Below are 57289 nucleotides of genomic sequence, written 5' to 3'. Positions count from 1 at the left end.
GGAGAACGCGGAGACCGCCTGGACCTCGGACTACAGCGCCGGCCAGGAGATCCAGGTCCCGCTCAAGAACATGGACGGCCGGTACACCGCCGACGAGCGCACGCTCGACGAGCTGGAGGCCGAGGGCCGCGTCGCCTTCCGCTACCTGGACGGCAACCCCAACGGCTCGCTCCGTGACATCGCGGGCATTACCAACGCGGCGGGCAACATCGTCGGCCTGATGCCGCACCCGGAGCACGCCGTGGAGCCGCTCGTCGGCACCGGCCGCACCGACGGCCTCGGTTTCTTCACCTCGATCATCAAGAAGCTGGTCAACGCATGAGCCTGGATACGGTCAAGCACGCGGCCGAGACCCCGGACGCCGAGCAGCCCTGGAAGGAGCTCGGCCTCAAGGAGGACGAGTACGCCCGGATCCGCGAGATCCTGGGCCGCCGTCCCACCGGCGCCGAGCTCGCCATGTACTCGGTGATGTGGTCGGAGCACTGTTCGTACAAGAGCAGCAAGGTCCACCTCAAGCAGTTCGGCGAGAAGGTCCCCGCCAACGACGCGATGCTCGTCGGCATCGGTGAGAACGCGGGCGTCGTGGACGTCGGCCAGGGTTACGCGGTCACCTTCAAGGTCGAGTCGCACAACCACCCGTCGTACATCGAGCCCTACCAGGGCGCGGCCACCGGCATCGGCGGCATCGTCCGCGACATCCTCGCCATGGGTGCCCGCCCGATCGCGGTCGTCGACCCGCTGCGCTTCGGCGCCGCCGACCACCCCGACACCAAGCGCGTCCTGCCGGGCGTCGTCGCGGGCATCGGCGGCTACGGCAACTGCCTGGGCCTGCCCAACATCGGCGGCGAGGTCGTCTTCGACGCCTGCTACCAGGGCAACCCGCTGGTCAACGCCGGCTGCATCGGCGTCATGAAGCACGAGGACATCCACCTCGCGCAGGCGTCAGGACCCGGCAACAAGATCATCCTGTACGGCGCCCGCACCGGCGGCGACGGCATCGGCGGCGTCTCCGTGCTGGCGAGCGAGACCTTCGAGTCCACCGGCCCGGCCAAGCGCCCGGCCGTCCAGGTCGGCGACCCGTTCCAGGAGAAGCTCCTCATCGAGTGCACCCTGGAGATCTTCAAGGAGAAGCTCGTCGCGGGCATCCAGGACCTCGGCGGCGCCGGGCTCTCCTGCGCCACCAGCGAGCTGGCCTCGGCCGGTTCCGGCGGGATGCGCGTCGAGCTGGACACCGTGCCGCTGCGCGACTCCTCGCTCTCGCCGGAGGAGATCCTCATGAGCGAGTCGCAGGAGCGCATGTGCGCGATCGTCGAGCCGCAGCACGTGGACCGCTTCCTGGAGATCTGCGAGAAGTGGGACGTCATCGCCACCGTCATCGGTGAGGTGACCGAGGGCTCGCAGCTGGAGATCTTCTGGCACGGCGAGCAGATCGTGGACGTCCCGCCGCGCTCGGTCGCGCACGACGGCCCGGTCTACCACCGTCCGTTCGCCCGCCCGTCCTGGCAGGACGCGCTCCAAGCGGACGACGCCGGAAAGCTGGCCCGTCCGGCGAACGCCGCCGAGCTGCGTGAGCAGGTCCTGAAGCTGGTCGCCTCGCCGAACCAGGCATCCAAGGCGTGGATCACCGACCAGTACGACCGCTTCGTGCAGGGCAACACCGTGCTGGCGATGCCCGAGGACGCGGGCATGGTCCGCATCGACGCCGAGTCGAACCTCGGTGTGGCGATGGCGACCGACGGCAACGGCCGGTACGCCAAGCTCGACCCGTACACCGGCGCGCAGCTCGCGCTGGCGGAGTCGTACCGCAACGTCGCCGCCTCCGGCGCCAAGCCGCTCGCCATCTCGGACTGCCTCAACTTCGGTTCGCCGGAGGACCCGGACGTCATGTGGCAGTTCGCCGAGGCCACGCGCGGTCTCGCGGACGGCTGCCTGGAGCTGGGCACTCCGGTCACCGGCGGCAACGTCTCGCTCTACAACCAGACCGGTGAGACGGCGATCCACCCGACGCCGGTCGTGGCCGTGCTCGGCGTGATCGACGACGTGAACCGGCGTACGCCGGTCGCGTTCGCGGAAGAGGGCCAGCTCCTCTACCTGCTCGGCGACACCCACGAGGAGTTCGGCGGCTCGGCCTGGTCCGAGGTCGTCCACCAGCACCTCGGCGGCCTGCCGCCCAGGGTGGACCTCGGCCGCGAGAAGCTGCTCGCCGAGATCCTCATCTCCGCCTCGCGCGACGGCATGATCGACGCCGCGCACGACCTGAGCGACGGCGGCCTGATCCAGGCGGTCACCGAGTCCTGCCTGCGCGGCGGCAAGGGTGCCCGGCTGGTCGTGCCGGACGGCCTGGACACGTTCACGTTCCTCTTCTCCGAGTCGGCGGGCCGCGCGGTCGTCTCGATTCCGCGCAGCGAGGAGCTCCGCTTCACCGACATGTGCGGCGCACGCGGTCTGCCCGTCGCCCGGATCGGTGTCGTGGACGGCGAAGAGATCGAGATCCAGGGCGAGTTCTCCCTTCCGCTGAGCGAGCTGCGTACGGCGCACGAGGCGACGATCCCGGCGCTGCTCGCCTGAGCCCGCCTGTCGTTCGAGCCCCCGTCCGGGTCATCCGGGCGGGGGCTTCGGCTTTCGCTCACATCCTGTTGTCAGATATTACGTAACTACGTAAGGTTGGTGTCATGGAGCTGGAGCAGCGGGTCGCCGAGCTGGAGAGGCGGCTCACCGCGCTGGAGCGGCAGGACCGTGAGTCGCCGCGCCTCGGCGACGGCGACTTCTGGGCGCTGGACGGGCTGAAACAGCAGCTCGCGGGCGTCGGAGAGGCCGGAGCCGACGGCGGCGTGCTCTTCACCGGAGCGGTCCGGCTGCCGACCGGCGAGAGGTACGAGTGGCAGTACGGAGCCCTCACCGGCGCCCTCCTCGAAGAGGAGGGCGAGGGCGGTGACGGCGCACCGGCCACGGCGGACTCACTCGCCGCGCTCGGCCACCCGGTACGGCTGCGCCTGCTCCGCGAGATCCTCGGCGGCCGCCGTACCGCCGCCGAACTGGCCGCGCTCGACGGCGTCGGCACCACCGGCCAGATCTACCACCACCTGCGCCAGCTGACCGGCACGGGCTGGCTGCACACGACCGGCCGCGGCCGGTACGAGGTGCCGGCCGTCCGTGTGGTGCCGCTGCTGGTGGTGCTGACGGCGGCGCGGCCCTGACCGGAGAGACCGACACGACGCCATGGGGGAGACATGTCCGTCCGCACTGTTGTGGAGAAGGCCCACCGGATCGCCTGGGTAATGCTGTTCGCGCTGGTAGTCGCCGAATTCTTCGTGGACCTGCCCGGCCCGGGCTGGGTGACCACGCTGCTGCCGGTGGCGCTCGCCTTCTTCCTCCTGATGGCGGTGATCGCGCTCCAGGCCGGGGCCGGAGCACCCAGGGGCGAGCCGCGTGATCCGGTCGAGGTCGCCCCGCCGGTGACCGGCCGCTGGACGGCCCTCAACAGCCCGGCCGACAAGGTCCCTAGCCATGGGGTACACGTCTACGGGCAGACGTACGCGATCGACATCGTGGCCGAGCCGGAGGTGGCGGAAGGCGAGCACCCCGCCCGGCCGCCGTTCCGCTGGGTGTGGCCGCTCTTCCGCCGCAACCGAGCCTTCCCGGCCTTCGGCGCCCCGCTGCTCGCGGTGGCCGACGCCACGGTGGTCGGGGCGAGCGAAGGCCAGCGCGACCACGTCAGCCGCACCTCGCTGCTCGCCCTCGCCTATCTGATGGTCATCGAGGGCAGCGTCCGCTCGGTCCTCGGCGTCCACCGCGTCCTCGGCAACCACGTGGTCCTGGACCTCGGCGACGGTACGTACGCCGTCTACGCCCACGTCCGGCGCGGCTCGCTGGAGGTGAAGGCCGGGGACACGGTCCGCACCGGGCAGCCGATCGCCCGCGTCGGCAACTCCGGCAACACCACCGAACCGCACCTCCACTTCCACCTGATGGACGGTCCCGACCCCGACGACGCCCGGGGTGTCCCGTTCACCTGGCGGGGCGTCGGAGTGCCCGCGAACGGGGAGACGTTCACCGTCGGCACCGATGTCGGTGCGGCCGGTTAGTCTCACCCCCATGCCTCCGGCCAAGAAGCGCCCGCGCGCCTACGACCACCTCAGGACCCGGACCGCGGTCCTCGCCCAGTTCGGCCATGTCCGCGACGCCGTCCGCCTGTTGACGCCCGAGCAGCTCGCCGGCCCGACCCGGCTCGGCGACTGGACGGTGCGGGAGCTCGCCGCGCATGTGGCGATGGTCCTCGGCAGCGTGAGCCGGTCCCTGGCCCTGCCGGAGCCGCCCGGACCCCAGCCCGGCCTCACGCTCCTCCAGTGGCCGCCCGCCACCGCCGCGTACGCCGCCCGGATCGCCGAGGACGTGGAGGAGCTGGCGGTCGACCGACCCGACCTCGCCACGCTGTACGAGGAGGTGGAGGCGGCCTTCCGCGCGGACGTCCCGGCCACCGGCACCGGAGAGCGGCTGCTGCCGACCCGGGTCGGCTCCATGCGGCTGGCCGACTTCCTGGTGACCAGGACCGTCGAGCTGACCGTCCACACGGACGACCTGAACGCGGCGCTCGGCCTGGAGATCCCGTACGACCGGCAGGCGCTGGCCGCCTGCACCCGGCTGCTGGCGGACGCGCTCGCCGACCGCGCGCCCGGCGGTTCGGTCGAGGTGCGCGTCCCGCCGTTCGCGGTGGTCCAGTGCATCGGCGGCCCCAAACACACCCGAGGCACGCCGCCCAACGTCGTGGAGACCGGCGCGCTGACCTGGATCCGGCTCGCCACCGGCCGTACGGAGTGGGCGCGGGCCCTGGCGGACGCCGAGGTCAGCGCGAGCGGCGAGCGCGCCGATCTGGCGGAGCTGCTGCCGCTGATGGGCTGAGAGAGAGCGGGCGACGGAACCGGATCGGGGGCCCGTTCCGTCCCATCGCCATGCACACACAACGTATGGCAGTCAGCATCAGCGTCCTGGCCCTCCTCACCCTCGCCGCCTGCGGTACGGAGCCGGGTTCCGGTTCCGGCGGCGGTGGCGGGGACGGCGGGGACACCGTGCAGAGCGATGTGCCGGTCACCGGGGTCGCGTGGAACGTGGAGTCCATGACCGTCGACGGGAAGAAGACCGGGGCCCCGGAGGGCTCCCGGCTGGAGATCGACGCGAAGGGCCGGGTCAAAGCCGACTTCGGCTGCAACCGCATCGGCGGCGAGGCCCGCGTGGAGGGCGACCGGATCACCGTGAGCCGGACCGTCTCCACGATGATGGCGTGCGGGAAGGGCGTCGACAGGTTCGAGAAGGCCGCCGTCGCCGCCCTCGACGGCGAGCTCACCGCGAAGCTCACCGGCGAGAAGCTGACCCTCACCACCGAGGGTGGCGACACGATCGCGCTCAGCGAGGAGAAGCCGGCCGACCTGGTCGGCACCCGCTGGGCGGTGAAGACGCTGCTCAGCGGCGAGACGGCGACGTCCGTGCCCGCCGATCTGCCGAAGGAGCGGGTGCCGTACCTGACCTTCGGCGAGGACGGCACCGTGCACGGCAACTCCGGCTGCAACTCCTTCCACGGCAGGGCCACGGTCAAGGGCTCCGCGATCACCTTCGGCCCGCCGGCCGGCACCCGGAAGATGTGTCCGGAGGCGGAGATGGCGACGGAGCGCGCGGTCCTCGCGGCGCTGGACGGCCCGGCGACGTACACGATCAAGGGCTCCACGCTCACGATCACGGCGGACGACGGCAAGGGCCTCGGCGCGACGGCCGCTCCGGCGAAGAGCGAGGGCGGCCAGGAGCAGCAGAGCGGAGACGGCCAGGAGCAGCACACCGAGGGCGCCGAGCAGCACGGCTGAATCCCGGCCGCCGGTGTGAGGCTCACCACGAAACGAGCGTTCGGCCAGCGGCCGTGGCGGGTTCGGGCCAGGTTCACCGAGCGCCACAACCGGCCGGCCGCCGCCGGGCCGTCCCGGCCGGTCCTTACCAGTCGGTAACCGGCCTCGCGGCCCGGCAGTGAGCCCTCGGACCTGCCATTCGGTCTCCGTCGGCCTCACCCGTACGTCACACAGCGTCACCGGCCGAAGTCCCGCGAATCGCCCGCCCGTCACGGTGGCCCGAGCCGCACCCCGTGCTCCGTACCGCCTCCGTCCACCGGTCCCCAATTCGGACCAGTGGTCGATCTCGCCTACACTCGGTGCCGTGCCCCGTGGTGATGGACGACTCAACCACGACCTGCTCCCCGGAGAGAAAGGCCCCCAGGACGCTTGTGGCGTCTTCGGTGTCTGGGCTCCGGGTGAAGAGGTCGCCAAGCTCACCTATTTCGGACTGTATGCCCTGCAGCACCGCGGACAGGAATCCGCGGGCATCGCAGTGAGCAACGGGTCCCAGATCCTCGTCTTCAAGGACATGGGACTGGTCTCGCAGGTCTTTGACGAAACGTCTCTGGGTTCCCTCCAGGGCCATATCGCGGTCGGTCATGCCCGTTACTCCACCACCGGTGCCTCGGTGTGGGAGAACGCGCAGCCGACGTTCCGTGCCACCGCGCACGGCTCGATCGCCCTCGGTCACAACGGGAACCTGGTCAACACGGCCCAGCTCGCGGAGATGGTCGCCGACCTCCCGCGCAAGGACGGCCGCGCCACCCAGGTCGCCGCGACCAACGACACCGACCTGGTGACCGCGCTGCTCGCCGGGCAGCGCGACGAGGACGACAAGCCGCTGACCATCGAGGAAGCCGCCGCCAAGGTGCTCCCCGACGTCAAGGGCGCGTTCTCGCTCGTCTTCATGGACGAACACACCCTCTACGCCGCCCGTGACCCACAGGGCATCCGCCCGCTGGTGCTCGGCCGGCTGGAGCGCGGCTGGGTGGTCGCCTCCGAGTCCGCCGCACTCGACATCTGCGGCGCCAGCTACGTACGCGAGATCGAGCCGGGTGAGCTCGTCGCCATCGACGAGAACGGCCTGCGCACCTCCCGCTTCGCAGAAGCGAAGCCCAAGGGCTGTGTCTTCGAGTACGTCTACCTGGCCCGTCCGGACACCGACATCGCCGGCCGGAACGTCTACCTCTCCCGGGTGGAGATGGGCCGCCGCCTGGCCGCCGAAGCCCCCGTCGAGGCGGATCTGGTCATAGCGACCCCGGAATCCGGCACGCCCGCCGCGATCGGGTACGCGGAGGCCAGCGGCATCCCGTTCGGCGCCGGACTGGTGAAGAACGCCTACGTCGGCCGGACCTTCATCCAGCCCTCGCAGACCATCCGCCAGCTCGGTATCCGGCTCAAGCTGAACCCGCTGAAGGAAGTCATCAAGGGCAAGCGCCTGGTGGTCGTCGACGACTCGATCGTCCGCGGCAACACCCAGCGCGCACTGGTCCGGATGCTCCGCGAGGCCGGGGCCGCCGAGATCCACATCCGGATCTCCTCGCCGCCGGTGAAGTGGCCCTGCTTCTTCGGCATCGACTTCGCCACCCGCGCGGAGCTGATCGCCAACGGCATGACCGTGGACGAGATCTGCACCTCGATGGGGGCCGACTCGCTGTCGTACATCTCGATCGACGCGATGATCGAGGCGACCACGATCGACAAGCCCAACCTGTGCCGCGCCTGCTTCGACGGTGAGTACCCCATGGATCTCCCGGACCCGGAGCTGCTCGGCAAGCAGCTGCTGGAGACCGAGCTGGCGGCAGGACCCGCGGCCACCGCCGCGGCCGACGCGCTGCGCCGTCCGTAACCCGGACGCGCCGCGGCCCCTCCCACCAGCCCCGTATCTCCACACGAAAGATCCCAGGCCATGTCTGAGACAACAGGTGCTTCCTACGCGGCCGCCGGCGTCGACATCGAAGCCGGTGACCGCGCCGTCGAGCTGATGAAGGAGTGGGTGAAGAAGACCCGGCGTCCCGAGGTCGCCGGCCTCGGCGGGCTCGGCGGCTTCGCCGGTCTCTTCGACGCCTCGGCGCTGAAGCGGTACGAGCGTCCGCTCCTCGCCTCCGCCACCGACGGTGTCGGGACCAAGGTGGACCTGGCGCGTCAGATGGGCGTGTACGACACCATCGGCCACGACCTCGTCGGCATGGTCGTGGACGACCTCGTCGTCTGCGGTGCCGAGCCGCTCTTCATGACCGACTACATCTGCGTCGGCAAGGTGCATCCCGAGCGTGTCGCGGCGATCGTCAAGGGCATCGCCGAGGGCTGCGTCCTCGCGGGCTGCGCGCTGGTCGGCGGCGAGACCGCCGAGCACCCGGGCCTCCTCGGCCCGGACGACTTCGACGTCGCCGGCGCCGGTACGGGCGTGGTCGAGGCCGACCGGCTGCTCGGCCCGGACCGGATCCGCGAAGGCGACGCCGTGATCGCGATGGCGTCCTCCGGTCTTCACTCGAACGGGTACTCGCTCGTCCGCCACGTGGTCTTCGACCGGGCCGGCTGGACGCTGGACCGCGAGGTCGAGGAGTTCGGCCGGACGCTCGGCGAGGAGCTCCTGGAGCCGACCCGGATCTACTCGCTGGACTGCCTGGCGCTCACCCGTACGACCGAGGTGCACGGCTTCAGCCACGTCACCGGCGGCGGCCTGGCGAACAACCTGGCCCGGGTCATCCCGGACGGGCTCCACGCCACGGTGGACCGCTCCACCTGGACGCCCGGCGCGGTCTTCGACCTGGTCGGCAAGGCCGGAAACGTCGAGCAGCTGGAGCTGGAGAAGACGCTGAACATGGGCGTCGGCATGATCGCGATCGTCCCGGCCGACTCGGTCGACGCCGCGCTGACGACCCTGGCCGACCGCGGGGTCGACTCCTGGGTCGCGGGTGAGATCACCGACCGCGGTGACCGCACCACGGGCGCCGAGTTGACCGGCAGCTACGCACGCTGAACCGTACGTACGGTGTGCGCCGGGCGGAGACGTCCGGCGCACTGTCCGTCAGGGCGGGACCGGATCGGGACACACAGAACCCGGCCCGGGGCAGGCCCGGACCGGGTTGATGTGTCAGCGCGAGGTCAAGCTCCGCGGCGCTGTGACGACGGACCGGACTGATCGTCCTGGTCCTCGTCATCGTCCTGGTTGTAGCGATCCGCGTACTGTGCGTACGGGTCATCTTCCTCGTCGTCGTCCTCGAACGGCTCGGCGTTCGGTGGCTGACTCGAAGGCGATGCGCCCAGCTCATTGGCCAGACGCGACAGGTCCGTCCCGCCGCTGCTGTACTTCAGCTGGCGGGCGACCTTGGTCTGCTTGGCCTTTGCCCGGCCGCGCCCCATGGCTCGACCCCCTCGGTGACGGGGCTCGACGGCCCCAGAGTCTTGACACGCGTTCATGTTTCAGGACGGACTCCCGACAGAGAGACCGCGCCCGTAGGGCTTTAACGGTACCTGCTTCCGTGGCCATACGGTACGCCGCCCGCGTCTTGCGCCCCGGTGCAGTACCAGTGAGGAGCCCCGTCCCCGCTGGTCAACTGCGATTTTAACCTCTTCTGCGCGCACGACCCGCCGACCGGCGTGAGTCTTGTCTCCCGCCGGCGCCTCGCAGCTCCTCCGCGGGTCTCCCGCCGGCCGCCGGGTCGTGCGCGGGCGCGTCAGCGGGTGCGCGCCTCGGCCATCCGCTGCTCGGCGATCCGGTCGGCTGCCGCGGCCGGCGGAATGCCATCCGCCTTCGCACGCGCGAATATTTCCAGCGTGGTGTCGAAGATCTTCGTGGCCTTCGCCTTGCACCGGTCGAAGTCGAACCCGTGCAGCTCGTCGGCGACCTGGATCACGCCACCGGCGTTGACCACGTAGTCCGGCGCGTAGAGAACCGACCGGTCGGCCAGGTCCTTCTCGACGCCCGGGTGGGCCAGCTGGTTGTTGGCCGCGCCGCAGACCACCTTCGCCGTGAGCACCGGCACGGTCTCGTCGTTCAGCGCGCCGCCGAGCGCGCAGGGCGCGTAGATGTCGAGGCCCTCGGTGCGGATCAGCGTCGCAGTGTCGGCGACCACGGTGACCTCGGGGTGCAGATCGGTGATGCGGCGCACCGACTCCTCGCGGACATCGGTGATCAGGACCTCGGCGCCGTCGGAGAGCAGGTGCTCGACCAGGTGGTGGCCCACCTTGCCGACGCCGGCGACACCGACCTTGCGGCCGCGCAGCGTCGGGTCGCCCCACAGGTGCTGGGCCGAGGCCCGCATGCCCTGGAAGACACCGAACGCGGTGAGGACGGAGGAGTCGCCGGCGCCGCCGTTCTCCGGGGAGCGGCCGGTGGTCCAGCGGCACTCCCGGGCCACGACGTCCATGTCCGCGACGTAGGTGCCGACATCGCAGGCCGTGACGTACCGGCCGCCGAGCGAGGCGACGAACCGGCCGTAGGCCAGCAGGAGTTCCTCGGTCTTGATCTTCTCCGGGTCGCCGATGATGACGGCCTTGCCGCCGCCGTGGTCGAGCCCGGCGAGGGCGTTCTTGTACGACATCCCGCGCGACAGGGCCAGCGCGTCGGCGACGGCCTCGGCCTCGTTCGCGTACGGATAGAAGCGGGTGCCGCCGAGGCCGGGGCCGAGGGCGGTGTTGTGGAGGGCGATGACGGCCTTGAGGCCGGTGGCACGGTCCTGGCAGATCACGACTTGTTCGTGGCCCCCCTGATCCGAGTGGAACAGGGTGTGCAGGACGCCGTTAGTCACATCGGTCACTGTGGTGACTCCCAAGTACGAAGCGGCGGGAGGCCCTCCTAGGGGTGGGGAGGGCCCCGGGACCTGTCGTCGGACAGGCCTCGGACCGGCCGGCACGGCCGGTCCGATGGGCAAGAGCGTAAGTCCTCCGGCGGCGCGGATCTGCCCCCGTGCCGAGGATCACCCCAAGGGGGTGTACGCGCGTGGCACGATGCGCTGCATGTCGGTGGTGTCTTCGGTGTTCGTCCCTTACACGTCCTACCTCCGGGTGTACGAGCCGCTCGCCGCCTTCGCGGAGCCCGAGCGCAGTCACTGGGCCCGTTACGCGGAGCGCCCGGTGCTCCCCACCGCCCAGGACGAACTCCGCCGCGCGCTGGCCGACTTGGTGCCGACGCCGCCGGTCGGCGTGCCGGTGCACGAGAGCGGTGACGCGTTCGTGGCGGAGGTGGACGGGGTGGTGTGCGTCTGCCCGTGGCGGACCCGGCTGCGCGGTTGGCTCGCGCTGGAGGAGCTGGAGGGGTCGGGCGCGCGGGAGGGAATGTTTCCGGCCAACGTGCTGGAGGCCCTGCTCCCCGAGGTGGTGCGGGGCCAGGCGCGGGCGGACCACGAGCGCTGGCTGCGCCGGAACCCGGACGCGCGGCCGTGGATCCGCACGACGGTGTGGCAGGTGCCGGTGCGGTGGTTCGTCCTCTTCCGGGACGAGGAGCGGGAGTACGTGGCGGCGGACGGCGAGGGCCGGGAGCCGGTGCTGCGGTACCGGACGCCGATGGTGGAGGCCCGGCGCCGGCTGGCCCGGGGGCTGCGGACGCTGCGGGAGAACGTCGCCGACGGGCCGCTCACCGAAGGGCTGGTGGAGGTGGGCCGCTGGCTGGAGGAGTTCCATCCGCGCTCGCTCGTGGAGCTGGACTACGGGGGCCTGGTGCACGCGCTGCCGGCCGGACAGCTCGCGGCGGACCGGTCGGCGGCGGATGTGGTGGAAGGGCTCGCCGCGCTCGGAAACGGTGACGCGGAGGGCGCCGGAGAGGCGTACGCGCGGCTCGCGGAGCGGTGGCGGGCGGTCAGGGACCGCCAGTTCACCAATTGACGTGAAAAGACCCACAGCGGCATCAACGGGACGGAACCGGGGCATCCTTCATCCAGGACGGACCGGACGACCGGACGGACCGAGCGGAGTGCGGGAAGGAGGAGAGAGTTGACAGGCCGTGAACCTGCGTCCCGTGGGACACGTGTGGTGGATGGGGCGGAAGAGTACGCCTCGCGACCCAGGACCTACGTCCCGAACCGGGCCTTTGCCTCAAGCGTGATGGATAGCACTAACGGGGCCCTTGCGCCCTTCCCTGCTCCTCATGCCAAAATAGGACAAGGAGTCCGGGGAGGGCTCCTTCCGTCCAAGTAAGGGCGGAATGCTCAACATTGCACTCTATGGGGGGTCTGACGACTCCTGATCGCTCTGTGACTGATCGTCACGGTGGTGTGACTGTCCGCTATGGCATGGTCCATCGGCTTCCGTCGCTGATGAACACCTGGGAGGGCAATTCCATCGGTTTGGCCGACGCGGCTGGACGGATGGTGTAGTTGTAGTGCCGAGGACAAGCCGTTCGTCCTATAACCGACTCGGCCCGCGTCCGCCATTTCGGGCAACGCGGGTCAAGGTGCAGAATTTAGAGGAAAGAACCGAGAAGGTTCGGTTCTCCCGAGGAGGCCGCTCATGACCGCTCGCACCCCTGATGCCGAGCCGCTGCTGACCCCGGCTGAGGTTGCCACGATGTTCCGCGTGGACCCGAAGACGGTCACCCGTTGGGCCAAGGCTGGCAAGCTCACGTCCATCCGCACGCTCGGTGGACACCGCCGGTACCGCGAGGCAGAGGTCCGCGCACTGCTTGCGGGTATCCCGCAGCAGCGCAGCGAGGCCTGACACACCCCTGCCCCGCAGCTCAACGCAGTAGCAGCACTGCATCACAACAGGGCAGCCGCCAGGTCCCCCAACCTCAGGCCGCCCCTATACAGCTCCACTCGACGGACGCCTGCCCCAACGGGCGTCATACCTGTGTACGGGATACGTGTACGGGTACGTCGTCTCGATCGCGCTGGACTCCGCCGGGTCCAGCGCGATCTTTTTATGTCCCGGAACCCCTGGGCCGGCACCGCGCCACCGAGGCCTCTAGTGCCCCCGTACGCCCCTTCCACACCCTCCGGACGGCCCTGGACCAGGTGAGCGATAACCGGGTGGTCGGTCGGCTTCCAGGACTTTCACGGCCCGCCCGGCGATCCGTCCCGCCGTCCGTCCCGGCGCCGTTCGTGGGTCTGTGAGTGGGTCTGTGCGGGAGTGTGGGTGAGCGTCCCGGACGCGGTGGGACAGCCCCGGACGGAACGGTCCGGCCGAAAGCCCGGGGCAGTGCAATTGCACATATTAAATTCGCCAGTTGTAGGGGAGGCGTAAACTACCCCGGTCGGAAAACTCCTTCGGTGACACCCGTCACACCGCCTGATGCTTGCCAACTCCGAGCGTGCCACTGTCCGGACGCGGAATCATCCGGCCGATGGTCATGCGGTGGAGGGCCTTTCGGCCCCATCGGCGTCCTCGGCCCGGGCCTCGTTCGCGTCCTCGCGCCCGTTCTCGTACCTCTCCGGCGGTACGGCGGCGCTCTCCGCGGTCGTCGGGCCGCCGGACCGGGTCCGGGGCTTCTGAGGCTCGTACGCGGGTTCCGGAGCCGCTCCGGACTTCCGGGTCTCCCGGTCGCTCTCGCCGCCCTCTCCGGGCTCCATGGCGAGGCGCAGCAGCCGGTGGCAGACCGGGCAGTGGCGGGTGAGGTGCCCGTAGCCGTAGGCGGCCGCCAGATGGGCCCGGAGCAGTGCGCGGGTCTCGTGTCGTGCCGTGGACGCGGACATGCGAGCCACCTCCCGGTGGACCCGGCCGCCCCTCGCCGAGGGAAACAGGGGCAGCCTCGTCTCTACGGGGTACCGGCGGCGGAAGGCGCCGTCAAGACGCGCGAAAGCCCGGATCGAAACGATCCGGGCTTTCATCACTGCGGTCCTGACGGGATTTGAACCCGCGGCCTCCACCTTGACAGGGTGGCGAGCACTCCAAACTGCTCCACAGGACCAGGTTTTCGCCGCTTGCCTTGCGACTTGCTGCGAAACCAGACTGTACAGGAGGTGGGAGGTCCAGGTCGACTTCACTCCTGGTGGTGACCTCGTCACCGCCTCACCACCCCCTGTTTCAGGGCGCCAGCGCGTCGATCGCCTTCACGATCCGCTTGTCCGAGACCGGGAACGCGGTGCCCAGCGCGTGCGCGAAGTAGCTCACCCGCAGCTCCTCGATCATCCAGCGGACGTCCAGCACCTCCTGGCCCACCGGCCGTCCCTGCGGGAGCTGTTCGAGCAGCCACGCGTACTCGTCCTGCATCTCGTGGACCTTCGCCATCCGCGTGGTGTCCCGCTGGACGGCCGTCGGCATCTGCTGGAGCCGCCGGTCGGCCGCCACCAGGTACCGCATCAGGTCCGGCAGCCGGCGCAGACCGGTGGCCGTAACGAAACCGGACGGTACGAGTCGGGCCAGTTGCTCCCGTACGTCGGTGACGTTGGCGACCAGCGTCAGGCTGTTCGTCGACTTCAGCCTCCGCTCGCAGGCCTGCCAGGCGGCCAGGATCTGCTGCACCTGGTCGATCGTGCGGACGGTCAGGTCCACCAGGTCCGCGCGCACCTTGTCGTACAGCGTCCGGAACGCCTTCTCGTCCCACGCCGGGCCGCCGTACGCGGCGATCAGCCGGTCGGCGGCGGCGGTGGCGCAGTCCTCGAAGAGGGCCTGGACCGAGCCGTGCGGATTACGGGAGAGGGCCAGCTTCTGCTGGTTGGTGAGCCGGTCGGAGGCGAACTTCGCGGGGTTGACCGGGATGTTCAGCATGATCAGCTTCCGCGTCCCGCGCCACATCGCCTGCTGCTGCTCGGCCTCGGTGTCGAAGAGGCGTACGGCGACGGTGTCGCCCTGGTCGACCAGAGCCGGATACGCCTTCACCGGTTGCCCGGCCCGACGCGTCTCGAAGACCTTGTTCAGCGTACCGATCGTCCAGTCCGTGAGGCCCGAGCGCTCGATGGACTCGCCGGAGGGCCCGGCGGTCGCCGCGGCGGCCTTGGAGAGCGCCTGCCGGGCCTTCGGGCGCAGCTGGAGCTTCAGCGCCTCCAGGTCCTTGTCCTCGGCGACCTTGCGGCGCCGCTCGTCGACGATCCGGAACGTGATCTTCAGGTGGTCCGGGACGCGGGAGAGGTCGAAGTCGTCCGCCGTGACCGGTACGCCGACCATGCGCTGGAGCTCGCGCGCCAGGGTCTGCGGCAGCGGCTCCTGGAGCGGAACGGCCCGGTCCAGGAACGTGTCCGCGTAGTTCGGCGCCGGGACGTAGTGCCGGCGGATCGGCTTCGGCAGCGAGCGGATCAGCTCGGTGACGACCTCCTCGCGCAGCCCGGGAATCTGCCAGTCGAAGCCCTCGGCGGTGACCTGGTTGAGCACCTGGAGCGGCACGTGGACGGTCACGCCGTCCGCGTCCGCGCCGGGCTCGAACTGGTACGTCACCTTGAACTTGAGCTTGCCCTGCCGCCAGGAGTCCGGATAGTCGTCCTTGGTGACGGCTCCGGCCTTCTCGTTGATCAGCATGGAGCGCTCGAAGTCGAGCGCGTCCGGCTCCTCGCGCTTCTTGTTCTTCCACCAGGAGTCGAAGTGCGCTCCGGAGACGATGTGCTCCGGAACGCGCTGGTCGTAGAAGTCGAAGAGCGTCTCGTCGTCCACCAGGATGTCGCGGCGCCGCGCGCGGTGCTCCAACTCCTCGACCTCACCGAGGAGTTTGCGGTTGTCATGGAAGAACTGGTGGTGCGTACGCCAGTCGCCCTCGACCAGCGCGTTGCGGATGAACAGGTCCCGCGAGGCCTCCTGGTCGATACGGCCGAAATTGATCTTGCGCTGAGCGATGATCGGCACGCCGTAGAGCGTGACCCGCTCGTACGCCATCACCGCGGCCTGGTCCTTCTCCCAGTGCGGCTCGCTGTAGGTGCGCTTCAGCAGGTGCTGCGCCAGCGGCTCGATCCACTCGGGCTCGACCTTCGCGTTGACCCGCGCCCACAGCCGTGAGGTCTCCACCAGCTCCGCCGACATCACGAACCGCGGCTGCTTCTTGAACAGCGCCGAGCCGGGGAAGATCGCGAACTTGGCGCTGCGCGCGCCGAGGTACTCGTTCTTCTCGGTGTCCTTCAGCCCGATGTGCGACAGCAGCCCGGCCAGCAGCGAGACGTGCACCGCCTGCTCGGGAATCGACGCGTCGTCCTTGGGCTCCTCGACGGCGATGCCCATCTGCTTGGCGACCGTACGCAGCTGCGCGTAGATGTCCTGCCATTCGCGGATGCGCAGGAAGTTCAGATACTCCTGCTTGCACATCCGGCGGAACGAGGACGAGCCACGCTCCTTCTGCTGCTCGCGGACGTAACGCCACAGGTTCAGGTACGCCAGGAAGTCGGAGGTCTCGTCCTTGAAGCGCGCGTGCTGCTGGTCGGCCTGCGTCTGCTTCTCCGAGGGCCGCTCGCGCGGGTCCTGGATGGAGAGCGCGGCGGCGATGACCATGACCTCGCGCGCGCAGCCGTTCCTGTCGGCCTCGATGACCATCCGGGCCAGCCGCGGGTCGACGGGCAGCTGCGAGAGCTTGCGGCCGAGCGGCGTGAGCCGCTTCTTCGGATCCTTCTCCGCCGGGTCCAGCGCTCCCAGCTCCTGGAGGAGCTGCACGCCGTCGCGGATGTTGCGGTGGTCCGGCGGGTCGATGAACGGGAACTTCTCGATGTCGCCGAGCCCGGCGGCGGTCATCTGGAGGATCACGGAGGCCAGGTTGGTCCGCAGGATCTCCGGATCGGTGAACTCCGGCCGGGTGACGAAGTCGTCCTCCGAGTACAGCCGGATGCAGATGCCGTCCGACGTACGGCCGCAACGGCCCTTGCGCTGGTTGGCGCTGGCCTGGGAGATCCGCTCGATCGGCAGCCGCTGGACCTTGGTGCGGTGGCTGTAGCGGGAGATGCGGGCGTTGCCGGGGTCGATCACGTACTTGATGCCGGGAACGGTCAGCGAGGTCTCGGCCACGTTGGTCGCGAGGACGATGCGGCGGCCCGTATGACGCTGGAAGACGCGGTGCTGCTCGGCGTGCGAGAGGCGCGCGTAGAGCGGGAGCACCTCGGTGTGTCTGAGGTTCCGCTTATTCAGCGCGTCCGCCGTGTCCCGGATCTCGCGCTCACCGGAGAGGAAGACCAGCACGTCACCGGGTGCCTCGTGGCTCAGCTCGTCGACGGCGTCGCAGATCGCGGTGATCTGGTCGCGGTCGGAGTCCTCGCTGTCCTCTTCCAGCAGGGGGCGGTACCGCACCTCCACCGGATACGTCCGTCCGCTGACCTCCACGATCGGCGCCTCACCGAAGTGGCGCGCGAACCGCTCCGGGTCGATCGTCGCCGAGGTGATGACGACCTTCAGGTCGGGACGCTTCGGCAGCAGCCGGGCCAGATAGCCGAGCAGGAAGTCGATGTTCAGCGACCGCTCATGGGCCTCGTCGATGATGATCGTGTCGTACGCCAGCAGCTCGCGGTCCGTCTGGATCTCGGCGAGCAGGATGCCGTCCGTCATCAGCTTCAGATACGTCGACTCCGGATTCACCTGGTCCGTGAAGCGGACCTTCCAGCCGACGGTCTCGCCGAGCGGCGTCTTCAGCTCGTCCGCGACGCGCTCCGCGACCGTGCGCGCGGCGATCCGGCGCGGCTGCGTGTGCCCGATCATGCCGCGGACGCCGCGTCCCAGCTCCATACAGATCTTGGGGATCTGCGTGGTCTTTCCGGATCCGGTCTCACCGGCGACGATCACGACCTGGTGGTCGCGTATCGCCTCCAGGATCTCGTCCTTCTTCTGGGAGACCGGCAGCTCTTCCGGGTACGACAGGGCCGGCAGCCGGGCCGCGCGGGTGGCGAGCCGTTCGGCCGCCTTTCCCGCCTCGGCCGCGATCTCGTCCAGCACGGACTGGCGGGCCTCGGGCTTGCGGATGCGGCGCGCTCCTTCGAGGCGCCGGCCCAGCCGGTTCGCGTCGCGGAGCGAGAGCTGTCCGAGCTGGGACTGGAGATCGGCGAAGGAAGTAGACATACGGATCCCAGGATCTCACCCGGGTGTGAGGAGTGGCGACCTCATTTCGGGCGGACTGCGTCACGTGCCACGTACCATTTCGGGCAGTCGAACGCTCAGCCTCCCCGCACGAAAGGTGCCGGTCCCGTGTCCCGTACGCAGTGGTGCTGCCTGACGGCGCTGCTCGCGATCGTGATGGAGTTGCTGTGCGGACCGCTGGTCGCGGCTCCTTCTTATGCTGACGCGTCATCCTCCGAGGGCGTCGCGGTCGCTGTGGAGGCAGCCGCTCCGGCTGCCGTCGCGGAGCCCTTCGACGCGAACACGCCGGCCACGGCCGTACGGGCCGCCGCCGCTCCGGACCCCGGCGTTCCCGGCTGCGGGAAGCCCGGTGACCACGACAGCGAGCCCGCCGTCCCGACCCGGGCCCGTGGAGCGTACGACCAGGCTCCTGGCCTCGCGCCGTGGGGCCTGCCGGCCGCGACGGGCGCGCTCCAGGCCGAGCCGCCGCCGGGGATACGGGTCCGGGCGCCGGTCCCCGCCACGCCGAGCCCCGTCGAGCTCTCCGTGCTGAGGGTGTAGGCCGGCCAACCGCCTGACCCGCACCTTCTCTCTCGCTCACCTTCAGCACGGAGTCCCGCATGCCCACGCCCAAGAAGTCCACCGCCGGATCGAAGAAGCCTCTCGTCTACGGCGCCGTGATCGTCACCGCCGCCGCTCTCCTCGGCTTCGCCTCCTACAAGGCCACCGCGCCCGCCAGTTCCTCGGGAGAGACCACCTCCGCCGCCGAGGTCTCCGCCGACCCGCGGGCCGGCGTCTACCCGGAGCTGGCGAAGCTGGCCCGCCGCGACGCCGGCGACAAACTGGCGGTCGGCCGCACGGACGCCCCGGTCGTGCTGATCGAGTACGCCGACTTCAAGTGCGGCTACTGCGGCAAGTTCGCGCGCGACACCGAGCCCGAGCTGATCAAGGAGTACGTGGAGGACGGCACGCTGCGCATCGAGTGGCGCAACTTCCCGATCTTCGGCGAGGAGTCGGAGAACGCGGCGCGCGGGTCCTGGGCGGCGGGTGAGCAGGGCCGCTTCTGGGAGTTCCACGCGGCCGCCTACGCCGAAGGCGCGAAGGAGAAGGGGTTCTCCAAGGACCGGGTCAAGGCGCTCGCGCGGGAGGCCGGGGTCAAGGACCTGGCCCGGTTCATGAAGGACCTGGACGGCGAGGCCGCACGTGCCGCCGTCGCGAAGGACCAGGAGCAGGCGTACGGGATCGGCGCCACGTCCACGCCGTCGTTCCTGATCAACGGCCGCCCGATCGCGGGAGCGCAGCCGAAGGAGACGTTCACGCGCGCGATCGAGGCGGCGGCGGAGCAGGCGAAGACCGCCGCGGGAGCGGAGGCCACCGAGGACTCCGCCAAGTGACGGCGGACATCGGCTACTTCGCGGCCTTCCTCGGCGGCCTGCTCGCTCTGGTCAGCCCGTGCAGCGCGCTGCTGCTGCCGGCCTTCTTCGCGTACTCCATCGACTCCACCTCGCGCCTGCTGGCCCGTACCGGCATCTTCTACGCCGGTCTCGCCACCACCCTCGTCCCGCTCGGCGCCGCCGGTTCGTACGCGGGCCGGTTCTTCTACGGCCACCGCGACGCCCTGGTCACCGGCGCGGGCTGGCTGATCATCGCGCTCGGCGTCGCGCAGATCGTCGGCCTGGGCTTCGCGTCGAAGCGGATCGCGGAGATCAGCGGCCGCATCCGCCCGACCACCGCCTTCTCCGTCTACGTGCTCGGCGCGGTCTACGGCCTGGCGGGCTTCTGCGCCGGCCCGATCCTCGGCAGCGTCCTCACCGTGGCGGCGGTGAGCGGCAGCCCGGTCTACGGCGGTCTGCTGCTGGCGGTCTACGCGCTCGGGATGGCCGTACCGCTGTTCGTCCTCGCTCTGCTCTGGGAACGGTTCGACCTCGGCCGCCGCACCTGGCTGCGCGGCAAGGCCGTCCGGCTCGGCCGGTTCGAGCTGCACACCACCTCGCTGCTCTCGGGCCTGTTCTTCATCGGCCTGGGCGCGCTGTTCCTCGTCTACGACGGGACGACCGCGGTGCCCGGCCTGCTCGGGGTCGACAGCTCGTTCGCGGTGGAGCAGTGGGCGCAGAGGCTCGGCGAGCGCGTATCGGACGCGGTGCTGCTGGGGTCCGTGGTGCTGGTGGTGCTGCTGGCTCTCGGCGTACGGGCCTGGCGGCGACGCGAGCCGGCGGCGGAGGAAGGGTAGGAACGGCGAAGGCCCCGTCCAGCGGACGGGGCCTTCGAGAGGTGGCTGGGGCCGGGATCGAACCGGCGACCTATCGCTTTTCAGGCGATCGCTCGTACCAACTGAGCTACCCAGCCACGCAGCCACAGAGACTGCAGCGGTCCTGACGGGATTTGAACCCGCGGCCTCCACCTTGACAGGGTGGCGAGCACTCCAAACTGCTCCACAGGACCAAGCAATGTGCGAAACAAGTCTCGCACACGGTAAAGCGTGCCCCCAACGGGATTCGAACCCGTGCTACCGCCTTGAAAGGGCGGCGTCCTGGGCCACTAGACGATGAGGGCTATTGGCCCGCCGGTTCGCTTTGCAGCGCGTCGGGGACGTGAGAAGCATATGGGATGGGTGGAGCTATCGCCAAAACGGTTTACGGCGAGGGCGTCGGCCGCCCGGGAGAGCCGGTCGGAGAGGGCGTGGGGGAGGGGTCGGCGGGGGTGTCCTTCTTCAGGTTCTCCTCCGGGAGATGGCGGCTGACCTCGGCCGTCGTCAGTCCGAGACCGCCGAGCGTGATCTCGTCCCAGGCCTGGAGACTGCGGGTCTCGCGGTCCAGGTAGAGCACCGAGGCACGTACCTTCTCGGGCTTGTCGTTCTGCACCGCGCGCAGCCCGCCGCCGCCCGTGGAGCCCTCGACCTTGAGCCGCGTGCCGCCCTTCAGCTGCTTGTTGATCCGGTTGTGGAGGTGGCCCGCGAGGACCAGCGGGACGGTGCCGTCGGTCTGGCGGGCGGTGGCCGGGTCGTGGGCGACGGCGATGTCGACCGGCGTGCCGGCCTGCTCCTGGTCGCGGAGCGAGGTCGCCAGGCGCGCGCCTTCCAGCTCGGCGGCGGCCTTGCCGCCGACCGGCTTGGTGCGGTCCGGCGTGAAGGAGGCGTCGCCGGTGCCGGCGATGCGGAGTCCGGCCACGTTCACGGCCCGGCCGTCGTCGAGGACGCGTACGTTCCGGAACTTCTCCAGGTACGCCTGCGTGACCTTGGAGTCGTGGTTGCCGCGCACCCAGACGTACGGCGCGCCGAGGTCGCGGATCGGGTCCAGGAAGCCGTTCTCGGCCGCCGAGCCGTGGTCCATGGTGCCGCCGGAGTCGATGATCACATCGATCTCGTACTGCTTCACGAGCGAGGCGATGATGTGCCAGGCCGCCGGGTTCAGGTGGATGTCGGAGACGTGCAGGGCGCGGATGGTGCCGGGGTCCGGCTGGTAGACGGGGAGCGTGGAGGTGGCGTCGTACAGCCGGGTGACGTTGGTGACCAGGCGGGCCAGCTCCTGCTGGTAGATGTCGAACTCGGTGACGATCGAGCGCGCGTCGCCGACGAGGGACGGGGCGCTGGAGAGCAGGCCGGAGAACTTGGGCTCCAGGACGGACTTCGGGTTCCAGGTGGCGTACGCGCTGACGCCCGACGCGGCCAGCAGCGTGAGCGCGAGCCCGCCGGCGGCCAGCGCGCGGCGCGGGCGGCGGTAGACGACCAGGCCGAGCGCGGTCGCGCCGGAGATCACGGCGACACAGGAACGTACGGCCAGCTCGCGGGTGCCGGCGGCGACATCGCGAGTGACCTCGTCCTGAAGGCCGGAGAACCGTTCCGGCTGGTCCACCAGGGCCTGCGAGCGCACCGGGTCGAGGCGGTCCACGTCCACGTCGAGGCGGAGCGGCGCGATGTGCGAGTCCAGCTCCAGCGCGCCGAGCGGCGACACGTTGATCTTGCTGCCGCCGGTGAGGGACGGCCGCAGGGTCATGTTGGTGTCCATGGGGCCGACCGGCATACGGATGGAGCCGACGGCGAGCAGCCCGAGCCACGCGCCGAGTACGACGACGGCGAGCAGGGAGAGGGCGCGTACGTACGGCTTGGAGTGGCCGGATTCCGTCAGGTCGCTGGTGGCGGGCTTGCGTGACGTGGGCTTCGGGCGGGTGGACGGGCTGAGGAGGTGCCGGACGCGGTCGACTGCGGCACGGAACGGGGCGCGGACCATTGGGCGCGTATGCCCCGGTCAGGGCCCGGCCATGCGGAGCGCCGGCTGCGGAGCGCCGCCACCTGCCCGCAGCGGGCCCCGGTACGTGACAATGGCGATGTGCTGGAGATGACGCGGGAGCAGTTCGAAGAGCTGGTGAGCCAGGCACTTGACCGGATTCCGCCGGAGCTGATGCGGCTGATGGACAACGTGGCGGTCTTCGTCGAGGACGAGCCGGAGCCCGGCGACCCGGACCTGCTCGGGCTCTACGAGGGCACACCGCTCACCGACCGCGGCGAGTGGTACGCCGGGGTGCTGCCGGACCGGATCACCATCTACCGCGGCCCGACCCTGCGCATGTGCGAGTCCCACGAGGACGTCGTGGCCGAGACCGAGATCACCGTGGTCCACGAGATCGCCCACCACTTCGGCATCGACGACGAGCGGCTGCACGCACTGGGTTACGGGTGAGCGAGCAGGCACCGGCTCTCCCGCCGCCCGGACCGCCGGCCGCTCCGCAGGCCCGGGTGCTCGGCGCGGTCGCGGCGGGCGGCGCGCTCGGCGCGCTCGCGCGGTACGGGGCGCTGGTGCTCCGGCCGGCCGCCGAGGGCCGCTTCCCGTGGACGGTGTTCGTCGTCAACGTGAGCGGCTGCGCTCTGATCGGCGTCCTGATGGTGCTGACCGTCGAGCGGGGCCGGGTGACGCATCCGCTGGTCCGGCCGTTCCTCGGGGTCGGCGTGCTCGGAGGGTTCACGACCTTCTCGACGTACGCGGCCGATGTCTCGGGCCTGCTGGTCCGTCAGGAGCTGGTGGCGGCGGTGGCGTACATGGCCGGGACGGTGGTGGCGGCGCTGGCGGCGGTGTGGGCCGGAGCGGTGGCGACGAGGCGGCTGCTGGACCGTGGCGTACGGGACGGAGGTCCGGTCGCGTGAACTGGCTGCTGGTGGTGGTCGGCGGCGCGGTCGGCGCGCCGCTGCGCTATCTGACGGACCGGGCGGTCCAGGCGCACCAGGGCCGCGGTGTCGCGTACGTCTTCCCGTGGGGCACGTTCACGGCCAACGCGGCGGGCAGCCTGCTGCTCGGGATCCTGACCGGCGCCGCGGTCTCCTCGCCGGTGCACGCGCTGCTGGCCACGGGGTTGTGCGGGGCGCTGACGACGTACTCGACGTTCTCGTACGAGACCTTGCGCCTGGCCGAGACGGGCCGGGGCCTTCTGGCCGCGGCGAATGTGGTGGCGTCGTTGTCGGTGGGGCTGGGAGCGGTGTTTCTGGGGGCTGAGCTGGTGGGGGGCCGGGCGGGGTAGTGGGCGCCGGGCCGTGAGGGCTGCGGGTCGGGCGCGCGGACTGGGGTCGGCTGGTGCTGCGGGCGTCGGGCTGGGTTCGGCCGGCGCTGCGGCCGGTTGCGCGGGCGCTTCGGGGCGGGCCGGTGCGTTCGGCCGTCGGGCTCCGGCCGGGTGGTCGGCGTTCGGGCGTGTCTCCGGCGGGGTCCGGGGAGTTGGGCACGGCAACCGCCACCGCGTACGGCGTTCATGAGCCGTACGACGTGCCGTACGGCTCACCCCGCTCAGCCTTCTTCTCCGTCCCCGCTCCCTCGCCCCGGAGGTGCCACCCGTGCGCAAGTTGTCCGTCCCTGCCCGTTGGGCAGCCGTCACCGCGCTGACGATCGCCGCGTCCACCGGCTGTATGAGCGTCGGCGACGACGGCGCCAAGCCGGGGCCCGCTGGCTCCACCGACTCGAAGGGCCGGGTCGTCGAGCCGGACGGCGGAGCGGTGTCCGGCACCGGCGGCGCCGGACACCGAGGCGGTGACGCCCACACCCACTCCGACTCCGACACCGCCGGGGCCGCCGACGCCGACCCGAAGAACCCGAAGGGCACGCCGAGCCCGAAGGCGTCCGGCGCTGTGCCGTCGGCCACACCGAAGAGCGGCGCCCCGCGCCCCGAGCCCGGCGTCCCGCAGCCCTCCCGCCCCGGCCGGCCGCCGGCCCCGACGCCTTCCGCGCCGGGTCCGGGAGAGCCGCCGCCGGTCGTCCCGGAGCCGCCCGCTCCGCCGCCCGCGCCCGACCCGGACCCGGCACCCGAACCGGAGCCCACCGAACCTGCCGAGCCGCCGCCTTCCGCGTCGCCCGCCGCGCAGCTGCGGACGCAGTCGATGGGCGGCGCGGAGGAGAGCCGGCCGCTGCGGACTCCGGAGGCATCACCGCAGGTGAGGCCGGTGTAGCGGAGGCGGCGGAGGGGCCGGGTTGCGCAAACTGGGTGAGAGTGCGTATGGTGGTAGATCGTTTGATCCCATTGCCCGGCGCCGACACAGAAGAGCGCCGTGTGGCGCGTACTCTCCCTTGCCGTGGCTGGACCGCATTGAGGCGGTCGAAATTGCGAATCACGGAGTTATGGGCGCGTGCCGAGACTCCGGAAGGTTTCGCATTTCGCATGTCAATTTCCAGTTCTGACCGCACCGTCATGCCCGAGAACATCGACAACGCCGAGCTCACCGAGCTCGTCGAATCCGCTGTGACCGAGGCCCCGGCGGGTGCGGCCGCCGCCGCAGCCGAGCAGGCTCCGGTGGCAGAGAAGGCGGCCGAGAAGTCCGTCGCCGACTTCATCACCGAGGACGAGCCGGCCACCGAGGCCCCTGAGGCCTCCGTCGAGACCGACGCGGCCGCCGAGGCTCCTGAGGCCTCCGTCGAGACCGACGAGGTCTCCGACTCCGCTCCGGCCGCCGACGCCGAGCCGACCATCACCTTCGGCGCCCTGGGCCTGCCGGACGGCATCGTCCGCAAGCTCGCGCAGAACGGCGTCACCACCCCGTTCCCGATCCAGGCCGCGACCATCCCGGACGCCCTGGCCGGCAAGGACATCCTCGGCCGTGGCCGTACGGGCTCCGGCAAGACGCTCTCCTTCGGCCTGCCGACCCTGGCCGCGCTGGCCGGCGGTCACACCGAGAAGAAGAAGCCGCGCGCGGTCATCCTGACCCCGACCCGTGAGCTCGCGATGCAGGTCGCGGACGCGCTGCAGCCGTACGGCGACGTGCTCGGCCTCAAGATGAAGGTCGTCTGCGGCGGTACGTCGATGGGCAACCAGATCTACGCGCTGGAGCGCGGCGTCGACGTCCTCGTCGCCACGCCGGGCCGTCTGCGCGACATCATCAACCGCGGCGCCTGCTCGCTGGAGAACGTCCAGGTGGCCGTCCTCGACGAGGCCGACCAGATGTCCGACCTGGGCTTCCTGCCCGAGGTCACCGAGCTGCTCGACCAGATCCCCGGTGGCGGTCAGCGGATGCTCTTCTCCGCCACCATGGAGAACGAGATCGGCACGCTGGTCAAGCGCTACCTCTCGAACCCGGTGACGCACGAGGTCGACAGCGCCCAGGGCAACGTCACGACCATGTCGCACCACGTCCTCGTCGTGAAGCCGAAGGACAAGGCGCCGGTCACGGCCGCCATCGCCGCCCGCAAGGGCCGCACGATCATCTTCGTCCGCACCCAGCTGGGCGCCGACCGCATCGCCGAGCAGCTCATCGAGTCCGGCGTGAAGGCCGACGCGCTGCACGGCGGCATGACCCAGGGCGCCCGTACGCGGGTCCTGGAGGACTTCAAGAAGGGTTACGTCAACGCGCTCGTCGCGACCGACGTGGCCGCGCGCGGTATCCACGTGGACGGCATCGACCTGGTCCTGAACGTGGACCCGGCCGGCGACCACAAGGACTACCTGCACCGCTCGGGCCGTACCGCCCGCGCCGGCAAGTCCGGTGTCGTCGTCTCGCTGGCGCTCCCGCACCAGCGCCGCCAGATCTTCCGGCTGATGGAGGACGCGGGCGTCGACGCCTCGCGCCACATCGTGCAGGGCGCGGGCGTCTTCGAGCCGGAGGTCGCCGAGATCACCGGCGCCCGTTCGCTCACCGAGGTCCAGGCCGACTCCGCGAACAACGCCGCCAAGCAGGCCGAGCGCGAGGCCGCCGACCTGACGAAGCAGCTGGAGCGCGTCCAGCGCCGCGCCGTCGAGCTCCGCGAGGAGGCCGACCGCCTGGTCGCCCGTGCCGCGCGCGAGCGGGGCGAGGACCCGGAGGCGGCGGTGGCCGAGGTCACCGCCGAGGCGGAGGCCGCTCTGGTGGCCGCCGTCTCGGTCCCGGAGCAGCCGGCCGCCCGTGACGAGCAGCGCCGCGACGAGCGGGGCAACTACGAGCGCCGCGACAACCGCGGTGGCGACCGTGGCGGCTACCGTGGCGGCAACGACCGCCGTGACGACCGCCCGTCGGGTGGTTTCCGCTCCGGTGGTGGCGACCGTCGGGACGACCGTGGTGGCCGTCCGTTCGAGCGTCGTGACAACGACCGTCCGTCGTTCAACCGCGACCGCCGTGACGAGCGCCCCTCCGGTGGCTTCCGCTCCGGTGGTGGCGACCGCCGCGATGATCGTGGTGGCCGTCCGTTCGAGCGTCGTGACAACGACCGTCCGTCGTTCAACCGCGACCGCCGTGACGAGCGCCCGTCCGGTGGCTTCCGCTCCGGCGGCAGTGACCGTCCGTCGGGTGGTTTCCGCTCCGGTGGTGGCGACCGTCGGGACGACCGTGGTGGCCGTCCGTTCGAGCGTCGTGACAACGACCGTCCGTCGTTCAACCGCGACCGTCGCGACGAGCGCCCCTCGGGTGGCTTCCGCTCCGGTGGCAGCGACCGCCCGTTCAACCGTGACCGCCGCGACGACCGCCCCGCGGGCGGCTTCCGCTCGGGCGGCAGCGACCGTCCGACCGGCCGTCGTGACGACCACCGCGGCGCCAACACCGGCACCAACACCGGCACCTTCGGCCGCCGCGACGACAAGCCGCGCTGGAAGCGCAACGGCTGACCCCGCACCGGCCGACTTCCGGCCGGGCAGGTCCGCCTGACAGACCGGCAGGGCCCGTACGCCACCGAACCGACTCGGTGACGTGCGGGCCCTGTTGCTGTTCCCGGGGGCGTGAACCGGTGCGAAACGGACAGGGCGGGGGCGCGACAGGGCCCAAGACCGATACCGGATCGGCTGCCGGGATCGGGCGGGCTATGCTCGGGGGTGATGTTGCAGGGGCCGTTAGCTCAATTGGTCAGAGCAGCGGACTTTTAATCCGTTGGTTGTGGGTTCGAGTCCCACACGGCCTACCCGACGTAAGACCAGCTGTACGCCTGTGACGCTACGAGCAAGCGCCCCCACCCGGTGCGGGTGGGGGCGCTTCCTCGTCAAGTCTCCCGGCGGTCCAACCTCATGAGGAGGATCCTCAGCGCTCCGTTGATGTCCTGCTCAGGGACATCGGGCTGGACTGCGGGATGGCCGATCAGTACGACCGCACTCGCACGGCGGGTCTCGATGCCCAGCTCCCGCTGGATCCTCTGGCGGTTATCGTCGAGGCCGACGAGACAGTTGATCGCCAGGCCGACGGCGTCGTGCACGTCCGCGGTGGGCACCCAGGCGCTGCGGTGCTGCTTCACGAGTGGTTTGCGCAGACTCATGGCCCGCTTCAGCTCCATGATGTGCAGGCTGCCGTCGCCGCGGATGAGAGGGATGTCGATCTCGTCGCCCGACATCGACTCGCTCCCGCCGGATCACTCTCCCGATCCACAGGGCTGTCTCGGCGTGCCCTCGGGGAATTGTGTAGCGTCCGGGGCGGTCCGCCGGTGCCTCCAGGAACAGGGCGTCCTGCCCCGGCGACAACATGTTGTCGAGCAGATCTCCAGCGCTGGAACCGGGGTGCCCTTCGAGAGGAACTCCTTGGCCTTCCCGGTCACGAACCGGCTTCCCGCCCACAAGATCATGGACATGTAGTCCCGAAGGATGTCGTTGCGCTGCTGTCCGTCCTGGAAGAGCCGGTACCTCTCTTCGGACTCCGGCCTGAGGATCCGGCCCTCCGCATGGTCGAGCGAGTCCTGAAGCAGCCGCACGACCTGCCAATCCCCAGCCTGCGCGGCAATTGATCAAGCCTGGGCGGGACTGTGACGCCTCATGAGGTCCACCTGTTTCCGGGCCGTACGGTCAGTGACGGCCGGGGGCGGGGGCGCGGTCCCAGGCCATGCCCTGATGGCTCGTATGGCTACCGTGCGTCCGGCCGGGGTGTCCGGCCCCCGGTCGTGAAAGTGTCCGAGACTGCGGAGATCCGGAGGGTTTCCAGCAGGGTGGCCTGTTCATCGGCGCGATGCAGGAGTCGTTCCAGCCGGAGCGGACCGAGACGCTGTTCCACTTCCGCGAGCGTACGCAGCGTTCGCCAGCAGCACGCCTTGCCTTCCACACCCAGCCGCATGGCCTCCAGTTCCAGGACGTCACTCAGTGGGGAGCGGGACAGAAGTCGGCCGTTGGTCTTCAGCCGGCCGGTCAGCTCGCCGATCCGGCCGAGCAGGACACGGCTCCGTCGTGGAGCGATGCCCAGCTCGCGCATGATCTGTAGCAGCTCGTCCCGGTCCTCGGTGACTTCGGCGACGAGTTCGCGGAGCTGCTGCGCGACCGCCCCTGGTGGATGTGCGCGCGCGGCTCTCCGCAGGAGTTCCAGCCCACCGGTCGATCCCGCCAGGTGGTCGTTGAGATAGATGGCCAGCAGATCAGTGGTGCGCTTCATGGAGTCCGCCTCCTGACATCGGGGCCGCTGGGGAGCCGTCCGCCGGTGCGAAACGATCGGGGGTGTGAGGTACGAGCCGCCGGAGTCGCACGCCTGCCGGGGCGCTGGGCGCTGCCGGACGTATCACGCGGCTGCGGCGCGTCCGGCCTGGGGAGGGGCGGCGGGCACCGGTCATGTGGCGCTCGCCTCCGTCCGGCGCAGCGGAGCGCCCGCCTCGTGGAGGCTGCGGAGTGCCTGCCGGTAGGAGGCGATCAGGCTCGTCTCCAGATAGGCCACATCCAGCTCTTCGCAGTAGCGCCGGACGACGAGCTGGGCCTTGCGCAGGTTGGGGCTGGGCATGCTCGGGAAGAGGTGGTGCTCGATCTGGTAGTTCAGCCCGCCCAGGACGATGTCGGTGAACCAGTTGCCGCGTACGTTGCGTGAGGTGAGGACCTGTCGGCGCAGGAAGTCCGGGCGGTCCTCGCCCGTCCGGATCGGCATGCCCTTGTGGTTGGGGGCGAACACGGAGCCGAGGTAGAGGCCGAAGAGGCCCTGGTGGACGGCGAGGAAGGCGATCGCCATGCCGGGCGGCAGAACCAGGAAGAGCGCGGTCAGGTAGACCGCGCAGTGCGCCACGAGCAGCGACCCCTCCAGCAGCCGGTGCTTGAGCGAACGGTCGGCCAGCGCCCGCAGGCCCGACACGTGCAGGTTGAAGGCTTCGAGGGTGAGGAGCGGGAAGAACAGGTACGCCTGCGAGCGGCCGATCAGCCGGGGCAGGCCCTTGGCCGATCGGGCCTGGTCCTGCGACCAGACCAGCAGATCGGGCTCGATGTCGGGGTCGAGCGTCTCGTGGTTGGGGTTGGCGTGGTGGCGGGTGTGCTTCTCCTGCCACCAGCCGTAACCCATGCCGATGCCGACGTTCGCGGCGATGCGCCCCGACCTCTCGCTGGCCTTGCGCAGCCGGAAGACCTGGCGGTGCGCGATGTCATGGGCCAGCAGAGCCACCTGGCCGAAGACCGCGGCCAGGAAGGCGGCGACGGCCAGGGTCCACCAGGAGGCGCCGACGAGAACGAACGCGGTCCAGCCGGCGACGTACAGCGCGCTCACGGCCACGATACGGATCGCGTAGTAGCGGGGTCGTCGGGCCATCAGACCGTGGTCGACGATTCTTTTGGACAGCCGGGCGAAATCGCTGCCGGTCGTCCGCTCGGGGCGGACGGAGACTTCTGCGGTCATGAGTACGAACCTCTCTGGCCGACACCGGGCAGCCGCTGGGCGGTCACCGCGATGTGGTGGGGACGGACAGTCGAGGACGTGACCGTGTCGCTGGACTGGTGGATCGAGGAGCGCGGCCTCGGCCGCACTCCTCCGGATCGGAGCTGACCCTCCGCGGAGCGGCGGGCCTGTCCTCAGCGCTTCTGCGGGTTCAGACCGTCGAGAGCGTTGCGCACGGCTCCGCGTACCTGCTGGGAGGGCCGCTGCTGCTCACCGTGCAGGGCGTTGAGCACGACCAGGCCGGCGGTGAGCGCGGGCACCACCCACTGCATCAGGGTGAGCTGCTTCTGGGCCTGCTCGACACTGCCGGGCACGTGGTCGGCCGCCTCCTGGTCCTCCTCCTTCAGCGAGGTGGCGAGATCGACCTTCTTGCCCAGGACCCGCGTGTACGCGGTCGCCGCGAGAGCCGCTCCGGTGAGAGCGGTCTTGGCGACGGTGGAGGCGGTGACGCCGTTCTGGCCGCGGACCCGGTCACGGTTCGCCACCAGTACGCCCGTACCGCCGATCAGGTGGGCACCGACGGCGACTGCGCCCAAGGGCGCCCACTTGGCCCAGCCGGACGAGGCGATGCGCGCCGTGCCGACCTCCGTGACGCCTTCCTCCTCGGCGGCGCCGTTGAGGCCGACCGCGCCCATCAGAGCACCGCCGAACCAGGCGGCCAGACCGAGGTCGTGTGCGCTGCGCAGGAATGTGTTGCGTTCAGTCATGACGATCCTTCGTGTGGTGGGGGCATGTCGCCCGCCGAGCAGCCGCACTGCGCTCGGCCTGGGCATCCGCGTTGATGTTGAGTACGAGCCGCCGGCCGGCTTTCCACGGCTTCGCTTCCGCGGGTCGCTCGTTCCGAAGCGGTGCCCCGTGGGGGGTCCCTGACGTCGGCAGCAAACCCTCTGCGAGTCCACGGCGAGCGGCTTTTCCGCTTCCCGTGATGGACCCCGGATTAAGGGTCTCGGCCAACGCGGCCTGGCATCTGCGAGGAGTGGAGTACCCCGAATTGTCTGCGGCAGTCATCGAGGTGGGGTCGGCAAAGTGCGGCGCCCGGGATTTCCGTACCCCGCTTGCACATCACGGACCGGGTGTCCGGCGCGGTGCGGGACTGATCACGGGAAAGAGGCGTAGAGGTTTTTCCGTGAGGCGGAAAGGCGGGTGTCCGCAACTCGATGTTCGTCCGCTGCGAAAATGCATGAGAATGATCAAGGATTAATCCTGTGATCACCTCTCGATGACCGTGGCCGTTTACACGATCCCGCTCAGTTCTGCGCGAGCATGCCGGTGCGGAGCCGGCCGAGGAGGTGGGCCAGGAGCCGGGATACGTGCATCTGGGAGATGCCGAGCTCCCGGCCGATCTCGGACTGGGTCATCTCCTGGCCGAAGCGCATGGCCACGATGTCCCGGTCGCGATCGGTGAGGTTCTCGAGGAGGGGCGCCAGCGCCTGGAGGTTCTCGATCTTCTCGAGAGCGGGATCGACACCGCCTTCGCTGTCGCCGTAGGTGACGGCCGACGCGCCGTTCCGTTCGCCTCCGACGGGAACGTCCAGCGATCCTGCTGTGTAGCCGTTCGAGGCGATGAGACCGTCGATGATCTTGTCCTCGCCGAGCCGCAGGTGGCGGGCGAGTTCCGGGACGGTGGGATCCCGGTCCAGCCGTCCGGCGAGTTCCTCCTTGGTCTTGGCGAGGGTGACGCGCAGCTCCTGCAGGCGGCGCGGTACGTGCACCGCCCAGGTGGAGTCGCGGAAGAACCGCTTGATCTCTCCGACGATGTAGGGGATCGCGAAGGAGGTGAATTCCACCTCCCGGCTGAGATCGAACCTGTCGATCGCCTTGATCAGACCGACCGTTCCGACCTGGACGATCTCCTCCATCTCGCCGCTGCCGCGATTGCGGAACCGTCGCGCGGCGAAATGGACCAGTGACAGGTTCGTCTCGATCAGGGTGTTCCGCGCGTACTGGTACTCGTGCGTGCCCTCTTCCAGCACCCTCAGTCGTTCGAAGAAGACGGTGCTGAGAGCGCGAGCATCCTTCGGCGCCACCTTGCGAGGGTCTCGGATCTGCGGGAGCGCCGTGAGGGGCGTGTCGGTGGCCGAGGCCGGAGCTGTCGTGAATATCGGCATTGCGATGATTCCCCTGCCCCAGAAGCTGCCGCGGAGACCCGGCGGCATACGGGTTCACCTACCCGTGTCCGGACGGGGTACGCAGATCTGGGCAACGGGCTTATTCGCGCGATTTACCGCTGGTCCTCGCGCCCCGGGTGCGCCCTGCCCGACCGGCCGTGTTCGGGTTCGGACCGGTGGGACCCCGTGGACCGGTCGCTCTGCTCGTACTGTGTCCGGTCCGCCTCCGCTCGCGCGGGCCCGGCGCCGTCGGCGTCCCTCGCCGGTACCGGCCGGCCGCGCGGCGACGATGCCTGTTCCCGGGACGGGCGAACGGCGCGCTGCGGTGCATCGTCCCGGACCGGTGCGCTCCGGCCGCGACCGGCACTCATGTCGGGTCGCGCCCCGGCCGCGCCGGGCCGGTCGGCCTCGCTGCCCGTTGCCGCGTCCCGCGCGGCCGTACCGTAGGAGTCCTCGACCCCGGTGCGGTGACGCTCTGCGTCCTCACGGTCCAGCGCGTCCTGTGCCCGCCCCTCCTGCTCACGTCGCGCAGTGCGCACCGCCCTGCGCTCGCGCCCGCTCATGACGGCCGCGCCGATCAGCATGAGGAGACCACCGAGCAGAGCCAGCCCCACACCGCTGCCGAGCCCGTCGCTGTCGCCGGTCACCGTCAGACTGCCTTGAGCCTGCGCCTGCCGGACCATCCAGAGAATGGCGAATCCGAGCGTGACGATCCCGGCGATCAGGACAAGGAGCCGTGACCGCAACGCGACGCCGAGAACGGTGAGAAGCGCTCCGACGAGGAGCGGGAGGAACATGGACGCGAAGAGGCCCGCGCCCGAGTCCGTCACTCCGGCCCCGGTGAAGAGTTCCCACACCCGGAAGTCATGTCCGAGCCGCCCGTCGTACCAGTTGCGGAAGGGCGCCCAGAGCGCCGCGGCCGCACCGAGTACGGCCAGAACCAGTCCCATGGTGTTGCGGATACCCCGTGCCATGCCGCGACCTCCCGGCAAGTCGGATCGGTGCACGCAAGAACCTCACATGCCGTATCCCGCCCTGGTTTTCACGGTACGCCCGGCGTGAACGCCCTGCCATGCGATCAACCGGTCCACCGAGATCTCCCGAGGCGCCACTCCGCGGAGGGGGGTCTCGTTTCCTGCCTGCTGTTCGGGGCCGACACCAGCCGCTCAAGGCCCCGTCGGTCCACCCTCAGTCGACGCCGAAGTGGCGGGACACCTCGTCGATGGTGAAGCGCGCGCGGAGCTTGCACGCGGAGTTCTGGTTGGCGAAGAAGCCGGCCCGCCACAGCGCCTTCGTCCGCGGCACCGCTGCTTCCCAGTCGACCGGTACGACCCACTCGCGGCGGTCCTCGCGGTCCTCGCCGTCCGCCGCCGTACCGGTGTGGGGCCGGTAGTTCCCCTCAAGAGGCAGGTCGGTCATCCGTCGGCTCTCGCCGTCGACGACGAGGTCGGCGTCCTCGAACGGCAGGGCCTCGCCGGAGACCGTGCCCACGCCGACGTAGCCCGTCCTGGGGATGTGGGTGAACACCCGCGCACCGACGGGGAGCGCGCGCAGCGTCCGGGAGAACCAGTCGCCTCCACCGGCTGACACGAAGCCGTAGCGGCGGGCGTCGTCCCAGCTCCGGCTGGACGGCTCGGCGCCGAAGGACACGTACCAGTCGGTGCCGTTCCACGGTTCCCGTTTCGCGCGTCCTTGCGTTCCTGCCGGCACCGCCGCTTCGACGTCGTCGATCAGCCAGGTGCGGGCGAGGTAGGAGCGCCCGTCCTCCTCGAAGTGGCGGAAGAAGAGCACGTTGAGAGGGACCTGGTAGCCCGAGGCGAGGTAGGTCACGATCCGCTCGGTCGCGGCGTCGATCTCGCTCGCCACGACCGTGAGCGTGTGCGCGTTGTTCAGGACGTCGGGCGGCCCGCCGCCGAACCGCAGCGCGAACGCCTCGTCCAGCTCCTCCGCGAGACCGCGCGCACGGGCGTACGCGGCGTACTTCTCCCGTACGTCCTCGTTGCCGAGGTCCTGGACCCAGGAGCCGTAGTCGAGCAGCTGGGCGACCACTTCACGCGGTGTGCGGTCCCGCTTCAGCTCCAGCACGTGCAGGCCGCCGTCGGCGTCGATGGCCAGCAGATCGACGAACTTGCCGTGGTCGGTGAGCACTTGCCGGCCGATCAGCAGCAGGCGTCTGCCCAGGATCTCCGGATCGGCCTCGATGAGGTCCTCCAGGCGTGACTCCAGCGCCATCGGCCGGGTCGCCACCCGCTTCGGCTTGCCGTCGTCCACCCGCCACAGCCCGAACTCCAACGGCATCGTGTGCCCCCTCTCGGTCCCGCGACGTCGAGCGGATGTTCCCAGGACCGTTGTCACGTCGGCATGCTCCTGCCGTAGCTTGCCAGTCCTCGCGAGCGGTGTGGTCGGGGCGGCCGCTCCGATGGCGTAGAGTTGTGTCTACCGACGCGGGGTGGAGCAGCTCGGTAGCTCGCTGGGCTCATAACCCAGAGGTCGCAGGTTCAAATCCTGTCCCCGCTACTGAAGATCCAGGCCCGGTACGCAGATCACTGATCGCGTACCGGGCCTGAGTCGTTTCCGGGGCCCGGTCCTTTCCGGAGCCCGACCCATTCCGGTTTGACCTTGACGCAACGTAAAGATCTAGCGTTCTCGGCATGGAGTGGTCCATCCAGGAAATCGCCAGAAAGGCCGGCACCACCAGCCGCACGCTCCGGCACTACGGGGACCTCGGTCTCCTGACGCCGAGCCGGCTCGGGAGCAACGGCTACCGCTACTACGACCAGGACGCCCTCGTCCGGCTGCAGCGCATCCTGCTGCTGCGGGAGCTCGGGCTGTCGTTGCCCGCGATCAAGGACGTGCTCGAAGGGCAGCGGGACACGGGTGTGGCGTTGCGGGCGCATCTGCGGCTGCTCGAACAGGAGCAGGCACGCATCGGGCGGCAGATCGCCTCGGTGCGGACCACTCTCCACAAGACGGAGGAGGGGACGGAACTCATGGCCGAGGAAGTGTTCGACGGGTTCGACCACACCGCTCATGAGCGGGAGGTGACCGAGCGCTGGGGCCGCGCGGCGTACGAGGAGGGCGACCGGTGGTGGCGTTCGCTCGGGGAGGAGGGGAGGAAGGCCTTCCTCGGCGAGCATGAAGCCATCGCGCGGGACTGGGGGCTCGCCCGGGAGGCCGGGGCCGATGCCGGTGGTGAGCAGGCTCAGGAGATCGCGCGGCGGCACTGCGCGTGGCTGTCGGCCTCCAAGGAGCCCAGCCGTTCGTACGTCATCGGGCTCGGCGAGATGTATGTCGCCGATCCGCGCTTCGGAAAGAACTACGATCGCTACGGGGACGGCACCGCCGCCTTCGTACGGGATGCACTGACGATCTACGCCGAACGCCGGCTCTCCGACTGAGCACGGAGGGCCTCCGCTCCAGGCCCGCTTCCCCCTATTCGGCCGATGACGGGTCGCCGCACGGCGCGGCTCCGGGAAGCCTGGACGGGGCGCGGTACCGTCCGCAGCCGTGGCCGGACCGGGCAGCAGGAGTGCACAGGTGGTGGGGATGGCGGAGAAGGGGCGCGGGCTCGTGAAGGCGAGCCTCGGGATCCCCGGGCGTGCCGCGCCCGGCTCCACGGGGCGCGGGAGGCCGGTGGTGGCGCGGAGCGTCGGGACCCGGCGGTTCGTGCGGCTGCTGCCGGTGCTGCTGATCGGCGGCGGGCTCCTCTTCGACACGCTCGCACCGGCCAATTTCACCGCCGTACCTCTGTTCGTGGCCGCGCCGCTGATCGCCGCACCGTTCTTCTCGCTCGCCAGCACGATCCGTACGGGAGTGGCTTCGGTCCTCTCCGTCATCGCGATGCGGATCTCCGACGGCACCTCCACCCAGGTCGTCCCGGTCATCGAGATGATCACGGTCCTCACCGCCGCGGCCCTGGCCCTCGTCATCAACGGGGTCGTGCGCCGCAGCAACGAGCAGCTGGCCTCGGCGCGGGTCATCGCGGAGACCGCCATGCGGGCCGTGCTGCCGACGCCGGCGGAGCGGATCGGCGGGCTCCAGGTGGCGGCGCGGTACGAGGCGGCGCAGGCGGACGAGTTCGTCGGCGGCGACCTGTTCGCGGTGGCGGACACTCCGTACGGCGTACGCCTGGTCGTCGGTGACGTGCGCGGCAAGGGGCTGGACGCCGTGGAGGCGGTGGCGGTGATCATCGGCGCGTTCCGGGAGGCCGCCGAGCAGGAGCGGTCGCTGGAGGGCGTGGCGCAGCGGCTGGAGCGGGCGCTGGCGCGGGAAGGGACGCGGCGGTACGGGCTGGACGCCATGGAGGGGTTCATCACCGCCGTACTGGCCGAGATCCCGCCCGGCTCCGCCTCGCTGCGCCTCGTCAACCGCGGCCATCCCGAGCCGATCCTGCTGCACGCGGACGGGGCGCTGGAGGTCCTCGCGCCGAGCGTGCCCGCCATGCCGCTCGGCATGGACCTCGGCGTGTGGCCCGACCGGTCCGACGAGTGGGAGCTGCCCGCCGGTTCGACGCTGCTCGCCTTCACGGACGGCCTCTCCGAGGCGCGCGACCCGAGCGGTGTCTTCTACGACCCGGCGGCCCGGCTGCGCGGCCGTATCTTTCCCGGCCCCGAGGAGCTGCTCTCGGCGCTCACCGACGACGTACGGCTGCACACCGGGGGGCAGTCGACGGACGACATGGCGCTGCTCGCGGTCAGCCGGCCGGCGGAGGGCCAGCCGCCGCGTCGGACGACGGTGAAGATCGTCGGCCGGGGCGATGACACGGTGCGTAATTGAAGAGCACCGCTCCGCATAACAGTTGACACACCATCAGAAAAAGAGGTGTGGACGAGGGGTCGTCAAGTCGTCCGATTCGGGACGCTTGTGGGTGGTAAGTCCCCGTCGAAGTCGTTAATGATCAACAGGAACAGCTTGGAATCGGGCCCGTCTGTCTATTAACGTTCGATAACGCAGCGCGGTCGTCCCAGCCGTCGTCAGAGACGGCGCCGTGCGCGAGCGCCGAATTCCGCAAGGGAACCGGGGAACCACCTACATGGGGTGAATCGGACGCCTGCGTCTCGTGAGAGGCGGAGGGGCCCGTAGGAGACCTTCCTGCTCCGAACCCGTCAGCTAACCCGGTAGGCGAGAAGGAAGGAAAGGAGTGCGCCCACGTGGCGTCCAACAACCCTGCCCCTGAGGCCCCGTCACCCTTCACCACCGACGGCCTCGGCGGCCCGGAGCGGACGTGGGAGGAGTGGAACCCCACCGCGGAGTCCATCCGTCCCGTGCGCGGCAAGCACCGCGTGGCGAAGCAGCGAGGTCTCGCCCGTAGCTCCACCGTCCTCGGGGTCGGCGTCATAGCGGCCGTCGGTGCGGGTGGCATGGCCACCGCCCAGAGCAAGCCGCCGGTCTCCATCTCTCTTCCCGATTCCATCGCGGACAACCTCCCCGACGCCAAGTCCCTTCCCGGCGTCGGGGCGTTCATGTCCGACGAGGCCGAGCCCGCCCCGGTCCTCGCGGCCGCTCCGCTCACCTCCGCGGGCATCACGACCGCCGAGGCCGAGCAGGGCACCACCGACGCCGGCGAGGCCCTGCGCGCCCGGATCCTCCAGCAGGCCGAGCAGCAGCAGGCCAACGCGGACGCCGAGGCCAAGGCCGCCGAGGAGAAGGCCGCGGCCGAGAAGGCCGCCGCCGAGGCGAAGAAGCAGCAGGACGAGGCCGAGGCGAAGGTCAAGGCCAAGGCCGCCGCCGAGAAGAAGGCGGCCGAGGAGGCCGCGGCGAAGAAGGCCGAGGAGGAGCGCCTCGCCAAGCTCCGCGCCAGCTACACGCTGCCGACCTCCTCGTACACGATCACCTCGACCTACGGTCAGTCAGGCGCCCTGTGGTCCTCGGGCCAGCACACCGGCCTGGACTTCGCCGGGTCGGCCGGTACGCCGATCAAGGCCGTGCACGGCGGCACGATCACGTCGGCGGGCTGGGCCCAGGCGTACGGCTACCGCACGGTGCTCCAGCTCGAGGACGGCACGGAGATCTGGTACGCCCACCAGTCGTCGATCGAGGTCTCGGTCGGCCAGAAGGTCACCACCGGCCAGACCATCGGCCGCATGGGCGACACCGGCAACGTGACCGGCGTCCACCTCCACCTGGAGGTCCGCACCGCCGGCGGCTCGGCGATGGACCCGGCGGCCTGGCTGAGCAGCAAGGGCCTCTCCGTCTGAGACCCCGGTACGTCGTTCGTCGTCGTCCCTCGCACACCCCGGCAGCCCTGACGCTCACCCCCCGACGTCAGGGCTGCCGGTCCGTCCGGCGGAGTGCAGGGGACGGAATGCGTGGCTCCGGCGCGGAATGGGCGGCTCCGTCATGGAATACGTGGCTCCGCCGCCGCCGTTGAACCCCTACATGACTTCTCTGCGCACTCTCGGCAGCTCCGACCTCCAGGTCTTCCCTCTCGCCCTCGGCGGCAACGTCTTCGGCTGGACGGCGGACGAGGACCGGTCCTTCGCCGTCCTGGACGCGTACGTGGCGGCCGGCGGCAACTTCGTCGACACCGCCGACGCCTACTCCGCCTGGGTCGAAGGCAACCGGGGCGGCGAGTCGGAGACCGTCATCGGCAAGTGGCTCGCCTCTCGCGCCAACCGCTCCGACATCGTCGTGGCCACCAAGGCCGGCGCCCACCCCGACTACCAGGGGCTCTCCGCCGCCACCATCAAGGGCGCGGCCGAGCAGTCGCTGCGCCGCCTCGGCACCGACCACATCGACCTCTACTACACGCACTTCGACGACGAGACCGTCCCGGTCGAGGAGATCATCACCGCACTCGACCAGCTGGTGAAGGACGGCAAGGTGCGCCACATCGCCGCCTCCAACATCAGCCCGGAGCGCCTCCAGGAGTCGCTGGACTTCTCCGAGCGCGAGGGCCTGGCCCGGTACGTCGCACTCCAGCCGCACTACAACCTGGTCTCCCGCGCCACCTACGAGGGCCCGCTCCAGGAGACCGCCGCCCGCGCCGGTCTCGCCGCCGTCCCGTACTACGCGCTGGCCTCGGGCTTCCTCACCGGCAAGTACCGCCCCGGCGCCACCGTGGAGAGCGCCCGCTCCGCGAAGGCGGGCGAGCACCTGGAGTCGGAGCGCGGCCGCAAGGTGCTCGCCGCTCTCGACCAGGTCGCCACGGAACGCGGCGCCGAGATCGCCACGGTGGCCCTCGCCTGGCTCGCCGCCCGTCCGACGGTCGTGGCTCCGATCGCCTCGGCCCGCACGGTCGAACAGCTCCCCGCGCTGCTGGCCGTCGCGGACCTGGAGCTGACGGAGGCGGAGCTGGCGGCCCTCACGGAGGCGTCGGCCTGAGCCGGCCCGCCTGAACCGCCTTACGGAGGAGGCGGGGTGGGGCCGTACGGGCTGTGCCGTCCGTACGGATACGGCTGCGGCGGCGGGCTGCCGTACGCGGTTCCGTAACCCTGCCTGTGTCCGTGAACCTGCCCGTATCCGTAGCCCTGCCCGTGCCCGTAAGCCTGCCCGTACCCGTACCCGTAACCCTGGCCCTGTCCGTACGGCATCGGCTGTCGGTACGGGTGCGGGCGCGGGCCGGTGCCGGTCATGTGGGCCGCGTGGGTGAGGGCCGGGGCCGCGATGGCGCGGCGCTGCCAGAGGTGGTGCAGCAGCTCCCGCTCCCGGACGGCGAAGTCCGGGCCCGCCGCGTCGTGGCGGGCCCGGCGGCGCAGGCCGGCCAGGGTCGTCGCGAACGACTCGTACTCGGCCACCGCGCGCGCCGCCGCCCGGCCCCGCGACCGGTCCTGCTTCCCGTGCCAGTGGCGGGCCAGATCGCGCGCCACGCCCCGGGTCCGCATCGAGGAGAGCGCCAGCGGCTCGGCCGGGGTCAGCCAGCCGGCCGTGGCGTACGCGGGCAGTTCGGCGGCGAGCGTCCGCAGCTCGCGCCGGCGCCACCAGATCGCCAGCCAGGTCACCAGCGCGAAGACCGGGACCATCACCATCCCGTACACCGCCCAGAAGCCGTACGGGCCGAAGGCCGCCGAGCCGTTCCACAAGGCGTGCAGGCCCATCGCGAACAGCAGGCCGAGCACCGGCAACGCGATCCGGCGGACCCGGTGGTGACGGGCGCTGATGGCCGCGAAGCCGAAGCCGAGGCCGGTGAGCACCGTGAACAGCGGATGCGCGAACGGCGACATCACGATCCGTACGAAGAACGTCCCGGCGGTCACCGAGGCGATCCCGGAGCTGCCGAGCTGCTGGTCCTCGTCGAACGCGTTGCCCAGGTAGAGGATGTTCTCGGTGAAGGCGAAGCCGGTCGCGGTGAAGCCCGCGACCACGATGCCTTCCACCACGCCCCGGAACTCCCGCCTCCGGAAGATGAAGATCAGCAGGACGGAGACGGCCTTGGCGCTCTCCTCCACGACCGGCGCGATCACCGTCGCGCCCAGCGTGTCGGCGCTCGCCGGGTCCGCCGTCGCGGTGGCTATCCACCGCATCGCGAACGAGTTGGCGATGATCGCGACGAGTGCGGCCGCGCACGCGCCCCAGGCGAAGCAGAAGATCAGGTTCCGCCAGGGGCCCGGCTCGACCCGGTCCAGCCAGCGGAAGGCGGCCATCAGGAGCGGCACCGGCAGCAGCGCCAGGCCGAGGCCGACGAGGAAGCCCTCCGTGCCCGTCTGTTCGCGGACGAGGGCGAGGATCACGAGCCCGCACAGCGCGAGTACCACGATCACGGTCCCGAGGCGGAACACCTTGCTGCGCCAGACCATGGAGACGCGGCGCGGCCGGTACTGCCACCGGCCGCGCTCCGGCACGGCGCCCAACACCTCCTCGAACCGCTGCTCGTGGAGGACCGGGACCGCCGGCTGCCGCTGCTGGTACTGCACGGAACCGTCGGACACCCCTTGACCCTAACGAGGAGCACTGACACCCGGCGACGGTGCATCCGGCCAGGAGGGTTCGCTGTTCGGCCAGGACGTGGCCGGACCGGGCGATGCGTCAGGCGGTGCGTCAGGTGTTTTTCGGATACGGGAGGCGTCGGCTCAGATCCGGGCGAACAGCAGGTCGTGCACGACGTGGCCCTTGTCCAGGCCCTGGCCCTCGAACCGGGTGAGCGGCCGGAACGCCGGACGCGGCGCGTATCCGCCGTCCGCCGCCGTGTTCTCGAAGCGGGGGTGCGCGGTCAGCACCTCCAGCATCTGCTCCGCGTACGGCTCCCAGTCGGTGGCGCAGTGCACGATCGCGCCGGGCTTGAGCACCGGGGCCACCAGGTCCAGGAACTCCGGCTGGATCAGGCGCCGCTTGTGGTGGCGGGCCTTGGGCCACGGGTCCGGGAAGTAGACCCGCAGGCCGTCCAGCGACTCGGGAGCCAGCATCTCGCGGAGCAGGATCACCGCGTCGCCGTTGGCCACCCGGACGTTGGTGGAGCCGGCTTTGTCCGCGAGGCCCAGCAGGTTGCCCTGGCCCGGGGTGTGGACGTCGACGGCGAGGATGCCGGTGCCCGGGTCCTCGGCGGCCATCTGCGCGGTGGCCTCGCCCATGCCGAAGCCGATCTCCAGGACGACGGGCAGCCCGTCGAACAGCTCGGCCAGATCCAGGACGCGTTTGCCGTCGATGTCCAGGCCCCACTTCGGCCACAGCCGCTCCAGGGCCTCCTGCTGGCCGGTGGTGACCCGGCTGCGGCGCGGCTGGAAGCTGCGGATCCGGCGCTCGTGGTGCGAGCCGGCCGGGTCGGCGGCGGGGCCGCCGGGGAAGCGCGGCTCCTGGCGCAGCCGGCGCGCCCGCTCGAAGGAGGCGGCCCGTAGCGCGGCGGCCTCGTCGGCTGACACGTCGGAGGCCGTCGACCCGGCGGAGGCCGTGGCGTCGGCGGCGGTGGACCCGGTCGCGGAACCGGTCACGGTGGTCGCCGCCTCCGGCTCGGGAGCCGCGGCGGGGGCATGGTTCAAAGGCTGCTCAGACACAATGACCCGATTCTACGGCGGGCGGCCTCCACCCCGTCTCCTGTGCTTGGCGCAGCGCCCGCCGCGCCACCTCGCGCCCGATCGGCAGGCACGCGGTCGCGGCGGGCGACGGTGCGTTCAGCACGTGCACGGTGTGCGGGGCCTCGCGGATCAGGAAGTCGTCGACCAGCGTGCCGTCCTTCAGCACCGCCTGGGCCCGGACCCCGGCGGGCGACGGGCGCAGGTCCTCCTCCCGCACCTCGGGCAGCAGCCGTTGGACGGCCTGCGTGAAGGCTGACTTCGAGAGCGAGCGGTGCACCTCGCCGGCGCCGTACCGCCAGTGCCGTCGGGCGATCCGCCAGGTGCCCGGCCAGCTCAGCGTGGACAGCAGTTCGGCAGGGCGCACCACCGGCCAGGCGTATCCCTCGCGGGCCAGCGCGGGGACCGCGTTCGGGCCGACGTGGACCGTGCCGTCGAAGCCCCGGGTCAGGTGGACGCCGAGGAACGGGAAGGCCGGGTCCGGCACCGGGTAGACCAGGCCGCGCACCAGCTCCGGGCGGGCCAGCTCGTAGTACTCGCCGCGGAACGGCACGATCCGCACCTCCGGGTCGTCGCCCGCCAGCCGCGCCACCCGGTCGCACTGCAGTCCCGCGCAGTTGACCAGGGTCCGGGCGCGGACCACCAGCCCGTCCGCCGTCCGCGCCGCCACGCCCCAGGCGCGCCGGTCTATCGCCACGACCTCCGCCCCGTACCGCACGATGCCGCCGGCGGCCGTGACCTCGGCCGCGAAGCCGGTGGCGACGGCGGTGAAGTCGCAGACGCCGGTCGTGCCGACCCGGATCGCCGCGAGGCCCTGGACCTCGGGCTCGTACTCCGCGATCTGCGCCGGGCCCAGCTCCCGCACCGGCAGTCCGTGTTCGCGGCCGCGCTGGACCAGGCCGTGCAGTCGGGGCAGCTCGGAGCGGTCGGTGGCGACGATCAGCTTGCCGGTGGTGGCGTGGGCGATCCCGTGCTCGGCGCAGAAGTCGGCCAGCTCGGCGGAGCCGCGCAGCGCGTACCGAGCCTTGAGCGAACCGGGTCGGTAGTAGATCCCGCTGTGGATCACTCCGCTGTTACGTCCGGTCTGGTGGCGGGCCGGGCCGTGCTCCTTCTCCAGGACCGTGACCCGGGTGCCCGGCGCGGACCGCTGGAGCGCGTACGCGGTCGACAGACCGACGATCCCGCCGCCGATCACCAGCACATCGCAGTCGTACGCCGCGTGCGTCATCATCACGCCACCTCCCACCCCGATAGTGCACTGACCCACTGACAACGGCCTCAAACCCGATCCGGGCAGGGCGTGGCGCACATCGGGCACGCCCCGGCTCCGGACGTCCGGCTCAGGCCTGGGTCACCAGCAGCGGGCGGGCCCGCTCCCGCAGCTCGGCGACGCGCGGCTCGTCCCCGTACGGTTCGAGCCGGTGCAGCAGGTCGCGTACGTACTCGGTGGTGCGTGCCGAGGAGATCCGGCCGGCCACCTCGACGGCCCGGGTGCCCGCCGCGCAGGCCGCGTCCAGGTTGCCCGACTCCAGCTCGGCGACGGCGGAGACGACGAGCCGCAGTCCGTGGCTGCGGACGAACTCGTCGGTCGGCCGGGAGAGCGCCTGCTCGGTGAAGCGCCGCACCTGGCGCGGGGCCTTCAGGTCGCGGTAGCACTCGGCGGCGTCCGCGGCGAACCGGTCGTAGCTGTAGAAACCGAGCCAGGGCGGGTCGGCGTCGCCCGACCGGGACCGCTCCAGCCAGCTCTCGGCGCCCTTGAGCGCGGCCCCCGCGGCCGGTGCGTCGCCGGCCTTCGCATGGGCGCGGGCCTCCACCAGCCGGAAGAAGCTCATGGTGCGGGCGGTCGCCAGGCCCCGGTTGCGCTCCACGGCGGCCTGCGCGAGGTCGACGCCTTCGTCGGCGAAGCCGCGGTAGGTCGCCTGGAGGGACATGGAGGCGAGGACATAGCCGCCGAGCGGGACGTCGGCGGCGGCGCGGGCCAGGCGCAGGGCCTGGATGTAGTAGCGCTGGGCGGCCTCCTGCTGGCCGGTGTCGAACGCCATCCAGCCCGCCAGCCGGGTCAGCTCGGCCGAGGCGCCGAACAGCGCGCGGCCCACCTCGTCGGTGTACGAGCCGAGGAGCAGAGGCGCCGCGTCGACGCGTAAGCACTCCGGGACCATGGAGGAACGCCAGTCGCCGCCACCGTACTTGGAGTCCCAGCGGCGGGCGTCCTGAGCCGCCTCGCGCAGCTTCATGACGTCGCTGTGGCCCACGCGCAGCGGCGAGGCGTCCGCGACGGACTCCGGACCGGGCTGCACGGGCACGGAACCGGAACCGGAGCCCGGGCCTGCGCCGAAGCCGCCCGGCGCGCCCGGGGATGTGTGCGGGTTGTGTGCGCCGCGGCCGTCCGCCGCGCTCTGCGGTCCGCGTGGACCGGGCGCGCCTGGAGAGTCCTGGCCGCCGCTCCGGGCGCCGAGGATCGCCGCCTGTGCCGCCGTCGGGTCGCGGGCGACCGACGGATCGGCGGGGGTTATCAGCCAGCGGGACGCGGGGGTCGCATAGGCGCTCACCGCGAACGAACCGGCCAGCGACTGCCAGATCCCGCCGCCGCCCCTGCGCCCGGCCAGATCCAGCCGGTACAGCTCGGTCGCCGACCTGACCGCCTCGCCCACGTCCCGTGGGAAGGCGAGGCCGACCTCCGGCGCGGGGTCCGCGTCGGCGAGACCGATCTCGTGCAGCGGGACCGGCCGGCCGAGCTTGGCCCCGATCGCCGCCGCGATCAGATGAGGCGCCGCACCCTGCGGCACCATCCCCTTGGCGACCCACCGGGCCACCGAGGTCTTGTCGTAGCGAAGTGTCAGACCGCGCTGTGCTCCGAGGTCGTTGACCCGCCGGGCGAGCCCGGCGTTACTGATTCCCGCGAGGGCGAGAACCGTGCCGAGCTTCTCGTTCGGCCCGCGTTGCTCCCTGGACATGCGCCACCCCTCGACACACAGACAGCCGCCGCGTCACCGAGGACGGCGCGCGGCATTCGTACCGATGCCTCCCCAGGTTCGAACCCTCGTACTCCGCCTGCACACGCATGTGGCCGAGCCCCGAGGAATATGCCTCCTGCTGAGAACACCAGTAAACACAGCGTAGTTCTCCCCATCCCTACCGTTAAGGGGCAGACGTCCGTATGGCGGGATTGTTGTCCGTGCGGGCGGCGGGGTCCGCGCTCCGGGCGTGCGCGTGCCGGAGCGGGGCGTGCCCCTGGCGTGTGGCCGTGCGCCCGGCCGTGCGCTCTGGTCCGGCCCGTACGGGAGCGGCTTGGCTGGGTACCGCGTGGGTCGGCTCACTGCACTGGACTCAGTGGGCTGGGGGATACCGCCGCTCCATTCCCCGCGAGCGGCGGACCGGTCCGGGAGGTGAGGCCCACCTCCCGGACTGTGCGTGGAAGGATCCGCAGCGGCGGCGCGGACGGGTGTGCGCGGGCGGCGGAGCCTGACGAGAATGGCTGAATTACGACTATCCGGTGACGGTCTGGCCAACGGTCCGACTATGGCCGGATTTCGACCGCTCTTCCCGTGCGGTGGCGCTGTCGGTGATGGTGGAGTCGGACGCGGTGCGGCGCGTGACAGCCGACCGCGCTTGCGGCGTTAACTCCCGGAATCCTTACTTCCGTTGTCGGGGATGTGGTGAAGGCGGCGGCGAGCCGGGCGCCCGGCCTTTGCCAGGGGCGCATGCTCATCCGGCGTGCGCTGCCCGTACCCCCTCTCCTGCCGCCCTGTCGTGGCAGCATGTCCCGCAGCGGCGGATGCGACCAGCACAGCGCGCCGCTTGTCCACAGCCTGTGGAGGCGGCGATGCGTTGGTTGGTGGGATGGAGCAGTATCGCCGCGAGCTTCGGCACCGTCGGAGCGGTCGGCAACGGCGGTGAGGGGCGCACGGTCCATCCGGTGGGCTCCCAACTCCTGTGGGGTGACCCGGATCCGCTCTGGGCGGTCGGCGACTGGCGGCCCGACGAGATCCGCGTCATCGGCGTCGCCACGCCCGAAGGCGCTCCCACCGCACGCCTCGCCGTCCTCGGCTGCTGCGGCGCCACCGACGAACAGCTGCGCGTCGGACTGCTCGCCGCGCGCGGCGGCGCGATGCGCCATCTCACCGCCTGGCCGGGCAGCTACACCGCCGTCGTCCAGATCGGCCGCCGCATCACCGTCGCCGGCGACCTCGCCGGAGCCCGGCCCGTCTTCCACACCCCGTGGGCCAACGGCACCGCGTACGCCACCGCCGCGCTGCCGCTCGCCGACCTCATCGAGGCCCAGCTCGACATCGGCCACCTCGCCGCGCTGCTCGCCTGCCCGGAGAGCCCGGAGGCGCTCGGCGACGGCACGCCGTACGCCGGGGTGAAGCGGGTCCCGCCGGGCCACGCGCTGATCCTGCGGGAGGGCTCGCGCGAGATCACCGGGTACGAGGCCGTCGCCTCGCTCGCCGTCGCCGCGCCGCAGGTCGACCCGGTGCACGCGGTGGAGGGCGTACGCGACGCGCTCGTCGAAGCCGTACGCGCCCGGCTCACCGCGCCCCGCCACGCCCCCGAGACCCTGCCGCAGGACCCCGGCCCCGTCCCCGGCATGGGTCCCGCCGACCGGCGCGCGGCCCGCGGCGCGCCGGTGGCCGGAATCGGTGCCGACCTCTCCGGAGGCAGCGCCTCCGCCACTCTCGCCCTGCTCGCCGCCGGACTGCCCGGACTGCCCGGCACTCTCCTCGGCCACGGCACCGGCGCCGGCGAACGCCTGCTGGCCGTCACCTTCAACGACCTCACCACCCGCGGCCACGAGGACGAGCTGGAGCGCGCCCGCGCCATCGCCGCCAACCCGCGCCTGCACCACGTGGTCGTCGCGGCGGGCGAAGAGGCCCTCCCGTACGCCTCGTTGTCCACCGGACCGCTCACCGATGAACCAGGACCCTCGCTCGTCGTCGCCGAACGCCACCGCCGCCGCCTCGCCGCGGGCAGCGCCGACCACCTGGTGGGCCACGGCGCCCGGCAGGTCCTGGACGCCCACCCGGCCCGCCTGGCCGACCTCCTGATGGACCGGCAGAGACGCCACCTCCTGCGCCCGGTCGCCGCACTCACCAAAGCCGAAGGCCCCTCGGCGCACTCGCTGTTCGTCCCGCTGACGCTCTACCGCGCCGCCCGAAGACTGGCCCGTACGTCGTACCGCACCGGCCTGGAGACCGCCGCCGGACTCCTCCCCGACGCCAACCGGTACGCCCCCGACCTCGCCACTCCCGCCGACGCCTCGCTCGCCGCCCTCGCCTGGTCGCGCCCGGGACCGGCGGCCCGCTGGCTGACCGGAGAGGCGCTCGCGGAAGTATCGGTTCGCCTCCAGGGAGCGGCGATCCGGCCCACCTCCGTCCAGCGCCCCGGCGAGGCCCGCGCCCGCGCCGCTCTCGCCCGCAGCGCCGCCGACCACCGCATCCTGGAACAGGCGGCCGAGATCCGCAGCCAGCGCCTCCACGCCCCGTTCCTCGACAACCAGGTCGTCCGCGCCGCCCGCGCGCTCCCCGAATCCCTCCGCGTCCAGCCCGGCGCCCGCGCCGCGATCCTGCGCCGGGTGCTCGGCGGAGCGGGCATCCACGACCTGCCGCCCGGCTGGGGCACGCCTTCGCAGGCCACCTCCACCGCCGTCACCCACACCGGCCTGCGCACCGCGCTGCCCGACCTGATGGGCCTCTTCGACGCACCGCTCCTCGCCGACGCGGGCCTGGTCGAGGCCCGCGTCGTCCGCAAGGCCCTGCGCGCCGCGTCCGAAGGCGAGCCGCTCCCGCTGGACGGCCTGGCGGAACTGGCCTCCACCGAGCTGTGGCTGCGCCGGCTGCTGGCCCGCCGGGGCACCTGCTGGACGGGCACGGCGGCGCCGCGCCAGCGCGCGGTGGCGGGCGGCGTGGTCCCGTCCCGGCGCACGCTCCAGCCGTGACGCCGACCGGTCTCCCGTAGCCGATCGCTCAGGCGCAGCTGATCCGGGATTCCGCCCAGTCGGCCAGCGCCACTCCGCCGAGCGGACCCTCGGGCTCCACCACGAGCCGGATCGACGACCGGCCGCTGATTCCGACGCTGACCGGCACGGCAGGCGCGCCGCCCGCCATCACCGGCGAGCGCCACAGCCGCGCGCCGTCGCTGTCGTACACGGAGAAGCGCACCGCGCCGAGCCCCATCGTCAGGTCGTCCACGCCGACCGTCGCCTCGTAGCGGGTGCACGGGCGGTTCAGCTGGATGGTGACGGAGGACCGGGCGTGCACGGTGATCCCGTGCGCGTACCGCTTCTCGGCGATCGACACGTTGGAACGCTGCCAGATCCAGCTGCTCCGTCCCGTCACGACCTCCGGCTCGGTGTGGTCGCCGAGCAGGGAGTACGAGAGCTCGCTGACCTGGTAGACGGTCGGTGCGGGCGGCGGCGGAGGTGGAGGCGGCGGCCCCGGACCGGGATCGGGCTCCGGGGGCGGCGGCGGGTTCGGCGCGGGCGGCTCGGGCTCGGGCGGTTTTGGGGAGGGCGTGGGCTCGGCGGCCGGCGGCGGGACCGGCTCGGGCTCCGGCGCGGGAGGTTCCGGCTCCGGTTCCGGTGCGGGGTCCGGCTCGGGAGCCGCAGGCGGTACGGGGTCGGGAGCGGGTACGACCGGAGGTTCGGGCTCGGGTGCGGGCGGCTCCGGAGCCGGAACCTCGGGTGCCACCGCCGGCGGTTTCGCGACCGGCTTGGGATCCGGCTTCGGCTGGTCGTCGCCGACGAGCGCCCACACCAGACCGGCGGCGGCCGCCACGGCGACGGCGGCCGCGATCCCGGCCTTGGCCGGCGCACCGAGCCCTTCCGACGCGGCACCTCCGGCGGCTCCGCCGGAGGATCCTCCTGCTGCACCCCCGGCAGCGGCACCGGTGGTGCCCGATCCGGTGGCCGCGGCGGCGGCTCCCGCTCCGGCGGCGCCGGCGGCACCGCCCACCACGACACCGGCGGCCTTGAGCGAGTACCCGGCGGCGAACCAGCCGATGACCGCGATGGGCAGCAGCGCCGGAATTCCGGCGTTCACATGCTCCAACTCGCCTGCCGCCAAACGGCACTTCGCGCACTCGTCCAGGTGCTTGCGCAGACCGCGCTCGGCCCGCATCCGCAGCCCGCCGCGGGCGTAGGCGCCGAGCCGGTCCGCGTACTGCGCACAGTCGCCGCCGGTGGTGAGCGTCTGGCTCACATGCGCCTGGAGATACGCCTGCTTGAGCCCTTCGCGGGCCCGACTGGCCAGTACGGCGGTGGCGTTGGCGGTCAGACCGAAGAGCGGGGCGATCTCGCTGGGCGACTCCTTCTCCACCGTGGTGTGCCAGAGCACCGCCTGCCAGCGCTCGGGCAGGCTCCGGAACGCCTCCATCGCCATCGACTGCTCGGCCTCGTGCATCGCCAGCACATCGGCGCCGAGGTCCAAGGTGTCGTCGCTGGACAGCTCCGACGTACGGGAGGCCTGCGCGGCGAACACCGCGAAGTCGTCGACCAGCTGCTCCCGCTTGGCGCTCTTCGTCCAGGCGGCGGCGACATGGCGGACGGCGGTCATCAGATAGGCCCGGACGGCCTCCTGCGGCCCCTTGCCGCCCCGTACGGCCTGGAGCGTGCGGGCGAACACCTCGGCGGTCAGGTCGTCGGCGGTGTGCCCGTCCCGGCAGCAGGTGCGGGCGTAACGCCGGACCGCGCCCGAGTGGCGCCGGAACAGCTCCTCGTAGGCGAGGTTGTCCCCTTCGCGCATGCCCTCGATCAACTGGGCGTCGGACAGCCCGGTGTCGGGTGACCCGACGCGCCCTTCACGCTGCGAGGGCACCGCGTACGCACCGGTCCCACCGGAGACCCCGTCCCCGGCACCGGCCTCGACGACCGCCGGCCACGGCCCGGGCAGAACGGTGCCGCCCTGCTCCTCACCGTCCGATCCGCCGAAGCCGACCGAATCATCCGAGCCGGCCGAACCGTCCGAGCCGACCGAACCACCACGGCCGCCCGAACTCTCCGACGGTCCACGTCCCGCCTGGACCGGGATCTGCCCGGAGGACATCCCGTCGGCCTTCGTGTCCCCGCCCGCCGCAGCGATCTCGTCGAGCGGCTCTTCCTGCTGCTCGTCACCGCTCATCGCGGAAGCCCCCGATACACCCTCGGACCCGAATACCGGCCAAGACTGCCACATGGCTCAATCGCGATGGACCCTCAGTCCTGGCAACCACTCATCCGGGGCGTTTTCTCGAATGCGAGTGCTAGAGCGCCCACTTCTGGGGAATGCATCCGGGTTGTTTCATGACCCGGTTACCACCCGACCGCCCGCAACGTGCACAGACGGTCGGGCGGCCGGGCCGATTGAGCTCGAACGCGCCCCGGACGGTGACGTCAGACCGAAGGCCGCGACCGCAGCCCCTCCAGCAGGATGTCCAGCAACCGGGCCGAGGCCGCCGCCTGCTGGGCGGCGTCCGGCAGGGACGGGGCGGCGGTGGCGATGACCAGCAGCACATCGGCCACCGTCACATCGCCGCGCAGCTCACCCGATTCCCGCGCCCGGTCCACCAGCCGGCCCACGACCTCCAGCAGCTCGCCCGCGCCCGAATCCTCACCGAGGCCGTCGAGCTCGTCCCCGCCACCGGCGCGTTGGCCGACGACGCGGAAGTCGGCCTGGGCCACGCCCTGCCGCTGCTGCGGAACACGGGTCTCGTCGCCCGCGTCCGCCGCCACCGGCACGCCCGCCTCCTCCGCGTCGACCCCGACCCGCAGCACCTGCGGCGGCAGCAGCCGGCCCGCGCCGGACGCCACCGAGGTCCGCAGGAAGCGGGAGAGCGCCGACCACGGCTCCTCCTCCTGGCCCAGAGCCGTACGCGCCTGCTCGGTCAGCCGGGAGGTCTCCTCCTCGGCTATCCGCCGCACCAGCACGTCCTTGCTCGGGAACCGCCGGTATACGGTGCCGACCCCGACCCGGGCGCGGCGTGCCACGTCCTCCATCGGAGCGCCGTACCCCAGCTCGCCGAACACCTCGCGCGCGGCCCGCAGCACATGCTCCAGATTGCGCTGCGCATCCACCCGCAGCGGCGCCGAACGCGCCGATCCGGCAGGTGGGTTGGGCGCCGGACCGCTCGCGGCGGGACCGGCCGGAGCCGCTCCTATCGTGGCCGCACCGATCGCCGCCGCGCTCATCGCCGCCGCGGAACGCACCGCGTCGGCCGAGCTCATGACACCGAGCGCGCCCACGGAGCCCAGACGCCCGTGGTCCTTGGCCGCGTGCGAGCGCGCGGACTGCCCATGCGAATCCTGAATCTGCATAACTTCCCCCGGTTTATGACGTCTCCCCCCGGAGACTTCCCCGCCCTGTAGGTCGGGGAGCGAGCACAACGAAATCCGCACCGACTCCCGACGGGTAACGAACATAGTTGAGCCTGCGTCAATTCAGAAGGGGGTAGTTCCGCATGGCGAGCCCCCCGATCGGAGCAGGAGCGCGCCGACCCCCGGACCACACCCGCCCGTTCACCCTCCGCACAGCGCCTGACCTGCACCGCTTCCTCATCGCCCGGCCGACCGGCCCGGACCGCCCCGCAGCACCCTCCGGTCACACAATGTGCCGGGCCTGTGGACAAACCACCGACTCCGTTGCGTCATGGGGTGGTGATGGCTCCAGATTCCCGGGGGACGACCCCCGGCACCCGGCCAGGTGTGCGCATTCTCGTCGTCGGCGGCGGCTACGTCGGGATGTACACGGCGCTGCGTCTCCAACGGAAGCTGAAGCAGAGACTCCGGAGCGGGGACGCCGAGATCGTGGTCGTCACGCCCGAGCCGTACATGACGTACCAGCCGTTCCTCCCCGAGGCGGCCGCCGGCTCGATCTCGCCGCGCCACGTCGTCGTACCGCTGCGCCGCGTGCTGAACCACTGCACCATCGTCATCGGCGAGGCCGAACGCGTCGACCACGCCAAACGCACCGCCACCGTCACCACGCTCGCCACCGCGGAGGACGGCACCGGCGCCCTGGAGATCCCGTACGACGAGATCGTCATCGCCCCGGGATCCGTCTCGCGCACCTTGCCGATCCCCGGCCTCGCCGACTTCGGCATCGGGTTCAAGACGGTCGAGGAGGCCATCGGGCTGCGCAACCACGTCATCGAACAGATGGACATCGCGTCCGCCACCCGCGATCCCGCCATCCGCGACGCCGCGCTCACCTTCGTCTTCGTCGGCGGCGGCTACGCGGGCGTGGAGGCGCTCGCCGAGCTGGAGGACATGGCCCGCTACACCGCGCGGTACTACCACAACATCAAGGCCGCGGACCTGAGATGGATCCTGGTCGAAGCCTCCGACCGCATCCTTCCCGAGGTCGGCGAGGCCATGGGCCGGTACGCGGTCGGCGAGCTGCGCGGCCGAGGCGTCGACGTACGGCTCGAAACCCGGCTCGAAGTCTGTGAGGACCGCGTAGCCGTCCTGAACGACGGTTCCCGCTTCCCGACCCGCACGCTCGTATGGACCGCAGGCGTCAAACCGGCCCCGCTCCTGGCCGCCACCGACCTCCCGCTCACCGAACGCGGCCGGCTCCGCTGCACCGCCACCCTCTCCGTCGACGGCATGCCGCACGCCTGGGCCGCGGGCGACGCCGCCGCCGTCCCGGACCTCACCGCCGCCGAACCCGGCAAGGAGACCGCGCCCAACGCCCAGCACGCCGTCCGCCAGGCCAAGGTCCTCGCCGACAACATCCTCGCCACGCTCGACGGCCGCCCGCCCACGGAGTACCGCCACACGTACGCGGGATCCGTCGCCTCCCTGGGCCTGCACAAAGGCGTCGCCCACGTCTACGGTCGCAAGCTCAAGGGCTACCCCGCCTGGCTGATGCACCGTACGTACCACCTCAGCCGGGTGCCGACGTTCAACCGGAAGGCGCGCGTCCTTGCCGAATGGACCCTGGCCGGACTCTTCAAGCGGGAGATCGTCTCCCTGGGCTCGCTCGAACACCCACGGGCCGAGTTCGAACTCGCGGCCGGCGGCGGCGCGGTGGCTCCCCACCGCCCCGGCACCCTGCCCCGACCCGACACCGAAGAGAGCCCGGAGGACCCGCCGGACGGTCTGCCGCCCGGCCCCTCTCGCTGAACAAGGCCGCTCCGCGACGTACGCCGTTCGGACGCCGTCAGGACAGCGTCCGGACGGCGACTGTCAGTACGGTCGGTCACACTGGACGTGTGACCATAGGTGGGCCCACACCTGCACAGAGTGACCCGGCCGGCAGTGACCGACAGTGACCAGCAGCGACGCACCGAACCGACACACGAGGCCAGAAATTCCGTGAACTTCACGCGTTGGAGCGCCCGCCTTCCCGGAACGCAGCGTCGAGCCGCCGCGCGGGAGGACCGCAGTCCCGTGCCCGCCGCCCGGGCCGAGTCCGTCCAGGCGCAGGCCGCGGCCACCCTCCCGGACGGCACCCTTCCGGTACCGCCCGACACCGCCGCCGCACCCGCCGTCCCCGGCCCCGCCCTGGACGACCTCCCGTCCCGCGAGATCCTCGGCCGCCTGCCCGCACCCGTCGCGCTGCTGCACGGCCCGGACCACCGCGTCGCGTACGTCAACGAGGCGTACGAGACCGCGTTCGGCCCGCGCACCTGCGGCGTCCCCGCCGCCGAGGCGCTGCCGGAGCTCGCCGAGCTGAGCGTGCTGCCGCTGCTCGACCAGGTCCTGCGCAGCGGCACCGCCCGTACGGTCAAGTCCCGCCGGACGGCCGAGGGCGGCTCGTACACGGTGACCTGCACGCCGGTCGCGGCCTGGACCGGCACGGAGATCGGCGAAGGCGACGAGAAGGAGACCAGGGCCGAGAGCGGCGTCCTCGTCTACGCCGCCGACGTCACCGACCACGCCGAGGCCGCCGAGCGCCTGCGCACCAGCGAGCGCCGCCACCGCGAGACGGCCGTCACCCTCCAGCGCTCCCTCCTCCCGCAGGAGCTGGAGCAGCCCGACGACCTCCGGATCGCCGCCACCTACCAGCCCGGCGGCACCGACGCGGCCGTCGGCGGCGACTGGTACGACGTGATCACCCTCGGCGCCGGCCGCACCGCCCTGGTGATCGGCGACGTCATGGGCCGCGGTGTCCGCGCCGCCGCCGTCATGGGCCAACTCCGCACCGCCGTCCGCGCCTACGCCCGGCTGGACCTCCCGCCGCACGAGGTGATCCAGCTGATGGACGGCCTCGCCTCGGAGATCGACGCGACCCAGATCGCCACCTGCGTCTACGCCGTCCACGACCCGAACGAGGGACAGCTGGTCTACGCCTCCGCCGGCCACCTTCCGATGCTCGTCCGCGACGAGGACGGCACGGTCAGCCGGGCCGCCGATCCGACGGGACCGCCGCTCGGCACCGGCGGCTGGATCCACACCTCGGGCACGATCGCGCTGCCGCCCGGCTCCACCGCGGTCCTCTACACCGACGGCCTGGTCGAGCGCCGCAGCGAGGACATCGACGAGGGCGTCGCCTCCCTCGCCCGCGCTCTCTCCGGCGCCAAGGGATCACCACAGGTGGTCTGCGACCGGCTGATCCGCTCGCTGGGAGTGACCGCCGAGCACGACGACGACGTGGCGGTCCTGGTCGTCCAGCACCCCGCCCGTACGGGAGCGAACGCGGAGCTCTTCCACAACGCCGCGCTCGACCTGCTCGGCGGCATCGAGGCCACGCCGCGCGCCCGCTCCTTCGCCACCGGCGTCCTGACCTCCTGGCGCTTCCCGGCCGAGCTCCGCGACCTCGGCGTGCTCGCCGCCAGTGAGCTGGTCGCCAACTCGCTCCAGCACGGCACGCCGCCGATGCGCCTCGGCCTGCGCCGCACGGACCGGCGGCTGATCATCGAGGTGACCGACGGCGACGACCACCTGCCGCGCCGCCGCCAGGCCGAACCGGCGGACGAGGCGGGACGCGGCATCGAGATCATCGCGTCGATCGCCACCTCCTGGGGCAGCCGCCGCACGCCGGACGGCGGCAAGGCGGTCTGGTGCGAGTTCGCCCTGCCCCGCTGAGGCCCGGCCGCCCGCCTCAGCGACCGGCCGTGACAGCCGCGGCCGCCGGCGCGGTGACCGACACGGCCCGCTCCGCCGACTCCGCGGAGCTCTCGCCACCCTCGGGCAGCGACACCGCCACGACCCGCGAAGGCGCGGGGGCCAGCGACGGCTGATCCTGTACGGCGGTGAGCCGGCGCCCGAGCCGCAGCGCGAGCACCGTGATACCCAGCGAGAACAGCACGAACGTCACGATGTACGGACCGTGCAGCGAGGCTCCCATCGGACCGCCGACAGCGGGACCGACCGCGAGCGCGAGCTGCTTGCACAGCGCGAACGCCGAGTTGTACTGCCCGACCATCGACTCCGGAGCCAGATCCGCGACCAGCGGCGCCACGGTCGGCGACAGCATCGCCTCACCCAGCCCGAACAGCGCGTACGTCGAGATGAACGCGGCCGTCGCCATGGTCTGGCTGCCGTGCCCGAGCCCCGCGTATCCCGCCACGATCCAGGCGAAGGCCCAGATGAGCCCGACGGCCGCGATGACCCGGCTGCGCCGCCGCCGCTCCACGAGCCGCAGGACGACGAACTGGGCGATGACGATGACCGCGGTGTTGGCGGCCAGCGCGAGGCCGAGCGTGGACGGCTGGATCCCGGCGGCCTCGGTGCCGTACGCGGCGAGACCGGACTCGAACTGCCCGTAACAGGCGAAGAAGAGCACGAACCCGAGCACGCACAGCTGGACCATGGCCCGGTGCGAGAGCAGCGCCCGCATTCCGCCCTTGGCCGAGCCGTCAATCGGCCGGGCTCCGCCGATGGAAGCCGTACGAGGCATCTTGACGGTCGCAGCGACCGCACCGAGGACCACGAACATCCCGGCCTCGATCAGGAACAGCATGGTGAAGCTCGCGGGCCGGCTCACGTCCACCAGCTGCCCGCCGACCAGCCCACCGAGCCCGAGGCCCAGGTTCTGCAGGAAGAACTGCGTGGCGAAGGCGCGCGTACGGGTGGCGGTGCTGGAGCACCATACGAGCATCGTGGCCAGGGCGGGCTGCATCACGGCGGTACCGGCACCGAGGACCGCGGCCGACAGCACGGCGGCCGGCACGCTGCTCGCGTACCCGAGAGCGGCGGCGCCGACGGAGGCGAGACCGGCGGCCACCACCAGCACGGGCAGCGGCCCGCGCCGGTCGATGGCCCGTCCGGTGAACGGCAGAACGGCCAGCGCCGCCATCGCGAAGACCGCCAGCACGACTCCCGCCGTACCGGCGCCCAGATCCCGCACCTGCGCCACGTAGACGTACAGATACGGAACGGTGAACCCGAGCCCGAACGCGCTCAGCGCGCTGCCCAGCTGAATCCGCCGCAGCGCTGCGCCCATCTCCCTGGTCACACTCACCTACCTCAAGGTCTAGAAGGACTCGAAGGTCCTGAACGAATCAGACTCGAAGACTTTAGCACTAAACTTAGAAGGTGAAAACTACAGCCTGAAGGACTTCAAGGGTGGTGAGGGCGTGCCATACTGCCCGCCATGTCTGAGAGCACCGAGGAGCCCGGCCCCAGCGAGCCGACCCTCGACGAGCAGATCGCCGCCTACCAGCGCGAGTTCCGCGACCTCGACCCCCAGGTCGAACAGGTCGTCTCCGCGCTGGGCCGCCTGAACCGCCGGATGAACGTCGCGTACGGGAGACAGGTCGCCGCCCTCAACATCAGCAACGCCGAGTGGGAGGTCCTCAAGACCCTCGTCCTGTCTGGCGCTCCGTACCGCCTGGGCCCCGGCGAACTGGCGAAGCGCCTGGGCCTCACCCCGGCCGCCATGACGCACCGCATCGACCGCATGGCCGGCGAGGGCCTGGTCACCCGCGACCGCGACGAGAACAACCGGGTCCGTGTCATCGTCGAGCTGACCGACGAAGGCCGTACGAAGTGGCTGGAGGCGATGCGCATGGCTTCCGACTTCGAGGAGGACCTGCTCCAGGACCTCTCCGGCGACGAACGCGGAGTCCTCGGCGAACTCCTGATCCGCCTCCTGCGCCGCGTGGAACACGCCCAGCCGGACGCCGGCGGCCGCCTCACGGACCTGGACTGAGGGGGTCCGGACCCGGCGCTGGGGCGGGGTTGACACGGCCCCGCCCGATCCGTAAGGTTCTTCGAGTTGTCACGGGGCCGGAACGGTTCTGCGACAACCGATCCCGCCGCACCGCGCGGCAACCAAACTTCAGCACGACCTCCCAGCCGGGATAATTTCGGCATGCCGGAATTCATTTCGCATGGCTCGATTATGAGCCGCCGGGAGAATCCGCTAGAGTTTGGGCGTCGGAACGGCCCAACGGCCGGGAAGACAAGCCCCGCTGACTGGGAGTCAGGCCCGAAAGGATCTGATAGAGTCGGACTCGCCGGAAAGGGAAAACGCGAAAGCGAAGAACCTGGAAAGCGAAACTGCACGACCCGCTTCGACCGGG

At 71.3% G+C, this 57289-nt stretch carries 45 protein-coding genes, 6 tRNA genes and 1 riboswitch (1 of these 52 cut by a window edge); of the genes, 28 read left to right on the top strand and 23 right to left on the bottom strand.

The genetic code is table 11. The features are described from left to right. From purQ to purM, 8 genes are all read left to right on the top strand, one after another. Positions 1-322: the 3' end of a phosphoribosylformylglycinamidine synthase subunit PurQ gene (purQ, locus tag ABZ267_RS30905; protein WP_356753777.1), read on the top strand. It extends 359 nt beyond the left edge of the window; only the last 322 of its 681 coding nucleotides appear in the window; the start codon falls outside the window, past its left edge; its stop codon occupies positions 320-322. Continuing rightward, on the top strand, positions 319-2568 hold the full coding sequence (gene purL, locus ABZ267_RS30900; protein ID WP_356753775.1) for a phosphoribosylformylglycinamidine synthase subunit PurL: 2250 nt from the start codon (positions 319-321) through the stop codon (positions 2566-2568). The genes purQ and purL overlap by 4 nt, the downstream gene beginning before the upstream one ends. A gap of 104 nt (positions 2569-2672) precedes the next feature. Beyond that, complete coding sequence (locus ABZ267_RS30895; RefSeq protein ID WP_356753773.1) at positions 2673-3197, top strand: helix-turn-helix domain-containing protein; 525 nt, start codon at positions 2673-2675, stop codon at positions 3195-3197. 33 nt (positions 3198-3230) lie between these two features. Next, positions 3231-4085: a M23 family metallopeptidase gene (locus ABZ267_RS30890; RefSeq protein ID WP_356753771.1), complete on the top strand. Its 855-nt coding sequence runs from the start codon at positions 3231-3233 to the stop codon at positions 4083-4085. Positions 4086-4095: 10 nt separating this feature from the next. Next, positions 4096-4899: a sterol carrier family protein gene (locus tag ABZ267_RS30885; RefSeq protein WP_356753769.1), complete on the top strand. Its 804-nt coding sequence runs from the start codon at positions 4096-4098 to the stop codon at positions 4897-4899. Between the two features lie 50 nt (positions 4900-4949). Further along, on the top strand, positions 4950-5852 hold the full coding sequence (locus ABZ267_RS30880) for an META domain-containing protein (protein ID WP_356753767.1): 903 nt from the start codon (positions 4950-4952) through the stop codon (positions 5850-5852). 343 nt (positions 5853-6195) lie between these two features. After that, on the top strand, positions 6196-7722 hold the full coding sequence (gene purF, locus ABZ267_RS30875; RefSeq protein WP_356753765.1) for an amidophosphoribosyltransferase: 1527 nt from the start codon (positions 6196-6198) through the stop codon (positions 7720-7722). Positions 7723-7782: 60 nt separating this feature from the next. Then, positions 7783-8856, top strand: coding sequence for a phosphoribosylformylglycinamidine cyclo-ligase (gene purM, locus ABZ267_RS30870; protein ID WP_356753763.1), 1074 nt, complete (start codon positions 7783-7785; stop codon positions 8854-8856). A gap of 125 nt (positions 8857-8981) precedes the next feature. Here purM and ABZ267_RS30865 read toward each other — a convergent pair whose 3' ends face one another. Both ABZ267_RS30865 and ABZ267_RS30860 read right to left on the bottom strand, forming a co-directional pair. Further along, positions 8982-9239: a DUF3073 domain-containing protein gene (locus ABZ267_RS30865; RefSeq protein WP_007447468.1), complete on the bottom strand. Its 258-nt coding sequence runs from the start codon at positions 9237-9239 to the stop codon at positions 8982-8984. Between the two features lie 314 nt (positions 9240-9553). Continuing rightward, positions 9554-10636, bottom strand: coding sequence for a Glu/Leu/Phe/Val dehydrogenase dimerization domain-containing protein (locus ABZ267_RS30860; RefSeq protein ID WP_356363444.1), 1083 nt, complete (start codon positions 10634-10636; stop codon positions 9554-9556). A gap of 199 nt (positions 10637-10835) precedes the next feature. On the opposite strand from ABZ267_RS30860, the gene ABZ267_RS30855 reads away from it, so the two are divergent. Then, the gene (locus tag ABZ267_RS30855) at positions 10836-11699 is read left to right on the top strand and encodes a hypothetical protein (protein WP_356753760.1); all 864 of its coding nucleotides are present in this window, start codon (positions 10836-10838) and stop codon (positions 11697-11699) included. A 624-nt stretch (positions 11700-12323) separates the two neighbouring features. Further along, positions 12324-12530: a developmental transcriptional regulator BldC gene (gene bldC, locus ABZ267_RS30850; protein ID WP_003949541.1), complete on the top strand. Its 207-nt coding sequence runs from the start codon at positions 12324-12326 to the stop codon at positions 12528-12530. 629 nt (positions 12531-13159) lie between these two features. Here the strand turns inward: bldC and ABZ267_RS30845 are convergent. The 3 genes from ABZ267_RS30845 to hrpA all read right to left on the bottom strand — a co-directional run bounded on the left by ABZ267_RS30845 (position 13160) and on the right by hrpA (position 17768). Continuing rightward, positions 13160-13504, bottom strand: coding sequence for a DUF6274 family protein (locus ABZ267_RS30845; RefSeq protein WP_356753758.1), 345 nt, complete (start codon positions 13502-13504; stop codon positions 13160-13162). Positions 13505-13644: 140 nt separating this feature from the next. Then, positions 13645-13719 (bottom strand) — tRNA-Asp (locus ABZ267_RS30840). Positions 13720-13835: 116 nt separating this feature from the next. Next, positions 13836-17768 (bottom strand): ATP-dependent RNA helicase HrpA, encoded by a 3933-nt coding sequence (hrpA, locus tag ABZ267_RS30835; protein WP_356753756.1) that lies wholly within the window; start codon positions 17766-17768, stop codon positions 13836-13838. A gap of 126 nt (positions 17769-17894) precedes the next feature. On the opposite strand from hrpA, the gene ABZ267_RS30830 reads away from it, so the two are divergent. Genes ABZ267_RS30830 through ABZ267_RS30820 form a run of 3 tightly spaced genes read left to right on the top strand, consistent with a single transcriptional unit; the run spans position 17895 to position 19995 of the window. Continuing rightward, positions 17895-18326, top strand: coding sequence for a hypothetical protein (locus tag ABZ267_RS30830; protein ID WP_356753754.1), 432 nt, complete (start codon positions 17895-17897; stop codon positions 18324-18326). Positions 18327-18385: 59 nt separating this feature from the next. Next, positions 18386-19159, top strand: a complete 774-nt coding sequence (locus ABZ267_RS30825) for a DsbA family protein (RefSeq protein ID WP_356753752.1) — start codon at positions 18386-18388, stop codon at positions 19157-19159. Then, positions 19156-19995 (top strand): cytochrome c biogenesis CcdA family protein, encoded by an 840-nt coding sequence (locus tag ABZ267_RS30820; protein WP_356753750.1) that lies wholly within the window; start codon positions 19156-19158, stop codon positions 19993-19995. The genes ABZ267_RS30825 and ABZ267_RS30820 overlap by 4 nt, the downstream gene beginning before the upstream one ends. 42 nt (positions 19996-20037) lie before the next feature. On the opposite strand, the gene ABZ267_RS30815 is transcribed toward ABZ267_RS30820, so the two are convergent. The 4 genes from ABZ267_RS30815 to ABZ267_RS30800 form a co-directional block, all read right to left on the bottom strand. Beyond that, positions 20038-20111, bottom strand: a tRNA-Phe gene (locus ABZ267_RS30815). A gap of 21 nt (positions 20112-20132) precedes the next feature. Then, positions 20133-20207 (bottom strand) — tRNA-Asp (locus ABZ267_RS30810). Between the two features lie 38 nt (positions 20208-20245). Beyond that, positions 20246-20318: transfer RNA gene (locus ABZ267_RS30805), tRNA-Glu, on the bottom strand. Between the two features lie 80 nt (positions 20319-20398). After that, positions 20399-21991 carry a metallophosphoesterase gene (locus ABZ267_RS30800; protein WP_356753748.1) on the bottom strand — a complete coding sequence of 531 codons (1593 nt, stop codon included), beginning with the start codon at positions 21989-21991 and terminating at the stop codon, positions 20399-20401. A 99-nt stretch (positions 21992-22090) separates the two neighbouring features. Here ABZ267_RS30800 and ABZ267_RS30795 point away from each other — a divergent pair, with 99 nt between their 5' ends. The 6 genes from ABZ267_RS30795 (at position 22091) to ABZ267_RS30770 (ending at position 27097) form a co-directional block, all read left to right on the top strand. Continuing rightward, positions 22091-22441: a metallopeptidase family protein gene (locus tag ABZ267_RS30795; protein ID WP_199863126.1), complete on the top strand. Its 351-nt coding sequence runs from the start codon at positions 22091-22093 to the stop codon at positions 22439-22441. Next, complete coding sequence (locus tag ABZ267_RS30790; protein ID WP_356753746.1) at positions 22438-22902, top strand: CrcB family protein; 465 nt, start codon at positions 22438-22440, stop codon at positions 22900-22902. Before ABZ267_RS30795 ends, ABZ267_RS30790 begins: the two co-directional genes overlap by 4 nt. Next, positions 22899-23273: a CrcB family protein gene (locus tag ABZ267_RS30785; RefSeq protein WP_356753744.1), complete on the top strand. Its 375-nt coding sequence runs from the start codon at positions 22899-22901 to the stop codon at positions 23271-23273. The genes ABZ267_RS30790 and ABZ267_RS30785 overlap by 4 nt, the downstream gene beginning before the upstream one ends. Before the next feature lie 307 nt (positions 23274-23580). Continuing rightward, complete coding sequence (locus ABZ267_RS30780; protein WP_356753742.1) at positions 23581-24189, top strand: hypothetical protein; 609 nt, start codon at positions 23581-23583, stop codon at positions 24187-24189. A gap of 239 nt (positions 24190-24428) precedes the next feature. Beyond that, a complete protein-coding gene (locus tag ABZ267_RS30775) occupies positions 24429-26807 on the top strand; it encodes a DEAD/DEAH box helicase (RefSeq protein ID WP_356753741.1) in 2379 nt (792 codons plus the stop codon). 216 nt (positions 26808-27023) lie between these two features. Beyond that, positions 27024-27097: transfer RNA gene (locus tag ABZ267_RS30770), tRNA-Lys, on the top strand. Between the two features lie 78 nt (positions 27098-27175). On the opposite strand, the gene ABZ267_RS30765 is transcribed toward ABZ267_RS30770, so the two are convergent. From ABZ267_RS30765 to ABZ267_RS30735, 7 genes are all read right to left on the bottom strand, one after another. Next, a complete protein-coding gene (locus ABZ267_RS30765; RefSeq protein ID WP_356753739.1) occupies positions 27176-27520 on the bottom strand; it encodes a hypothetical protein in 345 nt (114 codons plus the stop codon). Positions 27521-28023: 503 nt separating this feature from the next. Continuing rightward, positions 28024-28542, bottom strand: a complete 519-nt coding sequence (locus ABZ267_RS30760; protein WP_356753737.1) for a hypothetical protein — start codon at positions 28540-28542, stop codon at positions 28024-28026. Positions 28543-28713: 171 nt separating this feature from the next. Beyond that, complete coding sequence (locus ABZ267_RS30755; protein ID WP_356753735.1) at positions 28714-29757, bottom strand: acyl-CoA desaturase; 1044 nt, start codon at positions 29755-29757, stop codon at positions 28714-28716. Between the two features lie 173 nt (positions 29758-29930). Continuing rightward, positions 29931-30503 carry a hypothetical protein gene (locus tag ABZ267_RS30750; RefSeq protein ID WP_356753733.1) on the bottom strand — a complete coding sequence of 191 codons (573 nt, stop codon included), beginning with the start codon at positions 30501-30503 and terminating at the stop codon, positions 29931-29933. A gap of 540 nt (positions 30504-31043) precedes the next feature. Beyond that, positions 31044-31904 (bottom strand): SigB/SigF/SigG family RNA polymerase sigma factor, encoded by an 861-nt coding sequence (locus tag ABZ267_RS30745; RefSeq protein WP_356753731.1) that lies wholly within the window; start codon positions 31902-31904, stop codon positions 31044-31046. A gap of 113 nt (positions 31905-32017) precedes the next feature. Further along, on the bottom strand, positions 32018-32878 hold the full coding sequence (locus ABZ267_RS30740; protein WP_356753730.1) for a hypothetical protein: 861 nt from the start codon (positions 32876-32878) through the stop codon (positions 32018-32020). A 214-nt stretch (positions 32879-33092) separates the two neighbouring features. After that, entirely contained in the window at positions 33093-34202 is a 1110-nt protein-coding gene (locus ABZ267_RS30735; RefSeq protein WP_356753728.1) for an endonuclease NucS domain-containing protein, read from the bottom strand. A 145-nt stretch (positions 34203-34347) separates the two neighbouring features. Here ABZ267_RS30735 and ABZ267_RS30730 point away from each other — a divergent pair. The 5 genes from ABZ267_RS30730 to ABZ267_RS30710 all read left to right on the top strand — a co-directional run bounded on the left by ABZ267_RS30730 (position 34348) and on the right by ABZ267_RS30710 (position 39227). After that, positions 34348-34421 (top strand) — tRNA-Met (locus tag ABZ267_RS30730). 134 nt (positions 34422-34555) lie between these two features. Next, positions 34556-35302 carry a MerR family transcriptional regulator gene (locus ABZ267_RS30725; protein WP_356753726.1) on the top strand — a complete coding sequence of 249 codons (747 nt, stop codon included), beginning with the start codon at positions 34556-34558 and terminating at the stop codon, positions 35300-35302. Positions 35303-35450: 148 nt separating this feature from the next. Then, positions 35451-36680 carry a PP2C family protein-serine/threonine phosphatase gene (locus ABZ267_RS30720; protein ID WP_356753724.1) on the top strand — a complete coding sequence of 410 codons (1230 nt, stop codon included), beginning with the start codon at positions 35451-35453 and terminating at the stop codon, positions 36678-36680. 210 nt (positions 36681-36890) lie between these two features. Beyond that, positions 36891-37043, top strand: a riboswitch (cyclic di-AMP (ydaO/yuaA leader). Positions 37044-37054: 11 nt separating this feature from the next. Then, the gene (locus ABZ267_RS30715) at positions 37055-38101 is read left to right on the top strand and encodes a M23 family metallopeptidase (protein ID WP_356753722.1); all 1047 of its coding nucleotides are present in this window, start codon (positions 37055-37057) and stop codon (positions 38099-38101) included. Positions 38102-38282: 181 nt separating this feature from the next. Further along, entirely contained in the window at positions 38283-39227 is a 945-nt protein-coding gene (locus tag ABZ267_RS30710) for an aldo/keto reductase (RefSeq protein ID WP_356753720.1), read from the top strand. Between the two features lie 20 nt (positions 39228-39247). Here the strand turns inward: ABZ267_RS30710 and ABZ267_RS30705 are convergent, their stop codons facing one another. The 4 genes from ABZ267_RS30705 to ABZ267_RS30690 all read right to left on the bottom strand — a co-directional run bounded on the left by ABZ267_RS30705 (position 39248) and on the right by ABZ267_RS30690 (position 44802). Then, positions 39248-40771, bottom strand: coding sequence for a PrsW family intramembrane metalloprotease (locus ABZ267_RS30705; RefSeq protein ID WP_356753718.1), 1524 nt, complete (start codon positions 40769-40771; stop codon positions 39248-39250). 141 nt (positions 40772-40912) lie between these two features. Continuing rightward, the gene (gene trmB / locus ABZ267_RS30700) at positions 40913-41830 is read right to left on the bottom strand and encodes a tRNA (guanosine(46)-N7)-methyltransferase TrmB (protein ID WP_356753716.1); all 918 of its coding nucleotides are present in this window, start codon (positions 41828-41830) and stop codon (positions 40913-40915) included. Next, positions 41823-43079 (bottom strand): L-2-hydroxyglutarate oxidase, encoded by a 1257-nt coding sequence (gene lhgO, locus ABZ267_RS30695; protein WP_356753714.1) that lies wholly within the window; start codon positions 43077-43079, stop codon positions 41823-41825. The genes trmB and lhgO overlap by 8 nt, the downstream gene beginning before the upstream one ends. Before the next feature lie 109 nt (positions 43080-43188). Beyond that, positions 43189-44802: a sporulation protein gene (locus ABZ267_RS30690; RefSeq protein ID WP_356753712.1), complete on the bottom strand. Its 1614-nt coding sequence runs from the start codon at positions 44800-44802 to the stop codon at positions 43189-43191. A gap of 869 nt (positions 44803-45671) precedes the next feature. Here ABZ267_RS30690 and ABZ267_RS30685 point away from each other — a divergent pair. Continuing rightward, positions 45672-47783, top strand: a complete 2112-nt coding sequence (locus tag ABZ267_RS30685) for an asparagine synthase-related protein (RefSeq protein WP_356753710.1) — start codon at positions 45672-45674, stop codon at positions 47781-47783. A 28-nt stretch (positions 47784-47811) separates the two neighbouring features. Here ABZ267_RS30685 and ABZ267_RS30680 read toward each other — a convergent pair whose 3' ends face one another. Both ABZ267_RS30680 and ABZ267_RS30675 read right to left on the bottom strand, forming a co-directional pair. Further along, entirely contained in the window at positions 47812-49962 is a 2151-nt protein-coding gene (locus tag ABZ267_RS30680) for a sigma-70 family RNA polymerase sigma factor (protein ID WP_356753708.1), read from the bottom strand. Between the two features lie 251 nt (positions 49963-50213). Continuing rightward, positions 50214-51134 (bottom strand): helix-turn-helix domain-containing protein, encoded by a 921-nt coding sequence (locus ABZ267_RS30675; protein WP_356753706.1) that lies wholly within the window; start codon positions 51132-51134, stop codon positions 50214-50216. A 342-nt stretch (positions 51135-51476) separates the two neighbouring features. Between ABZ267_RS30675 and ABZ267_RS30670 the strand changes: the two genes are divergently transcribed. Together ABZ267_RS30670 and ABZ267_RS30665 are read left to right on the top strand one after the other, a co-directional pair. Then, positions 51477-52943 (top strand): NAD(P)/FAD-dependent oxidoreductase, encoded by a 1467-nt coding sequence (locus ABZ267_RS30670; RefSeq protein WP_356753704.1) that lies wholly within the window; start codon positions 51477-51479, stop codon positions 52941-52943. Between the two features lie 192 nt (positions 52944-53135). Then, complete coding sequence (locus tag ABZ267_RS30665) at positions 53136-54848, top strand: SpoIIE family protein phosphatase (RefSeq protein WP_356753702.1); 1713 nt, start codon at positions 53136-53138, stop codon at positions 54846-54848. Positions 54849-54864: 16 nt separating this feature from the next. Here ABZ267_RS30665 and ABZ267_RS30660 read toward each other — a convergent pair whose 3' ends face one another. Further along, positions 54865-56208, bottom strand: a complete 1344-nt coding sequence (locus ABZ267_RS30660; protein ID WP_356753904.1) for an MFS transporter — start codon at positions 56206-56208, stop codon at positions 54865-54867. A gap of 150 nt (positions 56209-56358) precedes the next feature. On the opposite strand from ABZ267_RS30660, the gene ABZ267_RS30655 reads away from it, so the two are divergent. Continuing rightward, positions 56359-56916, top strand: coding sequence for a MarR family transcriptional regulator (locus ABZ267_RS30655; RefSeq protein WP_356753700.1), 558 nt, complete (start codon positions 56359-56361; stop codon positions 56914-56916). Positions 56917-57289 lie beyond the last annotated feature (373 nt).

This window comes from Streptomyces sp. NPDC006174 (assembly GCF_040614075.1).
Taxonomy (GTDB): domain Bacteria; phylum Actinomycetota; class Actinomycetes; order Streptomycetales; family Streptomycetaceae; genus Streptomyces.
The sequence above is the reverse complement of the archived record's forward strand: the minus strand, read 5'-3'. Positions and strand labels throughout refer to the sequence as shown.

Coding starts and splice junctions, on each gene's coding strand:
- purL (WP_356753775.1), top strand. CDS start 319: ATGAGCCTGGATACGGTCAAGCACGCGGCCGAGACCCCGGACGCCGAG.
- ABZ267_RS30895 (WP_356753773.1), top strand. CDS start 2,673: ATGGAGCTGGAGCAGCGGGTCGCCGAGCTGGAGAGGCGGCTCACCGCG.
- ABZ267_RS30890 (WP_356753771.1), top strand. CDS start 3,231: ATGTCCGTCCGCACTGTTGTGGAGAAGGCCCACCGGATCGCCTGGGTA.
- ABZ267_RS30885 (WP_356753769.1), top strand. CDS start 4,096: ATGCCTCCGGCCAAGAAGCGCCCGCGCGCCTACGACCACCTCAGGACC.
- ABZ267_RS30880 (WP_356753767.1), top strand. CDS start 4,950: ATGCACACACAACGTATGGCAGTCAGCATCAGCGTCCTGGCCCTCCTC.
- purM (WP_356753763.1), top strand. CDS start 7,783: ATGTCTGAGACAACAGGTGCTTCCTACGCGGCCGCCGGCGTCGACATC.
- ABZ267_RS30865 (WP_007447468.1), bottom strand. CDS start 9,239: ATGGGGCGCGGCCGGGCAAAGGCCAAGCAGACCAAGGTCGCCCGCCAG.
- ABZ267_RS30855 (WP_356753760.1), top strand. CDS start 10,836: ATGTCGGTGGTGTCTTCGGTGTTCGTCCCTTACACGTCCTACCTCCGG.
- bldC (WP_003949541.1), top strand. CDS start 12,324: ATGACCGCTCGCACCCCTGATGCCGAGCCGCTGCTGACCCCGGCTGAG.
- ABZ267_RS30845 (WP_356753758.1), bottom strand. CDS start 13,504: ATGTCCGCGTCCACGGCACGACACGAGACCCGCGCACTGCTCCGGGCC.
- hrpA (WP_356753756.1), bottom strand. CDS start 17,768: ATGTCTACTTCCTTCGCCGATCTCCAGTCCCAGCTCGGACAGCTCTCG.
- ABZ267_RS30825 (WP_356753752.1), top strand. CDS start 18,386: ATGCCCACGCCCAAGAAGTCCACCGCCGGATCGAAGAAGCCTCTCGTC.
- ABZ267_RS30800 (WP_356753748.1), bottom strand. CDS start 21,991: ATGGTCCGCGCCCCGTTCCGTGCCGCAGTCGACCGCGTCCGGCACCTC.
- ABZ267_RS30775 (WP_356753741.1), top strand. CDS start 24,429: ATGCCCGAGAACATCGACAACGCCGAGCTCACCGAGCTCGTCGAATCC.
- ABZ267_RS30765 (WP_356753739.1), bottom strand. CDS start 27,520: ATGTCGGGCGACGAGATCGACATCCCTCTCATCCGCGGCGACGGCAGC.
- ABZ267_RS30760 (WP_356753737.1), bottom strand. CDS start 28,542: ATGAAGCGCACCACTGATCTGCTGGCCATCTATCTCAACGACCACCTG.
- ABZ267_RS30755 (WP_356753735.1), bottom strand. CDS start 29,757: ATGACCGCAGAAGTCTCCGTCCGCCCCGAGCGGACGACCGGCAGCGAT.
- ABZ267_RS30750 (WP_356753733.1), bottom strand. CDS start 30,503: ATGACTGAACGCAACACATTCCTGCGCAGCGCACACGACCTCGGTCTG.
- ABZ267_RS30745 (WP_356753731.1), bottom strand. CDS start 31,904: ATGCCGATATTCACGACAGCTCCGGCCTCGGCCACCGACACGCCCCTC.
- ABZ267_RS30740 (WP_356753730.1), bottom strand. CDS start 32,878: ATGGCACGGGGTATCCGCAACACCATGGGACTGGTTCTGGCCGTACTC.
- ABZ267_RS30735 (WP_356753728.1), bottom strand. CDS start 34,202: ATGCCGTTGGAGTTCGGGCTGTGGCGGGTGGACGACGGCAAGCCGAAG.
- ABZ267_RS30725 (WP_356753726.1), top strand. CDS start 34,556: ATGGAGTGGTCCATCCAGGAAATCGCCAGAAAGGCCGGCACCACCAGC.
- ABZ267_RS30720 (WP_356753724.1), top strand. CDS start 35,451: ATGGCGGAGAAGGGGCGCGGGCTCGTGAAGGCGAGCCTCGGGATCCCC.
- ABZ267_RS30710 (WP_356753720.1), top strand. CDS start 38,283: ATGACTTCTCTGCGCACTCTCGGCAGCTCCGACCTCCAGGTCTTCCCT.
- lhgO (WP_356753714.1), bottom strand. CDS start 43,079: ATGATGACGCACGCGGCGTACGACTGCGATGTGCTGGTGATCGGCGGC.
- ABZ267_RS30690 (WP_356753712.1), bottom strand. CDS start 44,802: ATGTCCAGGGAGCAACGCGGGCCGAACGAGAAGCTCGGCACGGTTCTC.
- ABZ267_RS30685 (WP_356753710.1), top strand. CDS start 45,672: ATGCGTTGGTTGGTGGGATGGAGCAGTATCGCCGCGAGCTTCGGCACC.
- ABZ267_RS30680 (WP_356753708.1), bottom strand. CDS start 49,962: ATGAGCGGTGACGAGCAGCAGGAAGAGCCGCTCGACGAGATCGCTGCG.
- ABZ267_RS30675 (WP_356753706.1), bottom strand. CDS start 51,134: ATGCAGATTCAGGATTCGCATGGGCAGTCCGCGCGCTCGCACGCGGCC.
- ABZ267_RS30670 (WP_356753704.1), top strand. CDS start 51,477: ATGGCTCCAGATTCCCGGGGGACGACCCCCGGCACCCGGCCAGGTGTG.
- ABZ267_RS30660 (WP_356753904.1), bottom strand. CDS start 56,208: ATGGGCGCAGCGCTGCGGCGGATTCAGCTGGGCAGCGCGCTGAGCGCG.
- ABZ267_RS30655 (WP_356753700.1), top strand. CDS start 56,359: ATGTCTGAGAGCACCGAGGAGCCCGGCCCCAGCGAGCCGACCCTCGAC.